This window comes from Psychrobacter sp. JCM 18902, from assembly GCF_904846615.1.
GTDB lineage: Bacteria > Pseudomonadota > Gammaproteobacteria > Pseudomonadales > Moraxellaceae > Psychrobacter.
On record NZ_CAJHBK010000001.1, the window covers coordinates 980,414 to 1,038,084 of the forward strand.

General features: G+C 42.3%; 47 protein-coding genes and 1 other RNA gene (2 of these 48 running past the window's edge). 29 read left to right on the top strand and 19 right to left on the bottom strand.

All coding sequences use genetic code 11. From position 1 onward, the window contains the following. The 4 genes from JMY05_RS04065 to JMY05_RS04080 form a co-directional block, all read right to left on the bottom strand. Nucleotides 1–96, bottom strand: the start of a protein-coding gene (locus JMY05_RS04065) for a 16S rRNA (uracil(1498)-N(3))-methyltransferase (protein ID WP_201614225.1). It extends 798 nt beyond the left edge of the window; 96 of the gene's 894 nt are visible here — the first part of the coding sequence; the start codon lies at nucleotides 94–96; the stop codon falls past the left edge of the window. A 179-nt stretch (nucleotides 97–275) separates the two neighbouring features. Next, on the bottom strand, nucleotides 276–1,121 hold the full coding sequence (locus JMY05_RS04070; protein ID WP_045447362.1) for a methylenetetrahydrofolate reductase: 846 nt from the start codon (nucleotides 1,119–1,121) through the stop codon (nucleotides 276–278). A gap of 13 nt (nucleotides 1,122–1,134) precedes the next feature. Beyond that, nucleotides 1,135–2,559: an adenosylhomocysteinase gene (ahcY, locus tag JMY05_RS04075; RefSeq protein WP_045447365.1), complete on the bottom strand. Its 1,425-nt coding sequence runs from the start codon at nucleotides 2,557–2,559 to the stop codon at nucleotides 1,135–1,137. A gap of 352 nt (nucleotides 2,560–2,911) precedes the next feature. Then, on the bottom strand, nucleotides 2,912–4,858 hold the full coding sequence (locus JMY05_RS04080) for a TonB-dependent receptor domain-containing protein (RefSeq protein ID WP_045447451.1): 1,947 nt from the start codon (nucleotides 4,856–4,858) through the stop codon (nucleotides 2,912–2,914). Between the two features lie 421 nt (nucleotides 4,859–5,279). On the opposite strand from JMY05_RS04080, the gene JMY05_RS04085 reads away from it, so the two are divergent. Next, a complete protein-coding gene (locus tag JMY05_RS04085; RefSeq protein ID WP_227678099.1) occupies nucleotides 5,280–7,280 on the top strand; it encodes a mechanosensitive ion channel family protein in 2,001 nt (666 codons plus the stop codon). Nucleotides 7,281–7,439: 159 nt separating this feature from the next. Here JMY05_RS04085 and JMY05_RS04090 read toward each other — a convergent pair whose 3' ends face one another. The 5 genes from JMY05_RS04090 to JMY05_RS04110 all read right to left on the bottom strand — a co-directional run bounded on the left by JMY05_RS04090 (nucleotide 7,440) and on the right by JMY05_RS04110 (nucleotide 11,846). Continuing rightward, a complete protein-coding gene (locus JMY05_RS04090) occupies nucleotides 7,440–8,072 on the bottom strand; it encodes a DNA-3-methyladenine glycosylase family protein (protein WP_045447368.1) in 633 nt (210 codons plus the stop codon). A gap of 157 nt (nucleotides 8,073–8,229) precedes the next feature. Then, nucleotides 8,230–8,961 carry a Smr/MutS family protein gene (locus JMY05_RS04095; RefSeq protein WP_201614227.1) on the bottom strand — a complete coding sequence of 244 codons (732 nt, stop codon included), beginning with the start codon at nucleotides 8,959–8,961 and terminating at the stop codon, nucleotides 8,230–8,232. 68 nt (nucleotides 8,962–9,029) lie between these two features. Beyond that, the gene (trpC, locus tag JMY05_RS04100; RefSeq protein WP_201614229.1) at nucleotides 9,030–9,908 is read right to left on the bottom strand and encodes an indole-3-glycerol phosphate synthase TrpC; all 879 of its coding nucleotides are present in this window, start codon (nucleotides 9,906–9,908) and stop codon (nucleotides 9,030–9,032) included. A gap of 70 nt (nucleotides 9,909–9,978) precedes the next feature. Further along, complete coding sequence (gene trpD / locus JMY05_RS04105; RefSeq protein ID WP_045447371.1) at nucleotides 9,979–11,100, bottom strand: anthranilate phosphoribosyltransferase; 1,122 nt, start codon at nucleotides 11,098–11,100, stop codon at nucleotides 9,979–9,981. Between the two features lie 122 nt (nucleotides 11,101–11,222). After that, nucleotides 11,223–11,846, bottom strand: a complete 624-nt coding sequence (locus JMY05_RS04110; RefSeq protein WP_045447374.1) for an anthranilate synthase component II — start codon at nucleotides 11,844–11,846, stop codon at nucleotides 11,223–11,225. A gap of 705 nt (nucleotides 11,847–12,551) precedes the next feature. On the opposite strand from JMY05_RS04110, the gene glnA reads away from it, so the two are divergent. Both glnA and JMY05_RS04120 read left to right on the top strand, forming a co-directional pair. After that, the gene (gene glnA, locus JMY05_RS04115; RefSeq protein WP_055124883.1) at nucleotides 12,552–13,961 is read left to right on the top strand and encodes a type I glutamate--ammonia ligase; all 1,410 of its coding nucleotides are present in this window, start codon (nucleotides 12,552–12,554) and stop codon (nucleotides 13,959–13,961) included. A 193-nt stretch (nucleotides 13,962–14,154) separates the two neighbouring features. Then, complete coding sequence (locus tag JMY05_RS04120) at nucleotides 14,155–14,952, top strand: hypothetical protein (RefSeq protein WP_045447377.1); 798 nt, start codon at nucleotides 14,155–14,157, stop codon at nucleotides 14,950–14,952. Nucleotides 14,953–15,112: 160 nt separating this feature from the next. Here JMY05_RS04120 and JMY05_RS04125 read toward each other — a convergent pair whose 3' ends face one another. Then, nucleotides 15,113–15,766, bottom strand: coding sequence for an SIMPL domain-containing protein (locus tag JMY05_RS04125; protein ID WP_406947502.1), 654 nt, complete (start codon nucleotides 15,764–15,766; stop codon nucleotides 15,113–15,115). A 328-nt stretch (nucleotides 15,767–16,094) separates the two neighbouring features. Here JMY05_RS04125 and ffs point away from each other — a divergent pair. From ffs to msrB, 12 genes are all read left to right on the top strand, one after another. Then, nucleotides 16,095–16,191, top strand: an RNA gene (gene ffs, locus JMY05_RS04130) — signal recognition particle sRNA small type. Nucleotides 16,192–16,387: 196 nt separating this feature from the next. After that, on the top strand, nucleotides 16,388–16,984 hold the full coding sequence (locus JMY05_RS04135; RefSeq protein WP_083475715.1) for a LemA family protein: 597 nt from the start codon (nucleotides 16,388–16,390) through the stop codon (nucleotides 16,982–16,984). A gap of 58 nt (nucleotides 16,985–17,042) precedes the next feature. Then, the gene (locus JMY05_RS04140; protein ID WP_201614231.1) at nucleotides 17,043–20,108 is read left to right on the top strand and encodes a M48 family metalloprotease; all 3,066 of its coding nucleotides are present in this window, start codon (nucleotides 17,043–17,045) and stop codon (nucleotides 20,106–20,108) included. A 135-nt stretch (nucleotides 20,109–20,243) separates the two neighbouring features. Next, on the top strand, nucleotides 20,244–21,146 hold the full coding sequence (locus tag JMY05_RS04145; protein WP_045447395.1) for a hypothetical protein: 903 nt from the start codon (nucleotides 20,244–20,246) through the stop codon (nucleotides 21,144–21,146). A gap of 107 nt (nucleotides 21,147–21,253) precedes the next feature. Continuing rightward, the gene (gene serC, locus JMY05_RS04150) at nucleotides 21,254–22,363 is read left to right on the top strand and encodes a 3-phosphoserine/phosphohydroxythreonine transaminase (RefSeq protein WP_045447398.1); all 1,110 of its coding nucleotides are present in this window, start codon (nucleotides 21,254–21,256) and stop codon (nucleotides 22,361–22,363) included. Nucleotides 22,364–22,654: 291 nt separating this feature from the next. Beyond that, nucleotides 22,655–24,487: an extracellular solute-binding protein gene (locus JMY05_RS04155; RefSeq protein ID WP_201615339.1), complete on the top strand. Its 1,833-nt coding sequence runs from the start codon at nucleotides 22,655–22,657 to the stop codon at nucleotides 24,485–24,487. A 105-nt stretch (nucleotides 24,488–24,592) separates the two neighbouring features. After that, a complete protein-coding gene (gloB, locus tag JMY05_RS04160; protein ID WP_201614232.1) occupies nucleotides 24,593–25,372 on the top strand; it encodes a hydroxyacylglutathione hydrolase in 780 nt (259 codons plus the stop codon). Between the two features lie 120 nt (nucleotides 25,373–25,492). After that, nucleotides 25,493–26,560: a microcin C ABC transporter permease YejB gene (locus tag JMY05_RS04165; RefSeq protein ID WP_201614233.1), complete on the top strand. Its 1,068-nt coding sequence runs from the start codon at nucleotides 25,493–25,495 to the stop codon at nucleotides 26,558–26,560. A gap of 50 nt (nucleotides 26,561–26,610) precedes the next feature. Beyond that, on the top strand, nucleotides 26,611–27,642 hold the full coding sequence (locus tag JMY05_RS04170; RefSeq protein WP_201615340.1) for an ABC transporter permease: 1,032 nt from the start codon (nucleotides 26,611–26,613) through the stop codon (nucleotides 27,640–27,642). 7 nt (nucleotides 27,643–27,649) lie between these two features. Next, nucleotides 27,650–29,326: an ABC transporter ATP-binding protein gene (locus JMY05_RS04175; protein WP_227678206.1), complete on the top strand. Its 1,677-nt coding sequence runs from the start codon at nucleotides 27,650–27,652 to the stop codon at nucleotides 29,324–29,326. Between the two features lie 222 nt (nucleotides 29,327–29,548). Continuing rightward, nucleotides 29,549–30,853 (top strand): iron-containing alcohol dehydrogenase, encoded by a 1,305-nt coding sequence (locus JMY05_RS04180; protein ID WP_201614235.1) that lies wholly within the window; start codon nucleotides 29,549–29,551, stop codon nucleotides 30,851–30,853. Nucleotides 30,854–31,128: 275 nt separating this feature from the next. Next, nucleotides 31,129–32,334, top strand: coding sequence for a peptide-methionine (R)-S-oxide reductase MsrB (msrB, locus tag JMY05_RS04185; RefSeq protein ID WP_201614236.1), 1,206 nt, complete (start codon nucleotides 31,129–31,131; stop codon nucleotides 32,332–32,334). 130 nt (nucleotides 32,335–32,464) lie between these two features. Here the strand turns inward: msrB and folE are convergent, their stop codons facing one another. Next, on the bottom strand, nucleotides 32,465–33,061 hold the full coding sequence (gene folE, locus JMY05_RS04190; RefSeq protein ID WP_227678100.1) for a GTP cyclohydrolase I FolE: 597 nt from the start codon (nucleotides 33,059–33,061) through the stop codon (nucleotides 32,465–32,467). A 353-nt stretch (nucleotides 33,062–33,414) separates the two neighbouring features. Here folE and JMY05_RS04195 point away from each other — a divergent pair, with 353 nt between their 5' ends. Beyond that, nucleotides 33,415–34,221: an enoyl-ACP reductase gene (locus tag JMY05_RS04195; RefSeq protein WP_045447404.1), complete on the top strand. Its 807-nt coding sequence runs from the start codon at nucleotides 33,415–33,417 to the stop codon at nucleotides 34,219–34,221. Between the two features lie 110 nt (nucleotides 34,222–34,331). Continuing rightward, complete coding sequence (locus tag JMY05_RS04200; RefSeq protein ID WP_087814274.1) at nucleotides 34,332–35,027, top strand: YoaK family protein; 696 nt, start codon at nucleotides 34,332–34,334, stop codon at nucleotides 35,025–35,027. Between the two features lie 49 nt (nucleotides 35,028–35,076). Here the strand turns inward: JMY05_RS04200 and JMY05_RS04205 are convergent, their stop codons facing one another. Continuing rightward, nucleotides 35,077–35,241, bottom strand: coding sequence for a hypothetical protein (locus tag JMY05_RS04205; protein ID WP_176393024.1), 165 nt, complete (start codon nucleotides 35,239–35,241; stop codon nucleotides 35,077–35,079). A gap of 531 nt (nucleotides 35,242–35,772) precedes the next feature. On the opposite strand from JMY05_RS04205, the gene JMY05_RS04210 reads away from it, so the two are divergent. From JMY05_RS04210 to JMY05_RS04240, 7 genes are all read left to right on the top strand, one after another. Continuing rightward, nucleotides 35,773–37,194, top strand: coding sequence for an SLC13 family permease (locus tag JMY05_RS04210; RefSeq protein WP_201614238.1), 1,422 nt, complete (start codon nucleotides 35,773–35,775; stop codon nucleotides 37,192–37,194). 140 nt (nucleotides 37,195–37,334) lie between these two features. Next, on the top strand, nucleotides 37,335–38,135 hold the full coding sequence (locus JMY05_RS04215; protein ID WP_045447408.1) for a metallophosphoesterase family protein: 801 nt from the start codon (nucleotides 37,335–37,337) through the stop codon (nucleotides 38,133–38,135). A gap of 90 nt (nucleotides 38,136–38,225) precedes the next feature. Continuing rightward, complete coding sequence (locus tag JMY05_RS04220; protein ID WP_201614239.1) at nucleotides 38,226–38,819, top strand: DUF1543 domain-containing protein; 594 nt, start codon at nucleotides 38,226–38,228, stop codon at nucleotides 38,817–38,819. 171 nt (nucleotides 38,820–38,990) lie between these two features. Next, entirely contained in the window at nucleotides 38,991–39,308 is a 318-nt protein-coding gene (locus tag JMY05_RS04225) for a hypothetical protein (RefSeq protein ID WP_045447411.1), read from the top strand. A 45-nt stretch (nucleotides 39,309–39,353) separates the two neighbouring features. After that, nucleotides 39,354–40,112 (top strand): hypothetical protein, encoded by a 759-nt coding sequence (locus tag JMY05_RS04230; protein ID WP_045447414.1) that lies wholly within the window; start codon nucleotides 39,354–39,356, stop codon nucleotides 40,110–40,112. Between the two features lie 213 nt (nucleotides 40,113–40,325). Further along, nucleotides 40,326–44,513, top strand: a complete 4,188-nt coding sequence (gene hrpA, locus JMY05_RS04235; RefSeq protein WP_227678101.1) for an ATP-dependent RNA helicase HrpA — start codon at nucleotides 40,326–40,328, stop codon at nucleotides 44,511–44,513. Nucleotides 44,514–44,678: 165 nt separating this feature from the next. Next, complete coding sequence (locus tag JMY05_RS04240) at nucleotides 44,679–45,047, top strand: hypothetical protein (protein ID WP_045447416.1); 369 nt, start codon at nucleotides 44,679–44,681, stop codon at nucleotides 45,045–45,047. A gap of 833 nt (nucleotides 45,048–45,880) precedes the next feature. On the opposite strand, the gene JMY05_RS04245 is transcribed toward JMY05_RS04240, so the two are convergent. Further along, nucleotides 45,881–46,738 carry an AraC family transcriptional regulator gene (locus JMY05_RS04245; protein WP_045447419.1) on the bottom strand — a complete coding sequence of 286 codons (858 nt, stop codon included), beginning with the start codon at nucleotides 46,736–46,738 and terminating at the stop codon, nucleotides 45,881–45,883. 185 nt (nucleotides 46,739–46,923) lie between these two features. On the opposite strand from JMY05_RS04245, the gene JMY05_RS04250 reads away from it, so the two are divergent. After that, entirely contained in the window at nucleotides 46,924–47,337 is a 414-nt protein-coding gene (locus JMY05_RS04250; RefSeq protein ID WP_045447420.1) for an organic hydroperoxide resistance protein, read from the top strand. Between the two features lie 294 nt (nucleotides 47,338–47,631). Here the strand turns inward: JMY05_RS04250 and JMY05_RS04255 are convergent, their stop codons facing one another. Both JMY05_RS04255 and JMY05_RS04260 read right to left on the bottom strand, forming a co-directional pair. After that, nucleotides 47,632–48,003, bottom strand: a complete 372-nt coding sequence (locus JMY05_RS04255) for an MliC family protein (RefSeq protein WP_045447422.1) — start codon at nucleotides 48,001–48,003, stop codon at nucleotides 47,632–47,634. A 169-nt stretch (nucleotides 48,004–48,172) separates the two neighbouring features. Then, entirely contained in the window at nucleotides 48,173–49,093 is a 921-nt protein-coding gene (locus JMY05_RS04260; RefSeq protein ID WP_201614240.1) for a DMT family transporter, read from the bottom strand. 360 nt (nucleotides 49,094–49,453) lie between these two features. Here JMY05_RS04260 and JMY05_RS04265 point away from each other — a divergent pair, with 360 nt between their 5' ends. After that, entirely contained in the window at nucleotides 49,454–50,137 is a 684-nt protein-coding gene (locus JMY05_RS04265; protein ID WP_045447424.1) for a DUF421 domain-containing protein, read from the top strand. A gap of 139 nt (nucleotides 50,138–50,276) precedes the next feature. Here JMY05_RS04265 and creD read toward each other — a convergent pair whose 3' ends face one another. The 4 genes from creD to pnuC all read right to left on the bottom strand — a co-directional run bounded on the left by creD (nucleotide 50,277) and on the right by pnuC (nucleotide 53,900). After that, nucleotides 50,277–51,869 carry a cell envelope integrity protein CreD gene (creD, locus tag JMY05_RS04270; RefSeq protein ID WP_201614241.1) on the bottom strand — a complete coding sequence of 531 codons (1,593 nt, stop codon included), beginning with the start codon at nucleotides 51,867–51,869 and terminating at the stop codon, nucleotides 50,277–50,279. A gap of 144 nt (nucleotides 51,870–52,013) precedes the next feature. After that, complete coding sequence (locus JMY05_RS04275) at nucleotides 52,014–52,538, bottom strand: TIGR00645 family protein (RefSeq protein WP_045447433.1); 525 nt, start codon at nucleotides 52,536–52,538, stop codon at nucleotides 52,014–52,016. Between the two features lie 68 nt (nucleotides 52,539–52,606). Next, the gene (locus tag JMY05_RS04280; protein ID WP_045447436.1) at nucleotides 52,607–53,188 is read right to left on the bottom strand and encodes an AAA family ATPase; all 582 of its coding nucleotides are present in this window, start codon (nucleotides 53,186–53,188) and stop codon (nucleotides 52,607–52,609) included. After that, nucleotides 53,139–53,900, bottom strand: a complete 762-nt coding sequence (pnuC, locus tag JMY05_RS04285; RefSeq protein ID WP_045447439.1) for a nicotinamide riboside transporter PnuC — start codon at nucleotides 53,898–53,900, stop codon at nucleotides 53,139–53,141. Before pnuC ends, JMY05_RS04280 begins: the two co-directional genes overlap by 50 nt. A gap of 297 nt (nucleotides 53,901–54,197) precedes the next feature. On the opposite strand from pnuC, the gene JMY05_RS04290 reads away from it, so the two are divergent. The 3 genes from JMY05_RS04290 to lysS form a co-directional block, all read left to right on the top strand. Then, the gene (locus tag JMY05_RS04290) at nucleotides 54,198–55,343 is read left to right on the top strand and encodes a beta-ketoacyl-ACP synthase III (protein WP_045447442.1); all 1,146 of its coding nucleotides are present in this window, start codon (nucleotides 54,198–54,200) and stop codon (nucleotides 55,341–55,343) included. A 302-nt stretch (nucleotides 55,344–55,645) separates the two neighbouring features. Beyond that, nucleotides 55,646–56,737 carry a peptide chain release factor 1 gene (gene prfA / locus JMY05_RS04295; protein ID WP_055125440.1) on the top strand — a complete coding sequence of 364 codons (1,092 nt, stop codon included), beginning with the start codon at nucleotides 55,646–55,648 and terminating at the stop codon, nucleotides 56,735–56,737. A gap of 202 nt (nucleotides 56,738–56,939) precedes the next feature. After that, nucleotides 56,940–57,671: the start of a lysine--tRNA ligase gene (lysS, locus tag JMY05_RS04300; protein WP_045447448.1), read on the top strand. It continues 807 nt past the right edge of the window; only the first 732 of its 1,539 coding nucleotides appear in the window; it begins with the start codon at nucleotides 56,940–56,942; its stop codon lies beyond the right edge, outside the window.

The window sequence follows — 57,671 nt, forward strand, 5'->3', positions numbered from 1 at the left end:
GGCACTATCCCCAATAGCCAAGGTGCTAAGTTGAGGATGGAGTGAGCTTCTTTCATCACTGATGTCATTGCTGGTGTCATAAAAAAAACGTCGCACAGTTGCTTAGTCCTATTGTTTGAATAATATATTTCAAATATCTTAGCAGAATATCGTTTGAGAGGGTAAAGGGATTATCTTTAGTAGAATTTGCATTAGTGCAATTCTTATACCAAAAAGACTGGCGCTCCTAGGAACGCCAGTCTTTAAAAAATACATTTAATAAATACGATGAGCAATTAAGCTAAGCCGAGTGCTTCAACCAAGCGCTTGTTTGGCTCGACCTTATTCATGCTATAAAAATGCATGGCAGGTACGCCCTCAGCAATTAAGCGCTCGCATAAACGATAGACGACATCAAAACCAAATTCACGAATAGCTTTGCGGTCATCGCCAAAGTCAGACAATTGCTTACGTACATAACGCGGAATATCAGCGCCACAGCTATCGGCAAAGCGTACCAAATTACTTGAGTTAGTAATTGGCATGATACCAGCGATTAAAGGCTGAGCAACCGTATCGATACCACGCTTCTCTAAGGTATCTCGCAAATATAAGTAACTATCAGCGTTATAGAAAAACTGGGTAATCGATGCATTAGCACCCGCTTGGTATTTATTGACCAAGTTGTCAACATCAAACGCAAAGCTACGCGCTTGTGGATGCATTTCAGGATACGCTGCGACCTCGATATGGAAATGATCGCCTGAATATTCACGGATAAACTTCACCAAGTCTAACGCAAACGGCAGCTCGCCCATACCGACTTGACCTGACGGTAAATCACCACGCAGGGCGACTAAGCGCTTGATGCCCAAACCTTTATACAGATCGAGCAATTCAGCGATTTCCGCCTTATCATCACCGATACAAGATATATGCGGCGCAATGTCAGTATCGCCGCGTGCGCATAGTGCTTGGACGATATCTAAAGTGCGATTTCGGGTTGAACCCCCAGCACCGTAAGTCACCGAAAAATACGCAGGTGATAGCTTATTCAACTCATCATAAGTACTGAGTAGTTTTTCATGACCTAGCTCGGTTTTGGCAGGGAAAAACTCAAAGGAGAAAGCAGGCTTAGTCACAGTCTGGCTCCTTTTAGTATTTATAAGCGTCAGGCTTAAATGGACCTTCGACAGGCACACCCAAATACTCTGCTTGTTTTTCAGTTAGCTTCGTTAGAGTACCGTTAAAACCAGCAACCATCGCCGCAGCGACTTCTTCATCGAGCTTCTTAGGCAGTACTTTGACGTATAAATTGTCAGTACGTGCGTCTGCTGGCAAGTCTGCGAATTTCTCGTCAAACAAATACATTTGTGCCAATACTTGGTTAGCAAATGATCCGTCCATCACGCGTGATGGGTGACCAGTCGCATTACCCAAGTTTACCAAACGACCTTCAGCAAGCAAAATCAAGTAATCGTTTTCATCGTCCGAGCGGAAGATTTGATGCACTTGTGGCTTAATCTCAACCCAGCGCCAGTTATCACGCATAAACTGTGTGTCGATCTCGGTGTCAAAGTGACCGATGTTACAAACAACCGCACCAGGTTTCAGGGCGGCTAGCATGTGACGATCACAAACATGGTAGTTACCAGTAGTAGTAACAATCATGTCAGTGTCTTCAAGCAGACGGGTGTTGATGTTTTCTGCGCCACCAGTGTTATCACCATTGATGTACGGTGATAATACTTCAAAGCCGTCCATACAAGCTTGCATGGCACAGATAGGATCAACTTCTGAGACACGGACAATCATACCTTCTTGACGTAAGCTTTGCGTAGAGCCTTTACCTACATCGCCATAACCGATGACTAGGGCGCGGCGACCAGCAAGGAACATATCGGTAGCACGTTTGATGGCGTCATTTAAGCTATGACGGCAGCCGTATTTATTATCATTTTTAGACTTGGTAACGGCATCGTTAACGTTGATAGCCGGCACCTTTAGCGTGCCTTTATTTAGCATTTCGACTAAGCGATGGACGCCTGTAGTCGTCTCTTCAGAGATACCATGAATGCTATCAAGAAGCTCGGCATAATCATTATGAATCAATGCAGTTAAATCACCGCCGTCATCCAAGATTAAGTTAGCATCCCAAAGCTGACCTGACTCTTCGCCGCCAACGTGGATTTGCTGACGTAAGCACCATTCGTACTCTTCTTCGGTTTCGCCTTTCCAAGCATAAACAGAGATACCAGCAGCGGCAATTGCAGCAGCAGCATGGTCTTGAGTTGAGAAGATATTACATGATGTCCAACGTACTTCAGCACCTAGCGCGACGAGTGTCTCGATAAGAACGGCAGTCTGGATGGTCATGTGGATACAGCCAGCGATTTTCGCGCCTTTAAGCGGCTGATCGGCTTCGTAGCGACGACGCAAACCCATTAGGGCAGGCATTTCGGCTTCAGCAAGAGTGATTTCACGGCGACCGTAGTCAGCAAGGCTGATGTCGGCGACTTTATAGTCAGTAAAAGAGGGATCGATCGTATGGGCAGATGGGGTATTAGACACTGCGTCCATAATATGCTCCTATCAGTGGTTAAGGTATGATAAAAAGAATAAAAACGCAGGTGCCGTTATTTGCGCTGTCAATAATCAATGAGATGATTGTTTAACAGTTACCGAGCCTAACATGATGACTGATTAGCAGGGCTTTAAAGCCTAAATGCACTATCAGATATTATGGCGCAACACCTCTCGGAGGTCGTTATTGTAATTGATGAGTCATGAATTGTCACCTGTTGGATAACATAAATAGCTGACGGTATAGGCACGTAAGAAGGCGAGCGGTAATATGTAGCAATAAAAAAGGCCATCGATGGATGACCTTTTTTATTCTCAGTTCAGACAGTTTAAATAGTACTAAGAGAAATTAGAGCCAGTTATAGGTTAAAGATGTGAAGAAGTTGGTGCCGTCTTGATTGTAACGCGAAGCATATTGACCAAAACTCTCATTAGTTGAGTAATCTACGTTAGTCAAATTGTTAATACGACTTGTCCATGTCAGATTTGGACTCAAGTAATAATTACCACTGATATTGAATAACGTATAGTCCTCTATAAAAGTGCTATTATCTGCAACATTATAGGTTTTACCCACATATTCTGCTTCAGTACGAATATCGAACTCTGCAGCTTGGTAACCTATATATACCAGGCCAGTATTTTCAGGGCGATACACTAATTGTTTGCCTTTGTTAGCTCCGGAGTCCTCTTCAGCATTGGTGCGAGTGTATTGACCACCAAATAAAATATTACTGAGCTGCCAGTCTGAGGTAAAGCTATAACCTGACAAGCTTGCTTCATCAATGTTCAGTGCTTGATATTTATCAATACTACCATCGTATCTGTTATCAATAAGATTGTCGACATTACTATTAAAGGCAGTCAGGCGTGTATTTTGCATGGTGGTATTAGACTCAATAAACACTTCTACATTTTTACTCTTTTCGACTTTTAAATCTTCATTTGGAACATAGTAAGCGCTCTCGATGTATAAATCATTCAGAGTAGGCGCTCTATAGCCAGTAGCGAAGCTAGTACCTAGGCGTAGGCTAGGCGCTAGCTTTACAGCATAACCAAGACCAAATGTAGTTTCGTGACCAAATTGTGAGTTATCATCGAAACGAACATTGGCTTGAAAATCGTAAGCATCCTCATTTACTTGATAACCAGCAAAGCCACTCTTAATATCACGGTCATTTATTTTATAGCTGTCTTTACCACCAGCGCTAGGAGTATTGTCCGTAAGCTCTACTTCCTGCTGCAACCATTCGGCACCCGCTTGAAATTGTCCTATAGGTAATTTATAAGTGCTTATCAAATTCGCCTGTTTCTGCTTGGTTTCAAAGGCATCGCCCACTTTGTTATCAATCTTATCCAAGCTCTGACCCGCTGATAGTCGTACTGTCAGCTTATCGTTTTCGTATTGTGAAAATGCTGATACGGCACCATTCTTTTGATCAATCTCTGCATTGGGACCTGGTCCAAAACTAAAGTTATCAAACTCTGTCGTTGACTTAGAGAAAAGTCCAGTTGCGCCAACGCTTATATTTTGAGTAATAGGCATACTAGCATTTAAGGCAAAGTTATTGCTCTCAAAGCCATCGTCATCTTTATCATTGCCTGTTCGGTTGTCAAGCGCGCTGATACCTTTGGTTTGATTCCGACTAGCGGAAAGACTCAGTTTTGCGCCTTGAGCATTTGTAAACTGCGCTGTTGCACCATAAACATAGTGGTCATGTGAGCCAACACCTGCGGTCACAGAAAAATTAGTTTGATCGACGTCACTGCCTTTAGTAAATATTTGAATGACGCCGCCCATAGCATCTGAACCATAAATGCTAGAGCCTGAAGCACCGTATAAAATTTCAATACGATCAATTTGATCGGTCGGTAATAAGGCTAAAGCGGGCTGACCTGTTGACATTGAGCCATAACGAACACCATCTATTAGCACTAATACACGCTTACTATCATAGCCGCGAAGATAGAAATTACTGCTTTGACCCATACCACCATCTTGTTTAATGCTAAATCCTGGCTGCCGTCTAAGTACTTCTAAAACTGTCTGACCTTGAAAGCGTTTTAAATCTTCTTTATCTACAACCCGAGTTTGTGCAATCACATTGCTGGTTTTAGTGGGGGTACGGGTTGCTGTTACGATGATTTCATCAAGCTCAACTTGTGGTAGCCCGCTATCGTTAATAGTAGCAACGTCAGGTGTCACTGCCATTGCTGTGTTAACCGCAAGTAAACCTAATGCGCTTAAGATACTCAAACGAAGGTAGGTACGTGAAGATGAACGTGATAAAGACATAGTCAATTCCAAAATAATCATATTAAAAAATGCAGGAAAAAAAGTAACCATACTGACGTTAATATGGCTAAAAATTACAAAAAACAGTAGACAAGCAAAACTGCGTTCATTATCTACAAAACAGACCGCTTTATAAACCACTTTAACCTAATGTTTATTCACGGTAAGCTGAGTAGTTTTCATGATAGATTGCGGTTTATTCATTTAATGATTGTCACTCTCATTCATAGTAGACATTGAGAAGGAGTGTCGTGAAAGGTAAGAAAAAATTAGCAGTCATAAGCAAAGGTGAGAGCAGATAACTCACATAGATGACCATAAAAACGTGTAATCAAAAGCACTGCTGTTATAAATAATTGCTATTATAGGGAAGTGCTCATTTGTTCTTCGTTGTACCATTCATAATGCTAAGAGGTTTGTTTTGTCTATTAAGTATCGCCTGATTCCTATGATTCCCAGTCCCGAGTTGTCTTCACCATACTCAATCATCAAAATGCCACTAATGGCAATTTTATTTTTGCTTGTGATGCTGTTGAGTGCGTTGTTACCCAATAATGCATTTGCTGCTGAAGCTAGCGCACTGGGAATGGGTGGCAGTACCAGTGAGGAGTCGGCGAGTACGCCGATACCAGATTCATTCGGACGCGATACACCGCGCCATACCGTACAGGGCTTCATCAGTGCGTTAGGTGAAAATGACTATCTGCTGGCGAGTAATTATTTAAACTTATCAAAGTCTGACAATCCAACCACAATCGTTCGTCAGTTTAAGCAAGCGCTGGATGCAGGTGGGCGTTTTCAGCCTGATTTGCAGATTAATAATACGCCGGAGGGCAACCTAACTGATCAGCTACCGCCAAGCCAAGAAAACGTCGGTGCGATTAATGTGGGCGAAAAAAGTGTGCCACTGATACTTGAAAGAGTGGTGTCTAAGCAAGGAGAGCAGTACTGGCAGTTTTCTACGGATACGCTCAGCTCAGTACCAGAAGTCATAGAAAATACCGAACCAACGTTAGTGTCTCGCTATACTTTTGATTCCTTAGAAGGCAAAAAGCTGTTTGGTTATCAAGTGGCGGATTTAGCCGCAGCGTTAATGATGACTGTCGGCAGCTTTGTGTTTACTTATATCATGGTATGGCTGCTGTACCATCTATTACGAATCCTCTATCCTCGTGTGCGCGGCGTACCATTGCCATTACCTGATAAGGTCGTATTGCCGCTGGCAGTGGTCATCATGGCGCTGATATTGTCAGAAGTGATGGTGTATGCAGGCGTGTCGGTGACGCTACGTGAACCGATCAATCGTTTTACCGAGATTGCATCTTGGCTTGCATTGACTTGGTTGCTGTTACGAGTCATCGATGCCATATTCACTCGTGCGGTAAATTTAAGTTATAAGAAAAATTATACTGAACGTGTCTCTATCTTGGGGCTGCTACGCAAAGTGGTCAAAGCGTTGCTGCTGATCTTTGCCGTGATTGTTATCTTCGGTAATTTGGGTTTTGATTTGACCACGGGTATTGCCGCCTTGGGTGTGGGTGGTTTGGCATTAGCACTGGGTGCGCAAAAAACCATCGAAAACCTTGTTGGTAGTGTCGTGGTCGTGGCGGATTCGCCCGTACGTATTGGTGATTATTGTAAGTTTGGCACTTATGAAGGCACAGTCATTGATATTGGTATTCGCTCATCACGTGTGCGCACCTTGACGCGCACTGTTGTGACTGTACCAAACGGTGATTTTTCATCGATGCAGATTGAAAACTTTACATCCCGCGATATGTTTCGCTTCTTCCATCAGTTATATATTAAACGTACTGCTGATATTGATGTGGTCTTTAAGATGGTCAAGGACTTGGATGAGTTTATAGATGAGCATTATTTGACCAACCAAGAATGGAATCAGGTCAATATTTTAGAGCTACGTCAAGACTGCTATATCATTCAATTACAGGCGTATGTTAATGCTAATGGCGTGACTGAGTTCTATGACAAACAGAACGTTTTGTTTGTTGATTTATTGAACCAAGTGGCGAAATATGATGTCGAGCATGCCTTGCCAACGCAGCAGCTTATTGTCAATCAAACCGAGCTTGAGCATCACATAGAAAACGAAATTGAAGATAAGAGTAAGGAAGATAACGTCGCTGAAAGGACAAAAGACATGTCAAATGATGACCATGCTGATGATGATGCTAGCCACAATAAGGATAACAACAACGATGATAAGCATGCCGTGGACTTGAGTAAAGGTAAAGATAACGTCAAGACAGATGAACAGGGCAGTCAGCAAACGACTAAACCCGCAGAGAGTAAAAAAGACAATGCATTAAAAGCATTGAGAAATAAAAGTCGTATGATAAAGAAGATCAAGTTCAAGTACGCAAAAAGAAAATCTGGCTTTTCTATATGGAATCAGCCATAAAATTATGGATTAAAAAATGTATAAGATAAGCACTTGAGGTAAGTATCAAGCGTTTATCTTATGCCATTCATAAAAATTAGAGCAGCAAAGGAAACGAGTGCTAGACTAAGCGTAAGCTAAGCGAGTTTGACATAGTGAATTGTACTTTGGTGTTTGGCCTTATAAAGGGACAGCGGTTTGATTACGTAATAAGCCGTAGTATGACCATAGCAACAGACTGGCAGCGCTGCGATGTGGTGACCAATCTTGAGTTAGATTCTTTAACTGTTTCGGTGTTGGGCATTCCGTTAAGCCTAATAACGCCATCGCCGCTACTTTAATCGCTAGATCATCGACCGCAAGTACGTCTGCACGTTTCAGTGAGAATAATAAATACATCTCAGCCGTCCAGCGGCCAATACCAGTAACGGCCGTCAGCACTTCTATTGTTTCTTCATCAGGCAAAAGTTCTAACGCAGCAAAGTCTATATTATGATCGATTAATGAGCGAATATAACGGGTTTTTTGTTTAGATAACCCTTGCGCTCTTAAGTCCTCATCTGTTGCTTTGATAATCGCCTGTGGATTCGTTAAGACGGCATCAAGTAGTCTTTGCCAAATACTGGCTGCTGCTGCCACAGACAGCTGTTGACCAACCATTGCTCGCATCAACTGCTCAAACCCACCGATATTATGCCGTAGACTGGGCATGCCAACTTGTTCATAGATAGACAAAAATCTTGGCTCGATAACAATCAAAGCCATGATATGTTCATGTAGCTGTTGTGTGTTCTCAATGGTCTGTATGCTCATAAATGCTTATCCTGATTTATGCAAATATCGCTATCGCTATCGCTAGATGTTAAATGTAGGGGCTATAGTCGATAAAGATTAAATAATGATTTTATGAGCATAACAAAAAGGACTGCCAATAAGCAGTCCTTTTGATTCTTCATACTAACCCTAAAAACTATTCACCATCAGCTTTAGATTTTTTGAGCAGTACCAATACTGCACCGTTACCACCATCTTTTGGCGGTGCAGAGCAAAATGCCAATACTTCTGGTAATTGACGTAGCCAACCGTTGACGCAGGTTTTTAAAATGGCCTCAGAGCCTTTACCATGGACGATTTTTACCATGGTCTCATTTTTCTGTTTTGCTTGGCTTAGGAGTTGAGTCATTGCCACGCGTGCTTCTTCGATGGTACAACCATGAATATCTACGGCGTCATACCAACGTAGTTTGCCTTTTTTAAGCTGATCAAAGATTTTATTCTGCAAAGTCGGCTGTTTGTAAGATAAATAGGCTTCAGCAGCGACAGGGTTGAGTAGTGCTTGCATATCTGACAAGCCAGCTCCCAAATCACTCGCTTCACTACCTTGCGCGGCAGCACGTTTAGACAAGGTAGTCGCATCAGGTTTGCCCGCTTTGCTAGCATTGGCAGGTGAGCGTACGTTTTTGTCTTCAAGCTGATTGACGCCATGCATTGCTTGCATAAACAGCACTTTGTCATCGTCAATATGCTCGCTAGCCATTTGCTTGACAGTCTTGTTTACTTGCTTTTGCGTGGGCAATGAGACAGCCTCAGTAGGCTTTTGGTTTTCATCTTCGGGCGAATTGGTATCGCGACCTTTGCTAAGTTGGCCTTTTAGCTCTTTGAGCTGGTCTTGCATTTCTTTTGAAAATAGAGAGTTTGACATAGAAGTTAACGTATCGTTGGTTGATGAATGATGGATTGATTTAAACTGTTCAGTAGATTTAAGCCACTTTACCTGTCTGCTGCGACGCCCGCAAGTAAGGATTGTAACGCTTGTCCAGGATGGTCAGTCTTCATGAACTGCTCACCGATTAAAAAGTGCTGAGTATCGTGCTTCAACATCAAACGAATATCAGCGCTATTATGAATGCCACTTTCGGTGACGATAAGCGGTTTAAGCGTGCTATCCACATCAGCCGCCAGTGCGTCGATTAAAATATTTTTTAGATCCAGCGTAGTTTGCAAGTTGACATCGAAAGTATTCAAATCACGATTATTAATGCCGTAAATATTATGTGCTGAGCGCGGTAGCTGTAGCGCACGTTCAAGTTCGGCTTTAGTATGGACTTCTATCAATACATCCATACCCAATTCGATACTTAGCGCATGCAGCTCTTGTACTTGGGTGTCGTCAAGGCAGGCCATAATGAGTAAAATACAGTCAGCTCCCATCAGATAAGATTGATAGATCTGGTACACATCTATCATAAAATCTTTACGCAGTATCGGTAGGCTTACCGCATTAGCTGCTTGAATAAGATAGCTATCATCACCTTGAAAATAATCGCGATCAGTCAATACAGACAGACAGCTGGCGCCCGCTTGCTCGTATTGCTTGGCAAATAGGGCTGGCGCGAAGTTGTGATTGATAACGCCCTTAGAAGGAGAGGCTTTTTTAATCTCAGCGATGATACCAATACCATGCTCTTTAGTGCTAGCCGCTCGTAGCGCCGCCGCAAAGCCACGACGTGGTTTGTTATCCGCCGCGACTTGCGCTTGTAAATCTTCAAGAGATAATACCTCGCGTGCGTCATTTACTTCTTCCACTTTAGTGGCGACAATGCGTTGCAATACGGAAGGAATATCTGTCTTGGTTTCTGTATGAGTCATGCTGGTATCCGAATATCGTTGAATGTAAATAGACAAAATAGCTAGAGTGCACAGTAATGGTGCTTAGCCGTTAAGCAGGAGTCACTAGTTGCTGCGTGTATGTGGCGAGAGACTCAAGCTTGAGTAGAGCATCACCATTCTGAATGACTGTTTGTGCCCGGCTCACACCATTAGCATAGTTGCTGGCAAGTCCTGCGGTATATATGGCCGCGCCTGCATTTAGTGCAATCATATCACGTGCTTTAAGTACAGCACGTTCTTGAGAGTTTTCTCCTGATAGAGCCGCGCGAATAAGCTCAAGACTTTGCGCTGGAGAATCTACATCGAGACCGATAAGGGTTTGTGACTCAATACCTGCATCTTCTGGCATCATCTCATAAACAGATATCTCACCGTCTTTTAATTCAGCGACAGTGGTTGAGGTAGCGAGACTGATTTCATCCAAACCGTCTTTTGCGCCCACAACCATGACATGACGTGCGCCTAAGTTTTTCATGACTTTAGCGATAGGCTCGCACAGTTGAGCCGTAAAGACACCGATTACCAAATTGGGTGTGCCAGCAGGGTTGGTTAATGGTCCTAAAATATTAAAGATGGTGCGCGCTTTGAGCTCGCGGCGTACTGGATTGGCATAACGCATCGCACTGTGATGATTGGGCGCAAACAAAAAGCCGATACCTTGGTTTTCGATACATTCTTTAGATTGCTCAGGGGTAAGCGCCAGACTGATACCTGCTTGCTCAAGCAAATCTGAGCTACCAGAGTTGGTAGAGACACCGCGGTTACCATGTTTTGCCACTTGAGCACCAGCGGCGGCAGCAACCAATGCTGATGCAGTAGAAACGTTGAATAAATTGGCACCATCACCGCCAGTTCCGACGATATCGACTAAGTAATCACAGCCCCGTGGTTCGATATTGGCTGCTAACGCACGCATCGCACTGGCAGAGGCAGTAATCTCATCGATGGACTCACCTTTCATACGCAGACCAGTCAAAATAGCACCCATCATGGCGTCGCTACATCTGCCTTGCATGATAATCAGCATCACCTGATACATCTCATCAAAGGTTAAATCAATGTGCTGAAAAATTCGCCCCAAAGCCGTCGTCAGTAGCGTATGTGTCTCTTCATCAGACAGTTGAGCAATGTTAGCTGGGGTAGGGCTTTCATTTGTTTTTGTTGTACTCATTATGATCTCTCTTAATATTTAATATTTAATATTTTTATACATTAATTTTAAATTATCAATAGAATAGGTTTTATTTTAATTTTGTTATTAACGGCTTTTTTAGAACATGCTTTAATAAACTGTTAGCCGACTTGTGGTAGTTCATCTGAGGTTAGGACTGACAAATGATGCGTTTGCAAAAAACTGTTGAGCAGCTGATAACCTGCTTCGCTTAAGATAGACTCAGGATGGAATTGTACCCCTTCTACCGCAAACGCTTTATGACGGATACCCATGATTTCTTCAATACTGCCATCACTGTTTTGTGTCCATGCGGTCAGCTCAAGACAGTCGGGCAGGCTGGTTTTATCAATGACAAGCGAATGATAGCGCGTGACTTGTACGGGATTAGGTAAGCCTTCAAAGACACCTTGGTCAGTATGATAAACGGCGGATAAGCGGCCATGCATGACTTCACCAGCCTTGACCACTTGTCCACCAAATGCTTGTCCAATTGCCTGATGTCCTAGGCAAATACCTAGTATCGGTATCACGCCCTGAAAAGTCTTGATAGCTTCTAGAGAGATACCAGCCTGATCAGGATCGCAGGGACCGGGGCCAATGACGATCGCATCTGGCGCAAGGGTTCTAATGTTTTCAATAGTGGTTTGATCGTTACGCCAGACGGTGATGTCCTGCTGTAATTCACCGAAGTACTGTACAATATTGTATGTAAAGCTATCGTAATTATCGATCATCAGAATCATTAGCGTTCTACTTATTGAGTTCTACTTATGGAGATGGTTATATAACGCCGTTATCTTACCACTATTTTGCAGTCTATCAAATGTAGGGTGTAGGCGACCCAAATAAGTGGTGAATAACAATACATTTTGCTTGTTGGATGACATTCGTTAAAGTCTCGAACGCACTAAAAAAGTACATAATTTTTATTTATACATTCAATATGCACTAATTTAGTGCATAAGTTAGTTATTAATGACTCTGGATAAATAATTTGTATGACACCATTGACGATAAATCTACGGCTGCAATAGTTTCAAAGGTATTATAAGTTACTGTAATTATTATTAATAACTATCCTTTTATCCTCTATATTTTCATCGTTATAAAAAACTGGCATAGCCTTTGCATTATTACTGTTATGATTATCTTTGGTGATAAATTGGTTCAATAATTATTATTAACGAGTGCCTGAAGAGTTCAGCATAATGAGTGATATGTTGTTAGAATAATATCGAACCAAAACACTGGCGAGTCTTACTAAGCGCATAACTCAGATGGCTATCTTGACTAATAATATTGACAGTGCTGAGAATAAGCATAATATTAAACAGGATATTTAGCGCTAAACGCAGCGCTGACTGTTATCAAACCAGAGATTTTTAACCAACAGATTGTACCTATAATTTCAAATCGCAATAACCTAATCAACACAACGGAGACTATTTATGTCGAACAAACTACTAGATCTTATCCAATCCTCTAATGCTAAATGGGTTGATTTTCGCTTCACTGATACACGTGGTAAAGAGCAACATATCAGCTTTCCAGCGCATAGCGTTGACGAAGAAGTGATGGAAGATGGCAAGATGTTTGATGGCTCATCTATTGCTGGTTGGAAAGGTATCGAAGCGTCAGATATGATCTTGCGTCCTGATCCAGAGACGGCTTTTCTTGACCCGTTCTTTGATTCACTTACCGTAGTTGTTACTTGCGATATCATCGAGCCATCAACGCTACAAGGTTATGATCGTGACCCACGTTCTATTGCACGCCGCGCCGAAGAGTACTTGAAGTCAACAGGCATTGGCGATACTGCTTATTTTGGTCCTGAGCCTGAGTTTTTTATATTTGATGATGTGAAATGGTCAATTGATATGTCTGGCGTTAGCCACAAGATCACAGCCGAAGAAGCGGCATGGTCGACTAATAATGACTATGAGTGGGGCAACATGGGACATCGTCCACGTGTTAAAGGCGCTTACTTCCCAGTACCACCAATCGATAGCTCGCAAGACATGCGCTCTGTTATGTGTGAGCGTTTAGAAGAAATAATCGGTGAAGGCTGTGTCGAAGTTCATCACCATGAAGTTGCGCCTTGCCAGTCAGAAATTGGTGTCGCTTTCAATACGTTAGTCAAAAAAGCCGATGAAGTACAACAGTTAAAGTATGTTGTACATAATGTTGCGCATCAGTTTGGTAAAACGGCTACCTTTATGCCAAAACCAATCGTTGGTGACAACGGTTCAGGCATGCACGTGCATATGTCAATCTCCAAAGATGGTGTCAATACTTTCTCAGGTGATGAATACGCTGGTTTGTCTGAATCTGCACTGTATTTCATCGGTGGTATCATCAAGCATGCGCGTGCGTTGAATGCGATTACCAACCCATCGACTAATAGCTATAAGCGCCTAGTACCGCATTATGAAGCGCCTATCAAACTTGCGTACTCAGCGTCTAACCGCTCAGCATCTATCCGTATTCCACATGTTAGCAGCCCAAAAGCGGTGCGTGTTGAAGCACGTTTCCCTGATCCAGCGGCCAACCCATACTTAACATTTGCAGCGTTACTAATGGCAGGTCTTGATGGTATTCAAAATAAAATACATCCAGGTGAGGCGGCTGACAAAAACTTGTATGACTTACCACCAGAAGAAGAAGCACTCATCCCAACCGTTGCGGAGAGCTTAGAAGTTGCATTACAAGCCTTGCGTGATGATCATGAGTTCTTATTAAAAGGTGATGTATTCACTGAAGACATGCTAGAGGCGTTCATCGCTTTGAAAGAAGAAGAAGTGCAACGTGTCAATGTAACCGTGCATCCAGTTGAGTTTGACTTATACTACAGCTGCTAATTTATAGCTAAAACACTCAGTTATTTTGAGTGATAAAAACCAGCTAAGTTATTCTTAGCTGGTTTTTTTTACGTCTCAATAATAATTTGCTAAATCAACGGATCTGTCCTCTTTGAAATTATTACTGATTTAACACCCAAAGTATCGCATAATAGATATTCATAATATTAGGTACTCATTAGGTTGACTGACTATGACTTCATTATCAAAACCGGTTTTTTCAAACAGTAAGTTAGGGTTAGCACTGATTGCTGCTACGATGATTAGTATGGCAACTCTCTACGCCCCTTTGGCAAATGCTGCGCCTATTTATAAAGTTATTGACGAAAAAACAGGTCAAGTCACCTTTACCGATCGCCCGCAAAATTATGAGCCGAAAGCAGGTAAACAAATCAGCCAAACGGGTGTCACGACGAAAGAAAGTCGCGTCAGCTCAAGTAACAGTGATAACGCGAGTAGTACGCCTCCTTCTAGTAATGTTAATACGACTACGCAAAATACGGCTGCTAAAAATAGCCCTGTCGCCAAACCAGTTGTCAATTACCAGCTTGCTATTACTGAACCAAGCGCAGAACGTGCATATCGTCGCCCAGCCCAAAGCATTGATATCAATGTGCAAGTGAAGCCGGAGTTACAAGCAGGTGATAGTGTCAGTATCTATTTGGATGGTAATGAAGTCGCGCAAGCTCTCAGCGCATCGATTGCAACGGTAGATGTTTTACCAGGATCGCATAAGATAAAAGCCGTGTTGAAAAATGAGAAAGGTCAAACACTCAAACAAGTAGAGCGTACGGTTTATGTGATTCAAAACAATACAACATTGCAAAATAATAAGAAAATCGCGCAACAGCTTTTAGCTTATCAGAATCTACCTTGGTATCAAAAAGTGCTGTTAAAAATGCGTCAAGAGGGCAAACAACCGAATATGCAATCATTTACTAAGCCTATAGTGGATAAACCCATGACGCTTGAGCAACCAGTGACAAATTGACTTGTAGTTAATGTGTCAATCATGGATAAGTATAAGAACCCATACAAAGTAGAGTAACTTTATAAGTTAATTTCTTCTGTATAAACATAAAGGCAAGCGCTGATTGCAGCGCTTGCCTTTATGTTTATAAGGATATTTATTAATTCTATGTATTTACAGCTTATTTAGTCAATTCAATCGTACCATTAGCAGTCACTGAGATAGTGCTATTGCCAGATTCAAAATTTTGGCTAGGTACTGATTCGTCTGCTGCGCCTGCTTTCATACTCATAGCACTATACATCGGACGTGGGTAGTTGCTACCTGTATTTAGATTCACATTGACCACACGATAGCCACGAGCATCCCAAGCGCGTGTTAGGTTTTTAGCTTGTTGCTGAAAAGCACGAGACGCATTGGTCATCAGCTTTTGCTCAAGCGCATCCTTTTTGGTATCTGAGACACCAAAGTTCAGATTGTCCATCACCAACGTTTCTTGTAGGTCAGCGATGAGTTGGCTGGTGGCTGCAAAGTCGGTACTTTTTAAATCGATGTTTGCTTGTCCTGTCCAGCCAATGATTTTGTCATTTTTATCATAGCGAGGGTAGGTGCGCTGTTGTCCGGTGCTCACGGTGACCGTTGGATAGCGCTTAGCAATTTTCATGGCATTATTAATTGAGGTGTTGAGCGTTGTCGCTAGAGTTTTAGAATCCGTTGCCTGCGCTTTTTTATATAAGCTGGCTCGTACTTCATCATTCTGGATTTCTTCTTTTACTTCTGTCTGAAAAGTAAGCTGATCGTAGCCTGTTGGTTCTGCATGTGCGCTACCCATCATGGCTGTGAGTAGAAATGCAGTACCAGTCGTTAGAGCGGCTTTATTAAGTAAAGTGGTTTTCACAATGATCTCCTGAGTGAGTTATATCAATAGTATTTAGGTGAGCCATACAATAGGTAAGACTCGCCTTTATATGAGAAGCTGTCCATTTTAGTTATTAGTTGATACCGAGTATGCTCAGCTTCCTCAACTAAAATAGCAAAATTTAACAGGCTTGCTGTGAGAATTTTGTCACCTAAGTTACAGGGCGTTTTGAGGTTATAGAAAGAGTTTTACGATAGGGGTTGTAATATTTAAAAATTCTTGTATAATTTGCAACTGGTGGCTCCATTGGTAGCCTCGCAACATTGTTCTATGAACCCCGCCAGGACCGGAAGGTAGCAACGGTAATAGTCACAGTGTGTGCCGAGGATTTGCTTTTGGAGTCGCTTTTTTTTGCCTAAAATTTGATGCTTGTTTTGATATTTAATCAGAAATGCTCGTTTGATCTATTAAGCCCTTCATTGTAAAGGGCTTTTTTTCGACCTTTTTTTGTCCGATTTTGACCTTTGATTGATTAAGATAGGTTAAAATACAATGTATTAACTTTTATTAACATTCTGGACACTTTAGGGTTTTCTTATGAAGATGTTTGTTTGGTTGTTCATTGCCTTCGTGCTGCTAGTGATTGTGTTTGGCGTATCTATATTTAATAAGTTGGTACGCGCTCGCAACCAAGCGAAAAATGGTTTTGCCCAAATAGATGTGCAACTGAAGCGCCGTCATGATTTGATTCCAAATTTGGTTGAAACCGCTAAACGCTATCTGACGCATGAAGAAGAGACGCTGACCCGTGTGATTAGTGCACGTAATCATGCCCAGAGCTTGCAAGACTCCAATACACATCAGCCAGACTCGCTTGAGCATATGGCGCTATTTGCCAAAGCTGAGAGTATGCTGTCTAAAGCGTTAGGGCAGTTTTCAGCGGTTGTGGAAGCTTACCCTGAGCTAAAGGCGGACAGCATGATTAAAGAGTTGATGGATGAGCTGACCAATACTGAGAACCGTATTGGCTTCGCCCGTCAGCACTATAATGACAGCGTGATGTTCTATAACAATGACCGCGAGGTATTTCCCAACAATCTTATTAGTACGACTTTTGGCTTTCGCCCGTTAAGCCCGCTAGTTTTTGAAGACAGAAAGGTGATCGCTCAAGCACCTGTCGTCAATATGGGCTGATATTGAATTATATTCATATGTTCAGATGCGTTTAGCTATTTTTAAGTCAGGCATATAGATGGATTTTTTTGGTGAACAACGCACCCGTACCCAGCGAAGTCTGTTGCTCTATGGGCTATTTTTTCTCATTGTCTTTGCCCATCTGGCAGTAGCGCTGGGTATCATGGCGCTGCTGCTAACGATATTTACTGGTGGCATTTATCATTGGGTGTTGATACTGGTTGCTATCTGGACAATCGGTAGCTTTGTGATCGGTAGTTTTTTAGAGTACAGACGTTTAGAAGCGGGCGGTCGCGCTATTGCTCAGCGTGTGGGCGGGGTTCGGCTGTTTATCGACCACAGCCAAGATGCGTGGGAGCATAGTCAAGGGATTGCCCATCAGCATGAGCCTATACCAAAGGTTCGTTTCAGCGCCCACCATATCGCAGTACGTAATGAGCGAGATTTTCCGCCTGTCTACCGTCGTTATTATGAGATTGCCCAGCAGCTAGCCATTGCTTCGGGTGTACGTATGCCAATTCTCTATATACTGCCTGATGAGCAAGGTATTAACGGCTTCGTTGCTGGTCGTCATAGTCAAGATATGGTGTTGGTCGTCACTCAAGGCGCGCTTGATAAGCTGTCCGATGAGGGGCTGTATGGGCTGATAGGGCATGAATATGGTCATATCTTGCATGGTGATGCGACGTTTAATTTGCAACTGATGGTGGTGCTGGCAGGCTTGCAATTACTCTATGACTGGAGTGATTCTATTAATAATTTTGGCGCTGGTAATCAACGCAGTCATCAGAATAGCCATCACAATTATTTTGATGATGCGGTCAATCGACGCAATCTCTTGTCACAAAGAGTCGTCGATAGCCATGCGCGTAGCACTGAAGCTCAAACCGCCAATTTTACCACCCATAGTGAATGGGTAAGCTATTGGCAAAGTCAATCACAAAGCCAGCAGTCGTCAGCTAAGAGCAAGTCACGATGGCTACAAAATAATAATAAGTTCGATAGTCAAGCACCGCGCAATATTTGGACGTTGTTAATACATGGATTGAGTTTTTCGAGTATGGCCAGTGCGCAACTGATTAAACACAGCTTTAATCGCCAGCGTGAATTGCTTGCCGATGCCACCAGCGTGCAGCTGACACGCTCGCCGGCTATTATGGAAACCTTACAAGCCATTCATCAAGATTCGCTTGGTTCGCGCTTAACCAGTATCGCCGATATTAATGGTCTTAGTCATTTCTTCTTTGCCAGTAGTGGTGCTGATTTGGGTGACGTCTCTTGGTTTGCCACCCATCCGAGCTTGGCTGAGCGAATGAGTGCCATTAATGCCAACGCTTATCATGATTTTGCGGTACAAGTGGCTAAAGAAAAGCGCATAAATCAACAGAAAATAAAAGAGATATATGAGCAGCGGCGATTAGGGGATTGGGGCGTCATAAAAGCAAATAGCCTAAGCAAAAATAAACAAGAAAAAAATAGCCAATCATCAATATTTGAAACTCAATCAGCGTTAAATAACAATGAAAACGATAACGATAAAAGCCTTACTAATAACAGCAATGATGTTATAGACAAAAAAATTACTGCTTTTCCTGCAAATGAAATAAAGAATGAGTTGGACGAAGATAAGGGGCTAGAGTTTGTTATCGAGAAAGATGTCGTTGTTGCAGGACGTTTACAAGTTCAAGCGCAAAATACCGGTATTCATCAGTTGCTCAAGCCATGGCAAGCAAAACCTGATAGCGATTTGCCATCGGATACATTGATTGGTATCGACGATAGACAAAAAGTTTCACTGCCGCAGTATATACTCAATCACAGTTATCACCCGCTCGGGGCGCAAGCTTTGATTGAAGCAGTTATGTTGTGCCATCAAGGTCGTATATTAGCAACGACTGAGAGTTATGACTTGAGTGATATCTGGCTTGGAATTGCTAACGATAAAGCGTCTGCTGCTGAAATCAATAATAACGCTAGCGCTAATATTAGCAGCCACCCCCAATTTTTAGCGCATACGATAGATCATAAATTATTAGCGGCAGTGGCACATCTTGATAGGCGTTTAGACAACGCATTGATTGCATTGGCAATCAAGCAACTGAGTCAGCATGACCTGTCAGAAACTGCTATCAATGAATCACGCTTCAGATATGAAACGAGTCATAGCAATCAAGAACATCAACATTATGTGCAGCAAAAAAAGTGTCGTACAATGCTGATGCGCTATCAACAGGGTATCATTGAGCTATTTGAACACTACCTCACGGCGGATTTAAGCCAAAATATCGCCGATAATATAGATAATGATGATTCTATTGATAAGCCTCAATTATTATCAAATCCTTTAGAAAATACCAACTCTCGGTTGCCATCGATTTTATCATTATGGCAAGCGCTACAGTTGCAGCAACTATTACCGATATTGTCTACTGTATTGAACGAGATACACGTGCATGCTCAGCCTCAGCTATTATGGTTATGGCAGCAAGCATTGCAAGCGGGTAGAGATGATATTTATGACCAGCTTGACCCTTCAGAACAGGTATTTGATGGTCTCGATGTTGCAGCGAGAACCATGCTTGTTTTATTGGCTTATCGCCTATCAAAAGATGTCAAGGGTCAGGTCGTATCAGCACTAGATAACTCAGTACACGTTTCAGCACCTATTTTAGCACTCGGCTATAATAATGACAGTGTTGCTCACTATATCGTGGATTTGCGGCGTCATGCACGTTTGATTGATATTGACTTAGCCGCTGTTAGTGACGCAAATTTGCAATGGCTACTATTGACTGTGCAAAATATAAATAGTGTCCAAATATTGGCAGTGATAGAAGCGGTGCCTATTTTTATAGCGCCTGCCAGTCAATCATCTAGTTCTAAAGCCAAAGGTGATGATAATTATAGACAGAGGCAACAGGGCGGCGATCAAATAGATTATAATGCTCATAGACAAGACGTCAACGCAGGCAATGACAGTCATTCTTATGCTTATCATACTTACCGGCAATGGCTGAGCACATTGCATACGGTGATGTTACACGATACGATAGTCAGTCAAGATGAATATGATTGCTTGTCCATGTTAGCCAATCATTGGTTAGGCGTTCGGCAGCTTTTTTGAGCAATTTAGTTGATGGTACTTAAGTAATTGTTTTGCTGGCAAGAAACGATATGTTCTTGACCTTTTCTTAATAGCATTTCTTTTGATAGTAAAAGCCTGTAAATTCATTTTAGATAAGTAGGATAGTAAATAAGCATGAGTGATATCCAAGAGCCGCTAATTGTATTGCAGCAGCGCATGCAGCAGCGCCAGATTTTAGCGATGATGGGTATCACTCAGTGGGTGCAGCCGAGCTCTGAAACCATGAATATCGCAGATATTTCTGCGCCTACTCTGCCTGATCCGGCTACCACTAACTCGACTATCGTTAATACCAGCACGACCTATATTTCTGCTGCTGCGACCACTGAACAGCCAAGTGTTAAGTATCCCAATGGTGATGATATAAGCGTTGGGATGTCGCATTCAGCATCTGCTGATTCGCTATCAGGTATAGTGGATGATGAGTCTGCTAATCACTATTATGATGCTAATAAGATAGGTTTAAACCATTCTGACCAGCAAAGCCCTGTTACTTATAGTTTTGACTCGACTGCTCCTAATGCCCTTAATATATCTAAGCCAGCCGTTACCTCCCTTGTAGATACTGTTGTACAGCAAACTTCTATTGTTGATATAAATGACGCTTCGAGCTTTGAAGATGGCGGTTTTAAAGAAGAGGAAAGCTTTAAAAAGGTAGCACCCTTTGATTTACAAGGTGGTCGCTATGGCGATTGGGTGATTTTGGTGGACATCCAAGCACTTAATCATGACAGCCAAAAACTGTGGCAAAATATCACCCAAGCGTTATCCATCAGTTGTGAGACGACATCGTTCCCTATCTGTGAAGGTATGGATACGGCTGAGCTTGCCAATGCCAGTCTTGCTGGATACGTCTTTAAAATCGGCCGTAGCGAAGAGATAAAAATTGCCGCATTGACAGTGTTGCCTGACGGTCTTGAACATCCTAGCGTGACTACTGTGCCCACACTCGATGAGATGCTTGCTGATAGTAGCCTTAAACGTCAGCTTTGGGAGCAGTTATCGAGTCACAGTTAAAGGCTTACCACTTACTATGATAGAGATTAAAAAATAACGATAAAATTCACCTTCAACATTCAACCTTTAATAACCACGATGACTTCATCATATTTAGGATATTGATTATGACCACTAAAGCCGCTCCTAACCGCGTACCCAATTTTTCAGCGGGACCTGCCACCATACCGACGGCCGTATTATCACGCGCTCAAGAAGAGTTGCTTGATTGGCAGGGACGCGGCATGTCGGTTATGGAAGTGAGTCACCGTAGTAAAGAATACATCGCCATTACCGAAAAAGCCGAAGCCAAATTGCGCTCGCTAATGGACATTCCAGATAACTATAAAGTTCTATTTTTACAAGGTGGCGCTAGCTTACAGTTTTCAGCGATCCCATTAAACTTGCTAAATGGTGGGCGCGCAGACTATCTAACGACGGGTGCATGGTCTGGTAAAGCGGTCAAAGAAGCACAGCGCTATGAAAAGCTTGGTCTTGGTGAAGTGAATCAGGTCGCAACGGGTAAAGACAGTAGCTTTACTGACGTACCAGCCCAAAGCGAATGGAACCTGAGCGAAGATGCCGCCTATTTCCATTACTGCGCTAACGAAACCATTCATGGTTTGCAAATATTTGAGCCGCCACAAGTCGATGCACCAATTGTCGTCGATATGTCTTCTTGTATTTTGTCACAGCCCATTGATGTCTCTAAATTTGGCATGATTTACGCAGGTGCGCAAAAAAATATCGGGCCAGCAGGTCTGATTATCGTGATTATCCGTGAAGACCTATTGGGTCAAGCGAGTGAATGGTGCCCACTGCTGATGAACTATGAGCACCAAGCTGAAAAAGAATCCATGTCAAACACACCAGCGACGTATTCTTGGTATTTAGCAGGGCTGGTGTTTGATTGGTTAGAGGAGCAGGGCGGCGTTGCTGCTATTGGCAAAATCAACCAACAAAAAGCTGATTTACTCTATAAAACGATTGATGATAGCAGCTTTTATAGCAATCCAGTTGATCCCAAATATCGCTCTATCATGAATGTGCCTTTTACCTTAGCCGACAGCAGCCTTGATAAAGTATTCTTAGAAGAGTCGGAAGCGGCAGGCTTGATGAATCTAAAAGGTCACCGCGATGTGGGCGGTATGCGTGCCAGCATTTACAATGCAGTGTCATTAGATTGGGTGCAGCAGTTGGTTGACTTTATGATTGCGTTTGAGAAAAAACACGCATAAATTAGCATGGATTTTAAAACAAAAGACGCAGCTTATAAAAGTTGCGTCTTTTGTTATACGCGTTAGTATTCTTTTAAGATAAATGATGCATCATGTAGCAACTCTAACGCTGCAAATCATTAGGTTAAAAAACCTAAGTTTGTTATGATAAAATTCTGCAGCACTTACGATACGTCAGATACGACATATTTTTTTAGATTTTATTTCATAAGCGGTCATTAGCCTTTAGTCACTGGTTAAATGTTCAATATATTCATTCGGTCTGGCAAAGGGGTTTGTTATAACTTTATGATGCTAAAAAATACCATGCTAAAGGCCGTCTTGCTTGCCATTACTATTAGCTGGATACCAGCCAGTATTGCGGTGCCAATCACCATTACTGCGCTTGGTCATAATAGTACCACTGAGTATATCGATGTGCCCTTTATGCCTTATGCCAACCCAAAGGCGCCCAAAGGTGGTACGCTTTCACTGGATGCACGCGGCACCTTTAATGCGGCCAATAAATGGATGACCACAGGTGTGGCGATGGTTGGCACCGATTATCTATATGACACCTTGATGACTGGCTCATTAAATGAAGCTTTTACCATGTATCCGCAGCTGGCGAGCAAGGTCACTTATGACCCTGATGATACCAGTTGGATTATTTATCATGTTGATACTGCTGCCCGTTTTTGGGATGGCACGTCGGTCACTAGTAGTGACGTCAAAGCGACTTATGATGCGCTGTTAAATAAAGGTCCGATGTATATTCGCAGCTATTTGGGTGATATTAAAGACATTCAAATTATTAATAAGCAGCAAGTGAAGTTTATCTTTGCCTCTAATGATAATAAAGAAATCTTGCTAACTGTCGGACAGTTTCCTATTTTTGCTAAGTCCTCTATCGATACGTACTTTGAGAAAATAACGTTGACACCGCTCATGGGCAGTGGTCCTTATAAACTCGGCCGCGTCGATGCAGGGCGCTCGGTCAGCTATGTACGTGATCCCAATTATTGGGGTCGTGATTTGATGGTCAATCGCGGTCGTTATAACTTCGATATGATTAAGTTTGTTTATTATCAAAGCGATGAGATTGCCTTTGAAGGTTTTAAGTCTGGTCAATATCGTTTTCGCCCTGAGAATAAAGCGTCGAACTGGGCAACGGGTTATAACTTCCCTGCAGTCAAGGCAGGTCTTATCAATAAAGAAACCATAAGCAGCGAAAACCCAGTACCAATGCAAGGTCTGGTCATGAATATGCGACGTCCCATCTTTCAAGATATTCGTGTCCGTCAAGCATTGAGCAAGGCTTATGACTTTGAGTGGATGAATAAGACATTGTTTCATGGGCAGTATGAACGCTTGCAAAGTTTCTTTCATGGCTCCGAGCTTGCTGCAACAGGGATGCCATCTGCTGAAGAGATGCAGGTGCTTACGCCTTTATTACCCAAGCTTGAACCGCTGCAACGTCAAACCGTATTAATGGAGTGGCAATTGCCGACCAGTGACGGTAGCGGCTTTAACCGTAAAGGACTGTTAGAAGCGCGGCAGCTGTTGCTAGATGCAGGGTTTTATTATAACGATATGAAACTATATCAGCCCAATGGACAACTTGCTCAGATTGAGATATTGATGACAGGCGATACCATGGGTCGGGTGTTGCTGCCATATATTCGAAATCTAAAGCGCTTGGGCTTTGATGCCACGTTACGTCAAGTTGACGGACCACAATATTATGAGCGGGTACGCCGTTTTGACTACGACATGATAGTTGATAAATTTGCTCAGAGTTTATCCCCTGGTGCGGAACAAGTTGGTTTTTGGGGTAGCTCAGCGGCCGACCAAGCGGGCAATAGAAATACTATCGGCATCAAAAACCCAGAGATTGACGCGGTGATAGAGCAGCTTGGTAATGCTAAAACTCGCGACGATACTATATTATATACTCAGGTGCTCGATCGCCTACTACGTGCTGGTCATTATTTAGTGCCTTTATACGGTAAATCAGCGACCAATGTCGCCTATTGGGATCAATATCGTCATACTGAAAATCTGCCCTCTAATGCCATCGGTATTGACTACTGGTGGACGGACAAAGAAGCAGAAGCACGTGTTAATCAGTACTTGAAGCAATAATTTAGAACAATAAAGGAAATAACGCTGCATCTTAAAATTTTATTTGGTTCAAAAAAAACCATAAAAGACATCAGCAATAAAGATAACTACTGGTAAGGATTTAATATGACTATTCGCATTCACCCAATCAAAGCGTTCAATGATAATTATATTTGGACATTGATTAATGAAAATAATAAACAGGCGATCGTTATTGATCCTGGTCAAGCTGAGCCTGTCATGAGTTATTTGGAAGAAAATAAATTAGAGCTGACGTCTATCTGGACGACTCATCATCATCATGACCATATCGGCGGTGTCGCAGAACTGCAAGAGTCTTATCCGATGACGCATCTGGTTGCGCATACTGAGCATAATGTCGATGAAGATCAAACCATCAAAGATGGTAGTACCGTCAGTGCGTGGGGCTGTGCAGCACAAGTATGGGATGTGTCCGGTCATACTGCTAGCCACGTGGCTTATGTTTTGGATATTGACGGGCTTAAGCACTGCTTTTGTGGCGATACTTTATTTAGTGCTGGATGCGGACGGGTATTTACGGGGACGATTGAGCAATTACACAACAGCTTTAAGCGTTTAAATGGTTTACCAGCTGACACGCTACTATATCCTGCGCATGAATATACTGCCAGTAATCTGCGCTTTGGACTATCTATTGAACCTAATAATGAAGCAATGCAGCAAGCACTGATTCAAGCAGAAGAAAAAACCACCCAAGGTATTCCGACGTTGCCAGTCACTCTAGAACATGAACGTGCAGTCAATGTGTTTTTACGGACGCAAGAGCCGAGTGTGATAGCAGGGGTGAAGTCTAAAGCAACTATCGATGATGATAAATCTTTGGCTATATTTGCTGGATTACGTGAGCTTAAAAATAGCTTCTAGTTTCTAACTTTTAAAGCTTAAGCCATAAGTTCTAATCAATGCTTTAACAAATAATAAGTCGATAAGTGGTCGCTCCTCATTTTCTCTGTTGTTATGTTTTTATCTTAGGAAGCCGTCGTTATGGGTCGTTATATCTTGAAAAGGTTACTGCTGATATTACCGACGCTTTTTTTGATATTGTTGGCGAATTTTGTCATTGTACAAGCAGCGCCTGGTGGTCCTGTCGAGCAGCAGCTGGCGCTTATCGAGCAAGGGGCAAAAGACAATGCGCTTGGCGGTAATATTGGCGCGGGTAGTGCGGGAAATAACAGTACCTATCAAGGTACGCGTGGCTTATCTGAGGAAATGGTTGCAGCGATTAATGCCCAATACGGCTTTGATAAATCGGCACCTGAGCGCTTTTGGCTCATGTTAAAGAATTACGCTCAGCTAGATTTTGGCGAGTCTTTTTTTAAAGGACAGTCGGTAACGGATTTGATTATCGAGAAATTACCCGTTTCTATCTCGCTTGGACTCTGGAGCACGCTGCTGATTTATATGATAGCGATTCCATTAGGTATCTATAAAGCCATGCATCATGGCTCGGGGATTGATAAAGCCACTGCCATGCTGCTTGCTATCGGGCATGCAATACCTGTTTTCGTATTTGCCGTTATATTACTGGTGTTTTTTGCAGGTGGTAGCTACTGGAATATCTTTCCACTGCAAGGCTTGACCTCTGAGAACTTCGATCAATTAAGCACGCTGGGCAAAATCAAAGATTACTTTTGGCATTTGGCGCTACCACTGCTAGCAAGTACGGTTGGTGGTTTCGCTGGCTTGACTTATTTGACCAAGTTTAGCTTTTTGGAAGAGCTCGGCAAGCAATATGTGCTTACTGCTCGTGCTAAAGGTTTGGCTGAGCGTCAAGTGCTATACGGACATGTGTTTCGTAATGCCATGCTGATTATTATTGCAGGTATTCCAGCGGCTATCGTTGGCATTTTCTTTGCCGGAAACTTCTTAATCGAGATTATTTTTAAACTTGATGGTTTGGGACTGTTAGGTTTCGAAGCCATTCAGCAGCGTGATTATCCGGTGATATTTGGCACGTTGTTTATTTTTACCTTGGTCGGACTGTTATTACAGTTAATCAGTGATTTGAGTTACCACTTAATTGATCCTCGTATTGATTTTGAGGGGCGCTAATGTCAAGTTGTCCATTACCTTCAACGCCTTCATCTGCATCTCCTATCTCTATGCCAAAAAAACGTCGCCTAAATCCTATCTGGCAGGCGCGACTTAATCGCTTTCGCCGTAATCGTCTAGGCGTCGTATCATTATTCATTTTTGCACTGATATTCGTCATTTGTATGGCAGCCAATGTGATTGCCAATGACAAGCCGCTACTGGTGCAGTATCAAAGCGATTATTACTTTCCTGTCCTAAAAGCTTATCCTGAAACGACTTTTGGTGGGGTGTTTGAGACCGAGACCAATTATAAAGACCCTGCGGTACAGACGCTGATTGATGAGCAGGGTTTTTACATTATGCCGCCGATTCCATTTGCCGATCAGACACCAAACGTTGAGCTGGGTATTCCATATCCAGCAGCGCCCAATAGCCAGAACTGGCTTGGTACTGATGACTTGGGTCGCGACGTGTTGGCACGGATACTTTATGGCATGCGCGTGTCATTATTGTTCGGTTTAGCATTAACACTTGCTGGGGCAGTGATTGGTGTTATCGTCGGTGCGATACAAGGCTATTACGGTGGTTGGATAGATTTGGCAGGGCAGCGCTTCATGGAAGTATGGGGCGGTATGCCGCAGCTGTTTATGATTATTATTTTGGTCAGTTTATTCAGCCCCAGTATCTTCATGCTATTTGCAATGATGTTATTATTTGGTTGGATGGGACTGGTTGGTTTGATACGGGCAGAGTTTTTGCGCGCGCGTAACTTTGATTATGTGCGCGCTGCCCGTAATCTTGGGGTATCGGACAGTCAAATCATGCTAAGGCATATCTTGCCCAATGCCCTAGCGTCAAGTTTGTCACAGCTACCATTTATATTGACAGCTAATATTATCGCTTTAACAGCATTAGACTTTTTAGGTTATGGCTTGCCGCCTGGTTCACCATCGCTTGGTGAGCTTATGGTACAAGGGAAAAATAATCTCGATGCACCATGGCTTGCGCTATCAGGATTTTTTAGCTTAACATTCATTTTATCACTGCTAATATTCGTTGGCGAAGCGCTGCGTGATGCGTTTGATCCGAGGCGTTCTTAAGATGACCATGATTGATACGCAAACTGACAGCCTAAACGGAAATTATAGCAATACACAGCAAAAGCTAATGTTGAGTGTCGATAAGCTTAGTATTCTTACCAATAACGGCGTAACGTTAGTCGATAAACTCTCTTATGAGCTGCGGCAAGGACAAACTCTTGCTATCGTAGGTGAATCAGGCTCTGGCAAATCTATTGCAAGTCTCGCGCTATTAGGCTTATTGCCAGACAGTTTGACCGTTAGCGGTGAGGTGAAGCTGGCAGGGTCAGCAGGTTTGACTGTGCTACCTATAGCCAATGCCAATGTTAGTGTTAAGGCACGTAACGCTGCGCTGCGCTCTATTCGCGGACAGCGCATCGGCATGGTGTTTCAAGAGCCGATGACAGCGCTCAATCCACTACATACGGTCGGCAAACAAATTGCTGAATCACTACGTCTAGTTGGTGTGCCCAAGAAACAATGGCAAAGCCAAACAATCGATTTACTAAATGATGTCAATATTACCAATCCGATTGATAAGCTGAACCGCTATCCGCATGAGCTATCAGGCGGTCAACGTCAACGGGTCATGATTGCCATGGCATTGGCACAGCAGCCTGATATTTTAATCGCTGATGAGCCGACCACCGCGCTTGATGTGACTCTGCAACATGAGATTCTCGCTCTATTAGATGATCTTAAGCGTCAGCATAATATGGCGATGGTGCTTATTAGCCATGACCTCAATCTGGTCAGGCGCTACAGTGATGAAGTAATTGTCATGCGCCAAGGTAAAAGGATTGAGCAAGGGCAAACCATAAGTGTGTTCAATCAGCCTAAAGCCGAATATACCCGCTCGTTAATCAAACAAGACTTTGGCCAAGCACTGAACTTCTCTAATGATGATCAAAATCATCCACCAACCGTATTGCAAGTCAGCAATTTACAAGTACAGTTTCCCATTGAAAAAAGTCTGTTTGGTGGTACTAAGCGCTGGTTTGATGCGGTAAAAGATGTTGATATGACGCTACAGAAAGGTTGGGCGTTAGGCATTGTAGGTGAGTCAGGCTCTGGAAAAACCACGACAGCGCTTGCGTTAAGTCAATTACTTAGCAATCAAGCACGTGTGGGTGGCGAGATAATGGTTAATGGACAAGATATTTCAGTATTGTCCAAGGGTGAGCTACGTCAGTTTCGCTCGCAAATTCAAATGGTATTTCAAGACCCATTTGCCAGTATCAATCCACGTATGACAGTGATGCAAATCATTGAAGAAGGATTGCTCGTACAAGGCGTTGATAAGGCAGCACGGCAGCAGGCAGTGATGGATAGCCTTGCTACCGTGCATCTGCCAGCTGAGTTTGCGCATCGCTATCCGCATGAGTTGTCAGGTGGTCAGCGTCAACGGGTAGCACTTGCGCGCGCTCTTATTATGCAGCCGAGTCTATTGATATTAGATGAGCCGACGTCCGCGCTTGATAGTACCACGCAGGTGACCGTCGTTAATTTACTACGTGAAATTCAACAGAAACTACAAATCAGCTATGTGTTTATTAGTCATGACTTAAAAGTGGTGCGCGCCTTATGTCAGCATATTATGGTGCTTAAAGATGGCATGTGTATTGAGTCTGGACGTACTGAAGATGTTTTTAATAGCCCACAGCATCCCTATGCGCAGCAGTTGCTGCAGGCGAGTATGATTTAGCTTAGCCAAAAAGAGTTAAGCAGATAGAGCCAAATAAGCAGAACATGGCAGTTCATACTAATTGCGATATCCTAAAAATAGCAGTGATACAATAAGTTAAACAGACGTTGACTTTAGTTAGAGGCTTAAATTTGTTTAATTTTTAGTTAAAGAGCAGTTTAAATTGCTGCTTTAAAGGATTGTCATCGCTATTATTACCATCATTAAAAAGGATTTTTACTTATGAAAAAACAAAATAGTATTGTTAAATTAGTAAATAACAAGTTAGTAAATACCAATGGATTGCAGAATGTCGGTTATTTAGCCGTTGCTAAAACACGCGCTAAAGTCTTAAAAGCGTTCGCTTATGTTGTTCCAATTAGAAGACCAATGCTATTTGTCGGTGAGACCTCTTGTGAAGAGCTATGTGATATGGCCATCAACGAAGGCAGCACCAATGTATTTATCGTCACTGATGCCGTGCTTAATAAGCTAGGCATTCCAGCCAAAGTGACTGATTATCTAGATAGCAAAAATATCAGCTATACCGTTTATGACGGCATTACCCCAGACCCTACTTTTAAAGTCGTCGAAGAGGGACTGCGCAAATCTATCGATGCTAAGTGCGATTCGATTATTGCCATCGGCGGCGGCTCTGTGATTGATGCGGCTAAGATGATTGCGATGTCACAAGGCAATAGCTGCAAGCCGCAACAGCTTATCGGCATTCTTAAAGCCAGAAAGCCTTCTATGCCGCTCTATTGTATTCCTACCACGGCTGGAACAGGTTCAGAAGCAACCCTTGGTGCAGTAGTATCAGACGATAAAACGCATCAAAAAGCGCTGTCTATTGACCCAAGAATGGTGCCATTAGCAGCGGCTATTGACCCTGTTATTATGAAAGGCATGCCTGCTCATATCACAGCGGATACGGGTATCGATGTTTTAACGCACGCGCTTGAAGCTTGGATGAGTGCTAATGCGAGCGTAGAGACCGATTATTATGCGGCTTCTGCGGTCAAATCTGTGATGCAAAACCTACCGCTGGTTTATAAAGACGGCGGCAATCTTAAAGCCAGAGAAGCAATGGGTATTGCCGCTCATTACGGCGGTATTGCCTTTAATAAAGCGGGTCTTGGTTACGTTCATGCTATCGCTCATCAGCTAGGGGCGTATTACAGTATTCCTCACGGTCGTGCCAATGCCATCGTGCTGCCGTATGTGCTTGATGTCAATCATCAAGGAAGTAAAAAAAGACTGGCAGAGTTGGCTAGAAAAACAGGTATGGTAAAATCAGGACAAGCTGGCAAGAGTGATGCTGAGATTGCCGACCACCTCATCGCGCAAGTACGCGAACTGATTGCCGCCTTGAATATCGATCCAACGGTGAAAGGCATGCAAAGCAGTGATTTTGATAAAATTGCCAAAGCAGCAGCAAAAGAAGTCAGTGATACTTATGCCGTACCGACTTATCTATCAGCGTCTGAAATCAAGGCTATTTTAACCAAGATTCAGCAAGCCAGTGATGAGTATACTGCTGGAAAATGAAAAAGTAACTAAGCTACATAAGCTACATAAGCAGCCTAAGATATATTGATGTAATATAAAAGAGCACACTACGCTGTCCGTAATGTGCTCTTTTTTAATTATCATACTTTGTATCAAACTTATCTTATTAAGAAATTGTGTATAATTCAGAATTTTACTGTTTAATTATATTAAATAATATCTAATTACTGTTAAATTTTTATCACAATTTAGGTATAGTTTAGTGAGGTCAAAGAGTTACCATGGTTATATTATATTACTTTTAGGAGGTATCGATGAATCATAAATTAAAGACGGGCGCTATTGCGATGGCTGTAGCAGCCATCAGTATGGTTTTCGTTGGCTGTGCTGCCACCGAAAATACGCCCGCTGTGAAAAATACTGCCATCGATAATCCTTATGCGCCAACAGACCCAAATCTCGCAGTCGCTACGGTCGCTGGCGGTTGTTTTTGGTGCGTGGAAGCGGGTTATGAAAAAATACCTGGCGTTGTAGAAGTGGTCTCTGGCTATACCGGCGGTCAATCGACCAATCCAACTTATAGCACTGTATCAGCAGGCGGCACAGGGCATACTGAAGCGGCTCAAGTCTATTATGACCCGACGAAAATCACCTATAATGGTATCGTTCAAGCGTTATGGCGCATTGGGGATCCTACCGATGATAAAGGTCAGTTTGTAGATCGTGGTACTCAGTATCGTCCTGCTATTTTTTATAGTAATGCACAAGAAAAGCAGATAGCGGAAGCTGCTAAGCAATCACTGCAAGACTCTGGTATCTATAGCAAACCAGTTGTGATTGAAATTGTTGCTGCTAGCAAATTTTATCCTGCTGAAGAGTATCATCAAGATTATTATAAGAAAAACCCAATCCGCTATAAGGCCTATACCTTTAATTCTGGGCGCTATCAATTTATCGAAAGTGTCTATGGTAAAGACTACGAGCTGGATTTTAGCCAGTTTAAACCTACGGCGGCAGGTAGCGTACAGGCAATATCAAACAATGCGTCAGCTACTAAAGCTAGCACAGGATTCAATCCAGATACCTTTGTGAAGCCTGCACAGGATGAGCTAAAGCAGTCGCTCAGTGACATTCAATATAAAGTCACTCAAAAAGACGGCACCGAACGCGCTTTTGATAATAAATATTGGGATAATAAAGCGCCTGGGCTGTATGTCGATGTGATATCGGGGGAGCCACTATATTCCTCTCGTGATCAATACAAATCTGGCACTGGCTGGCCAAGCTTTACCCGTCCATTGAGCACGGATATGGTCGTTGAGAAGGAAGACCGAGGGATATTCGGAAGCCGTACCGAGATTCGTAGCCGCTATGCAGACTCACACGTCGGTCATGTATTTGACGATGGTCCAGCACCGACAGGCAAGCGCTACTGTATGAATTCAGCGGCAATGCGTTTTATTCCACTGGCACAGATGGAAGCAGAAGGTTATGGCAATTGGATTGATGAAGTAAGCTAGGTTAGTTAAGCCTCGTTATATTGCAATCAAGGATTGATTGCTAGTTATTAATGATAGCTATATTGAAAGGTACGCATTAAAAAAGGATACTTAAGTATCCTTTTTTTATTATCTATTATTACTTGAAGCGTTAGAATGCAGGTTGACGTCTAGGAATCGCACTCAAAAACTCATTGCGCGCTTGGTTATCATGGACAAATTCACCCAACATCGATGTTGTACGTGTGGTGGAGTGCTGCTTATTTACGCCGCGCATCATCATACACATATGTGCTGCATCCATCACTACTGCTACACCGCGACAGCCAGTGACATCCATGATAGTTTGTGCCACTTGTTCGCTTAAATTTTCTTGAACTTGCAAACGATGGGCGAACATGTCGACGATACGGGCAAATTTTGATAAGCCCAGTACTTGACCATTGGGTAAATAGCCTACATGAGCGATACCATGAAAAGGCAGCATATGATGTTCGCACAATGAATAAAATTCAATATTTTGTACCAATACCAGCTCGCGATTGCTTGATGGAAACAGGGCGTCATTGACGACTTCATCCAAGCTTTGATGATAACCTTGGGTTAGATGTGCAAAAGCTTTCGCGGCACGCATCGGCGTTTCTTCAAGACCGGGACGCTGTAAGTCCTCGCCAGTTGAGAGAATCAGTTGACGATAAGACTCAACGCTTTCTTGGTAATTTGATGCTATTGTTGGGGTGTTACTCATAAGTTTGGCAGCCATCCAAAATGTGGGTGTAGCTTAACGCTAAATCCCTAATTACGAACAGTCACAAATAACTGTGGTAAAGGATTTTTATAAAAATTGTGCAAGCTGGGAAGGGCTGTGATTATACTTGAAATCTACTTAACTTCATACTGCTGTGGCGAGCAGTTGGGCGTTTAATCAATATTAGACGCCATTATAAGGGAATACAGTTTACGACTGTTTACTTAAATTAATTCGTGTATAATGACTTATTTTATAATTTATGCTTTTTACGCTGTGATATTCATCGTATCTAATCACTCTAAATAACCTAATATGATTAAATAATTTTGATCGACCCAAAAGGAAATATTATGCTACTACAAGGACAACGATTTGTCGTGACAGGCATTGCGAGCAAACTGTCTATCGCTTGGGCTATCGCTGAGGCACTGCACCGTGAGGGTGCCTCATTAATTCTCACTTATCCTAATGATAAGATCAAAAAGCGTGTCGATATGGCAGCGGAGAAATTCGAAGCAGATTTGGTACTTGAGTGTGATGTGGCGTCTGATGAGTCTATCGCTGCCTGCTTTGAGCAAATCACTGCCCATTGGGGTGATGGAATCGATGGTGTGGTACATGCGATTGGCTTTGCGCCGATGGATCAGCTTGATGGCGATTTTGTTAAGGCAACGACCCGTGAAGGTAGTCAAATTGCCCATGATATCTCAAGCTATAGTTTTGTGGCATTAGCCAAAGAAGCCCGTGCTTTATTGGCCATGCGTCACGGTTCGATGCTGACATTGACATATGAAGGTAGTATCTCGGTATTGCCAAACTACAACGTCATGGGTATGGCAAAGGCCAGCCTCGAAGCCAGTGTTCGCTATCTTGCTACCTCTATGGGCGGTGAAGGCATTCGTGTCAATGCGATCTCAGCAGGTCCTATTCGCACGCTTGCTGCCAGTGGCATCAAATCATTCCGTAAAATGCTCGATATCAGCGAAAAAATCGCGCCGCTACAACGTAATATCACACAAACCGAAGTCGGTAATGCGGCGCTTTTCTTGCTATCACCTTGGGCATCTGGTATTACCGGCGAGATCATGTTTGTTGACGCAGGTTTTAATACTGTGGCTATCAGTGAGCAACTAATGATGCTTGATGAGCCGAAATAATCCACTTCAATAGTCGGTTATAGGGTTCTATAGATCAGGAAGGCAGCCAATAGGTTGCCTTTTTTGGTTATAATAGATGCTTTTTGGTGATAAGCCATTAGGCGGCGAATATGATAACCAAATTACCAAAGTGGATATTGTGGGGCGGGGCAGTACTGGCATTCAGTGCTGGCTGTGTTAACACTGCTGCGTTAATGGGGTTTACCAATCTATCGGTTTCTCACGTCACTGGCAACGTAAGCTTATTTGCAGCGGCTATTGCTTACTTGGATGTGCGTAGTATCTTGTATATCGGTGCGCTGCTATTGTCTTTTTTGGCAGGTGCGATACTGAGCGGTTATGTGATTGGGCAGACATCATTAAAGTTAGGTAGGCGCTATGGTAGTGCACTATATATCGAGGCGGCACTGTTAATGGTCAGCTACTGGTTGTATCAGCAGCATGATTATTTAGGACAGTTGGCAGCGGCAATGGCATGCGGATTACAGAATGCCATGGTAGCGACTTATAGTGGCGCGGTTATTCGTACTACCCATTTGACGGGTTTGACATCAGATATGGGCGCAGCGATTGGCAACTGGTTGGCGGGTCGATCGATTAGCAAACCGACATTAGGGTTCCAAGCCATTATTTGGTATTGCTTTTGCGGTGGCAGCGCCGTTGGAGCATTTTTATTCGCCAAGGTTGGCTATGAAGCGCTATTTGTACCCATTGCTATCGTTTTAACAGCAGCATTTATATATAACTACGTCTCAGATCGCTTGCCAGAAAAAAGAGAGCCAAAAAATAAAAGGCACTCATCATAACGATCAGTACCCTTTATTTTTTGCTTTGAGGTAATAATAAAGCTGTGATTTAGTTTTTACCTTCTTCCTTATGGTCTTCATGTTCATGCAACCCTTGCATCATATCGAGTGCAGAGTCATCGGTACGCTGCTGATCTTTTTTAGCCAAACTGTCTTGATTGATATCTCTCGGTGCCATTTTAGTGGTTGAATCTGTTTTATTTGCATCTGTCATAAAGTGCTCCTATTTATTGTTATTCATTTTCCGATATAAATACTAATAAAAAATAGTTGTTAAACTATTACTGGTATTAGAAATTTATTTTGACTTATTTATTATGAGATAGCACCATACGCTTGTACATACTAAGTGTACGCTTGTTTAGTGACGATGTGTAACTGCAACTCACAAGGCTTGCTGTTTAATTAGAAGCGATTACTTGGTTATAAGTTGCTCTCACTCACTCTCGGCGTTCGGTTCAAAAATTAAAAACTCATGAGATAAAAGTCATCTCTATAAAGTACCGTTTTAAAGTACCTTTCCTAAAACGCATTAAAGTAATTCTTTACTTGTGAAACAACCATATTTATTGCAAATTTTATAAGGTTTTTTTTATAAAGGCTTTGTTGCATCAGCTTTTTGTTATATATCTGTTATGATAACGGCGTATTTTTTGTGGTTGCTGGTTGAATAACCATTAATCGCTAACATGCGTTTTTATTTTAGCGTCTTTTTACACTGTCTTTGGGAAAATAAGGACATTTTATGTCAGAGCAAAAACTAGATAGCCATCTTCCTGATGATGGCAATGAGTATTTATTTACCGATACCTTTCCAAAGGGTACTGGTAAAGGGTTGATAGTGGTCGCTATTGCGGCGGTTATCAGTATGATTATTTATAATGTATTGCCATTCGATATCAATGCCAATAAGGGTCTTGCATTATTGTTCTTCATCGGCGTATTGTGGCTAACGGAAGCGTTGCACGTCACGATTACGGCACTATTGGTAGTCGTGGTTGGTGCCCTAGTAGGTATACCAGAATTCGATGCCGAAATAGGCTTACAAAGCTTTGCCAATCCGACCATTTATTTGTTTTTTGGTGGTTTTGCTTTAGCGGCAGCCTTGCATGTGCAGCAATTGGATAAAAAAATTGCCCTGAAGATTTTATCGATGTCAGGTGGCAAATTAAGCACAGCGGTATTTTTGATATTTGGCGTGACCGGATTTTTATCGATGTGGATATCGAATACTGCGACGGCGGCGATGATGTTGCCATTAGCACTGGGTATTTTAACGCAAGTTGACCGTGAAAAAGACCGAGGTACTTTTGTATTTGTACTATTAGGTATCGCTTATTCAGCAAGCCTTGGTGGTTTAGGTACGATCGTTGGTTCGCCACCAAATGCTATCGCTGCAAAAGCGCTCAATATTGCCTTTGTGGACTGGATGAAGTTTGGTGTGCCGATGATGCTGGTATTATTGCCGCTATTGTTAGGTGCAATGTATGTGTTTTTGAAGCCCAACCTGAACCGTAAAATTGTACTGGTTGAAGATGAGCCTATTGTATGGAATAAACCTCGCGTAGTGACGATTATCGTCTTTATTGTCACCGCATTGAGCTGGATTTTCTCCAAAAAGATTGGGGCTGCGCTTGATATTACGGATACTGATGCAGTGATTGCCTTATCAGCTGCTGCTGCTGTGGTCAGCTTAGGATTGGTATCGTGGAAGCAGGTGTCTGATAATACCGATTGGGGTGTACTCATGCTGTTCGGTGGCGGTATCGCCCTATCGACGATTTTGAAGGTATCAGGTGCGTCCTTGGTTCTAGGGGAGACGGTCGCTAATGCCTTGTCTTCTGCACCGCTTATCGTGGTGATGATTGCGGTATCAGCATTTATTATTTTCTTAACGGAGTTTGCTTCTAATACCGCTTCTGCCGCACTGCTGGTTCCCGTATTTGCTGCCATTGCAGAGCAGATGGGTTTACCACACGAAGTGTTGGTATTGGTCATCGGTATTGGTGCATCTTGTGCCTTTATGCTACCCGTTGCGACACCGCCAAATGCGATTGTCTTTGGTACGGGATTGATTAAACAGAGCGAAATGATCCGTACGGGTGTCATTCTTAATATCATTGCTACCTTTGTCGTCGGATTGTGGGCTTATTTCTTCTTAATATAGTTTATCAATCACATTAATCATAATTTATGAAACCCAATGTCTCAATGATCACGAGCCATTGGGTTTTTTGTTTCTCTTTTCTGTTCCTTTTTACGGTTAGTCGATGTATAACATAGTGATTTGTTAGGAAAATAAATAGGATGGCGCACTCTAACTCCAACTCTAATAACAAGCAATTAAATACTATCGCAGCTATTTCCGACATTCATAGTAATGTCTTCGCGCTTGAAGCCGTGCTGACTGATATTAAACAGCGCGACATTGATCAAATTGTTAATCTGGGTGATATTTTATACGGACCGATAGCCCCCAAAGATACCTATGCGCTCTTAATGGCACAGCAGAACGATATCATTATTATTCGAGGTAATCAGGATAGACAGATTTATGAAGCGACAACGGCGGAGATTGGCAACAACGCAACCATGGCTTTTATCATAGAGGACTTGCCAAAAGCAGCGGTTAAGTGGCTGCAGAATTTGCCGTTTGATTGTCATTTGAGTGAGAATATTTATCTGTGCCATGGGTCACCAACCGATGACATGGTCTATTTGTTAGAAAATATCGAGACGGGTCAGCCGACCTTACGTGATAATCTAGACATTTTGGCACAGCTTAACGGTATTGGCAGTTCAGTGATCGTATGTGGTCATACTCATATTCCACGTACAGTCACGCTATCGACAGGTCAGATAATCATTAATACAGGTAGTGTTGGTTACCCAGCCTATGAAGATGATTTGCCTATTTTGCATAAGATGCAAACCTATTCGCCCCATGCCAGTTATGTGCTTATTAAATGTGTTGATGCTGAACAGGGTAAATACTGGCAAACTGAGCATATCAAGGTGCCTTATGATTATGAAGCTGCGGCTAAACTGGCTTCAATGAATGGTCGCGAAGATTGGGCGTTTGCATTAAGGACAGGGCGAGTATTGTAACTGTAAAATGGTCGAAGATTCTTTAGTGTAAGCTGATAATATTCATTAGACTAACCATGAGTTTTATATCTTAAATAAGGACGTCGTAAAATGCCAACACTCTTTATGGTGCAGCTTGGTGGTCGCCCCAAAGGTCGTTTGATTGAGCAGCATGATATTTTCTTTGGTGTAGCCAATCAGGTAAGCGAGCTAATAAACGATATCAATAATCATTGGCCGGAAGTCAACAATAAATGGCATATTGATTCATATAGAGCGATTACCAAAGTGGGAAACCATACTGTTAAATTGATTGAGTCAGATAACCAAGCTGCGAATGATAATGGTTTAAAACTGTTCTTTATTAATTTAGGCGGCTATCAGCGAGGGAGTTTTGAAGAGTTTCATCATAAGCTACTTATCGTTGCTGCTACTCAAGCAGAGGCTATTAAACAAGCCAAACAAAGTACATTTTATAAAGAATTTACTTTTAAAGATAAAGACTCACCTTTTAATGCCGCATCGCATATTGATGATAAATTTGAAGTAGATATCGATGATATATACAACGTCAATGATCTTATCTCAAACGTACAGATTTTAATTGAGCCTACGATTCATAATAGTCACGAACTTGCAAATGCTGATAAAGATAAAGATTATGTTGGTTATCTAAGTATCAAGAATTTAAGGAAGTTACTTTAGGATTGTTATCAATTGACGAGACTAGAGTTTAATGTACTAAAAGCGGTTATATCTCCGTCACTCTTTGCAAGTTTTTAGACAATATATTTACATTTTCTGCGAAACCTCCTTTGACTGACAAGAATTTATTTCATTTTTAGTTTCATCATTTAATTAAGGACACACCCTAATATGGCTTTAAATATGTACTATAAAAATGGCATGATTCGCAAATCGCGTTGCCAACTCTCTGATGAGCTATTACCGACCCTTTATCAGATTCATGATAATGCTAAGTTTCCACAACTCACTTGGCTGATTGATAATATGTATGAAAATCCGCAGATTCAACCCGATGTCGCACAAGCCTTAGCTGATGAAATGGTAGCGTTTGAGAGGTTAATACTTTCGCTGCATCTGCCTTTTCCTAGGCTGCCATTACAAAAGTTGCAGAATTTCTTTATGGGGGCTGCTATTCGTCAACAGATTATTTATACAAGTAGCATGTGAGCTTACAAATAATTTATTCACAGAAATAAAATAGGACTGGCAGGTTTGAGAAATTTGATAAAAGGATTTGTTAAGTGGGTTATCGCAGGTATTGGTCTTGGGATAGGACTTTTTATTGTCCTAGTGGCTATAACACTTTGGGATAAAAAGGATAAACAAGACACATCGGACGACACTACAGCGGTATTGAGTAACGACACTGACAATGCTCGAAAAGAGAATAATGAGTCGTTTAACCTCCAGTTTACGGTCGAAGATCAAGACGTACCAGCAGGGTATAAGTTGACTGAGGATGGAAGCCTCATGTTGGATGCGCCCATTATGGGCATGGAGTGGGAGAGTATAGTGGACGAGAATGTCACTACTGAACCACGAATTTACGAACCTTTTATGATCTATCAATGCATCACAGAAGAGGGTGAGCATTTACGTTTGGATGTGATTAATAGCGATATTGGTTATATGCTCAAGTATTATTTCGCCACCCAAGGCAATCCTTTAAGATTAGAGGCGCAGCAAGCGACTGAGGATACCTATTATGCGATTCTTTCTAATGGTACTAATCTCGTTATGCGGGATCCGAATAATTACTATGAGATGACACAGTTTGAAGATAGCGATACCTCTTTTTATATTATTAATGCCATTACTGGTCAGGAGATGAATCATTTTTCTTGTGAGAATAACTCGATTGAAAAGGATCAGTATGCTTTGATTGCTCAGATGGAGCCAGAACATTTTAAATTTAAGCCTGTGACTAATGAGCTTAGAAATATTTTGACTGAGCGTTTTGAAAATAGGTAATAGCCTGCATAGTTGCTAGGCAAACACTACAACTACCTTGAATCACGCCCAAATTACCCTCATAATCTAACCACTTCCAAACAATAAATAGCCTAAGTGAATATGCCGAATACTTTTAAGAGTACCTCAAATATACCGACTGAAAACAATGCCAATGGGTTTAAATCCGATGAATTAAGTAAGTTAACAAACCCAAATAATGATAATTCAAATATGACAGAGAACAGTAATAAAGCGTCTTCACAACCTGATATGGTTGCTGATTTACCAGTACTCGCTAAAGACAGTTATTATTTAAGTCGTCTCGAGCGTGAGCTGGCAAGGGCTGCTGTGGCTAAAAATAAAAAAGATTTTGACGATAAAGCCAATGATGGGCTAACTAAAAAACGTGCGCAGTATGAAAAAATCAAGACACGCTCACAGCAAGCGGTGCAGGCACGTATGGATAGCATTCCAGAAAAACTGGCAGAAAAACTGAATCTTGATTTGCCCGTCAGTCAACGTGCAGAAGATTTAGTACAGGCAATTATTGATCACCAAGTCATTATTGTTGCAGGGGAGACGGGTTCTGGTAAGACGACGCAATTGCCCAAGCTGGCAATGCTGGCAGGTCGCGGTATCACTGGGCAGATAGGGCATACCCAGCCTCGAAGATTGGCCGCGCGCAGTGTGGCAAACCGTATCGCTGAAGAATTGGGCGAGCAGCTCGGTAATACTGTCAGCTTCAAGATTCGCTTTAATGAGCAGGGTACGGCGCAATCTGTTGTTAAGCTCATGACCGATGGTATCTTACTGGCTGAATTAGGTCACGATAGATTCTTGAGTAAATACGATACCATCATTATTGATGAGGCGCATGAACGTAGCTTAAACATTGATTTCATTATGGGTTATCTGAAAAAGCTACTGCCCAAACGTCCTGATTTAAAAGTCATTATTACCTCAGCAACACTAGATACTAGACGCTTTAGTGAATACTTTAGTCGTTATGATAATAAGCTCAAGCGCAACGTACCTGCACCTATTTTCAATGTCGAAGGTCGTAGTTTTCCAGTGGAAGTTCGTTACCGTCCCCTCACTGATGAGCCAGTGAACAGCTCGGATGATGACAGCTACGATGACTTTGAAGAAAATCTGCCACGTGCGGTCGTTGCCGCCGTCGAAGAATGCTTTGGCGATGCACAGAATAAAGGTCATGCTGACCAAGCAGACATCTTGATATTTGCCGCCACAGAAGCGGAGATTCGTGAGCTACAAGAGGTGCTTGAGCGTCATGGGCCAAAGCATACAGAAGTATTGCCACTATTTGCACGGCAGACTTATGAAGAGCAGCAGCGTATCTTTCAGCCCTCAGGTCGTGGTCGGCGTATCGTTATCGCGACCAACGTTGCCGAGACTGCGCTGACCGTACCGGGTATCCGCTATGTGATTGATTTGGGTTTTGCGCGGATTTCTCGTTATTCGTATCGCTCACGCGTACAGCGTCTACCCATTGAGGCAATCTCGCAAGCGGCTGCCAATCAGCGTAAAGGTCGCTGTGGTCGTGTCGCACCAGGGGTTTGTATTCGTCTGTATAGCGAAGAGGACTTTACCGGTCGTCCAGAATTTACCGAACCTGAGATTTTACGGACCAATCTTGCATCCGTTATTTTACAGATGGCCAATCTGCGCTTAGGTAGTGTTGATGATTTTGCCTTTATCGAGCCACCCGATAGCCGCTTGGTTACTGATGGGCATAAATTGCTTGATGAGTTAGGCGCGATTACCTCTAAAAATGAAGTAACTGCTGCTCATCAAAACAATAAGCCAAAACCAAAAAAAGGTCTCGACCATTTAAGCCTGACGCCAACTGGACAAAAAATGGCGCGTATGCCAATCGATCCAAGGCTAGCACGTATGTTGGTTGCGGGCAGTGATTTTGATTGTATCCGTGAGATGCTGATTGTAGTAGCGGCTCTTGCTGTACAGGATCCACGCGAGCGTCCTGCCAATAAACGTCAGCAAGCCGATCAAAAGCATGCGGAATTTCGTCAAGATGATTCTGACTTTTTATTCTATTTGAGTCTGTGGAAAGCATTATTTGAAAAAGATGAAGATGGCAATAAGCTGTCTGGCAATCAGCGTAAGAATTTTACCAAGAAAAACTATCTGAGCTTCCCGCGTGTACGTGAGTGGAATCAAACCCATCGTCAGTTAGTACAAATGGTCACAGACCTTAAGCTGACGGATGTTAAAGAGGCAAAAGCTTCCGATAAAGGAACCGATAAAAATGCTTCGTTAGAAAACATGACCAGCGACCCTACCGCGATCGAAGATGAAGAACTTAAAGCGGTTAAATATGCCAATTTACACCGCGCATTATTGACAGGTCTATTGTCTACGATTGCGCATAAAACTGAGAATCGCGGTGAATACTTAGCGGCTCGCCAGCAAAAAGCCAAAATATTCCCAGCCAGTACGGTATTTAAACAAGTACCACCTTGGGTCATGGCTTTTGAAGTGGTTGAAACCTCACAAGTCTTTATGCGCACTGTTGCCAAAATTGAACCAGAATGGATTATCTCAGCGGCAGGCGACTTATTAAAATACCATTACTTTGAGCCGCATTGGTCGAAGAAGACTGGACGAGTGAAAGCCTATGCGCAGATTAGTCTGTTTGGGCTGATTATTATTAGTAAACAGCTGACGAACTATGAGCAAGTGAACTTGGCTGAGTCGCGAGAAATCTTTATCCGTGATGGTTTGGTGACCGGTAATTTAGGGCGTCAAGCGCCATTTTTACAGCATAATATGGATAAAATTGCTGATATTGAACGCATTGAAGATAAGTTACGTCGCCGTGATTTGTTGGTTGATGAAGAAGCGCTGTATCAGTTTTATGATAAAAAAATACCTGAGCATATTGCCAGTCGCAAAGCCTTTGAAGATTGGCGTGCCGAGGTTGAAAAAACCGATACCAAATATCTATTTTTTACCGATGATGACGTGCTCAATAGCCAAGCACCGACCACAGGCGATTTTCCAGAAGTGTGGAAATTAGGTGATCTAAAACTACCGCTACGTTATGTCTTTGATCCGTCCAGTGAGGATGATGGCGTGACCATTCGTGTGCCACTTGCCGCGCTACCGCAGCTTGATGCGATTGAGCTATTGTGGGGTGTTCCTGGTTGGCGCTATGAGCTGGTATTGCAATTGCTCAAGTCACTACCAAAGGATATCCGCCGTCAAATTGTACCGATTCCTGATATAGCCGATAGCTTGTTTGATGAACTACAACCTGCTGGTGGACAAGGATTGCTCAAGCAGCTTTGCCAAGCGCTCAACCGTCGCGGCGTTATGTCAGTGACGCCTGATAGCTTTAATCCCTCTAGCATTGATCGCTATTTGCAGCCGCAAATTTGTGTGGTTGATGACAAAAACCGCATTATCGAAAAGGGTCGTGACCTGCAAACCCTACAGATTCGTCATGCTCAAGAGACCCGCCAAGCGGTGAATGAGCAGCAAGGTACGCATACTGAATTCCCTGAGCATTTTGCCTTTAGCAAAAATCATCATAGTGCAGGCGTGGTGATGAAGCAGTTTGCTGCGCTCGTAGCAGATGCGTCAGGTGAAGCGGTATCTATCCATCAATATACCGATGTCAATGCAGCGTTACAGGCACACCGTATCGGGGTTTTGACCTTGATAAAAGGTAAGCTTGGTGCGAAGAAAAAACAGCTGACCAGCCAAATTGATAAGATATTCAAATTGGCATTTGCACCACTTGGTGATATGGAGAAGCTAAAAACCATCGTCATCGACGCGGCATTGGACGCGTCGCTTGAAGAGCATTATGTGTTATTTGACCACAGTGCTGATTTGCCTGAAAGCGCTGATGATACTGCCGTAGCGCTTGCTGAAGAATTACCCTTTACGCCAGAAGAGTACGAGAAAACCTTGGAAGTGGTGTCGGTTAACTTTCTATTGACGGGGCAAAACGTTATAAAAATCCTTAAAAATGTCTATACTCGCTGGCAGCGTATTCGCCAAAGCTTACTCATGCTCGATCGAGAGGTATTTGGTGAGTCTATCGAAGATATCGAAGACCAATTAGAAGACTTACACTTGGCTGATTTTGTTTATCGCATGGATTATAGCCATTGGCAGCAGTATCCGCGCTATCTCGAGGCGCTGGAGATTCGTATTGAACGGCTTGAGCACAATCTCGAATCTGATCTCGAAGGAGTATACGCGCTTGATGTGCATATGGAGCGGTTGGCAAATCGTGCCCATGATAAAGCCATTAGTGAGTACCGCTGGATGGTCGAGGAGTATCGTATTCAGCTATTCGCGCAACCGATGAAAACCCGCATGGCAGTGTCACCGAAGCGCCTAAGCAAGATGTGGGATAAAATGAGTTAAGGATCGATTTGAGTTTTAAAACTTGCTAATTGACAATTGTCTTGTATAACTCTTTTATTTAGTCGATAATATTTGATTAAATCAAAGAGCTATTATTTTTTATACCAGAGTTTTTTGGTCGTTACTTAATATATTGATGTAGGTTTTTGAGCAGGATAAAAAATAATGATTAAAGGTAGATTGATAATATTAGGATTTGCATCAACTATATTTATGAGTACGGGCTGTGATGAGACACAAGCCAGTAATAATGAAAATGTGAAGGTATTCGCGCCAACAAGCGTAGAAAAAGAAGTGCAGTTACGCGGTAAGTTTAAAAGAAGCTTTGAGGTTCATGAGTTCGTTTCTGATAACATCATTTACTATGTATCAGATCCACAGCAGTTATTGATTGAAAATTCGAAAAGTCTCAATCAAAAAGGTTATTACAAATATTTCGAAACTTGCGTCATTGGTAACATTAGCCCCATCGGTCAATACGGGCCTCTAGGCAAATATCAAAATCAAATAACTATTCGTGAAATTTGCTCGTAGCTTTGATAGAGTAGGTTATCGTATGGATATCCTACTGATTTTAAGTAATTAACCCTCACTCACTATCGATAAAAAGTCTGGATTAGCAATTGCTAACTCAGCCTTTTTTTTGAGTGTCATTGTTTTTTTGCGATGGATAAATCTTTTATGAAACAAAAAAGCGAAGGTGGCGTCATATGACCTTTGCTCTAAAATTTAGCACCTGAGTAAAATTAGTGACTGATCTTTTCTGTCAGCACACCCATACTATAAAGCACGAATGCTATAACGGTCAGTGCTACAATAAATGGCGTGAGTATCCAAATCACCACGTTGATCAATAATGAGGGCAATAATCCATTAAATAATACCGTGTTTGGTGTAAAAAGTCCGTCATGACATCGACTGAACGCTTAGCTACGGGGAATAACAAGGTGCTTAGTGCCAGCATATAAATATACTTGCTAAAACCAGGGTCGCTCATGACCACCATAAAATAAAATACCAAAAAGTAAGTGACACCCAATGCCCAGCATTTGAGAGTATAGCTTAAACGAATCATATTAGTGCCTCCCGAAATATTCTGACGATCACACGTAGAAAAATTATCATAATAGTTGCAAAATTATGAATATATAATATATGTTATAATATGAATATATAGATCAAGTCAACTGTTTTTTTCTTGAGTAAGATATTTCGTCGTTTGTTCGGATGGAAAGAGGGAGGGTGTAGGAATCTGCTAAACAGATAATTACATTGTGTACGCAGTTGCTTATGAAGCTGTCAAGGCGCAGAGGAATTGCTTTAGTCAGAAACCATTATAGTAGGGGCATTATGGTAGAAGCATCATGTTAGACATTTAACTCACTGCTTGGATTTACTCCAAATAACCGCTTATATTCACGGCTAAATTGGCTGGGACTTTCATAGCCTACTTGCATGGCGATTTGCGATACTTGTGCCTCGCCGAGTTGAATCAGCTGCCGCGCTTTCATCAATCGTAGGCTTTTTTGATATTGAAGCGGGCTTAGTTGAGTGATTTCTTTAAAATGTTGATGAAATCCCGACACACTCATACCGCATCGACTGGCCAAATCTTCTATGATGACGGGCTCTTCTAAATGCGCTTTTAGCCAATCGGTAGCTTGGGCAATACGGTGGGTGTGACTGCCGTTAACCACCAGTTGCCGAAACTTATGACCTTGCTGTGCTGCGAGTAGCCGATAATAAATCTCTTGCTGGATTAAAGGTGATAAAAAATCTATGTCACTTGGATAATTAAGCAAGTCTATCAGCCGTTCGAATGCAGTTAATATGGTGTCTTCTAACGGCCATTTTATACCTTGATGCTCATAATCGGCATTTTTCTGAGGTGGTATTTGTGCCATGACTTCACGAATGAGCGCTAGATTTAATTTCATAGACAATACGATGACAGGCTTCTCTACAGTGGCGTGTTTGATATGCATGCTTATAGGAATATTTACAGGGCAGAACATCAGGCTGCTGTCATCAAATTTCTGGCAATCTGTACCTAAGTAAATTTCACGCGTGCCTTGTAAGACGATACATATACTAGGGTCTTGGATATAGCTGATAGTCTTTCTTGGTCTGTCGGCACAATAAAAAAACAAGCCTGAAATGTCTGATTCGATGGTTTGGTTTTTGGGTAATATACTAAGTAGCTGCTCAACCGTTTTTGTTTTCATGATTTCTACTTACTTTATAATTTGCCTAATAATATAAATATTTATAGGAATAGGCAAGGATGCTGGAGTAATGCTCTACCAGATTAGCGTGTTCACTTTTATAATGATGGTACCAAAACGCAGTAAGATTGATTTGCAGCGTATTGCCCAATACCAATAACATGCCAATCCATAAGGAATATATGATGAAAATTTTCTATAAAACGCGCGCAACGGCAACGGGTGGTCGTTCTGGTCATACAGGTCTTGACGATGGTTCGCTAGCTTTTGATCTGGTCTCTTTTCAAGAAACAGACAAGGAAGGTGTCAATCCAGAGCAGCTTTTTGCAATGGGTTACGCGGCTTGTTTTGATAGTGCTTTAAATCTGACCGCCCAGCAAATGAAACTGCCAATCACTGCCTCAAAAACCTCGACCCAAGTGGGTATTGGTATGAAAGCCGATGGTAGATATAACCTAGATATAGATTTGTATGTTGAATTGTCGGGTATTGATGAGGTTCAAGCGCAAACACTGGTCGAAACAGCTCATCAAGTTTGCCCATACTCTAATGCTACTCGCGGTAATGTCGATGCACGTTTGCATGTGACCGTGGTTTAACGGTCAGCCGTAGTTAATACCTAACGACTGATTCAACAGCTGTTTCTAATAACTATAAACAAATATAAAAACGACATGATTTTCAACTGCTTGGGTACATAAAGTATTCAGGCAGTTTTTTATTGAGTGATTCAACGTTGATCATTAAGATTAAATTATCAAGCATAAAAAGTTAAGCATAAAAAAGAGCCAGTAGTTTGACTACTGGCTCTTTCGTTTTCAATAGATTTGAATAAAAACATGGGTTTTATTCAAATAACCACCACGTATTATTTACGCTTGTTTCTAGGGTTATTATAGTTGGCAGTTCACTTGGTATTGTTGACCATTGTCTGATTTAATAGTCATGATGCCGTAATCCGCTTTGGTGTGCCAATCGTAAGTGGTTTTAGGGTTAACATTATTCACATAACGAGCGCCAGAACCTGATACCGCTTGCTCCATAGTGATTTTTGCATTGGTCAAGCCAACTTTAGGCAAGGTCACGTTTAGGTTAGCAGTTTGACCATTTGCAGTGTAAGCAGCAGTGAGTTGACCGTTGTCTTCACAAGTGAATGATTGGACTACTGGCTGAGTATTGGTCTCTGGGGTCGTAGTAGTTGGTGCATTAGTGGCGCAGGCAGACAATAATAGAGCAAAAGGTGCTACGGCTAATAATTTTTTCATAATATGCCTCAAAAGTATCGGTAAAAGTAGGTTGTTACTTCAAGCAACATGATACCGTAGAGAATGTAACTTCATGTTGTGTTTGAGGGCTATGGTAGTAATCTTATCTGTCTTTTTTATCACTAAGCCTCTATTAGCCTATTTATATTAAATAACGAATGAGAATATTTCACGTAGGGGCTTTTTCTCTATTTAAAGTAAATACCAATACTGCACCCAAGATAACCGAGCTTGCTATAACGAATGGCACGGTTAGTTGCTCAGATAAAAACACCACGCCTAATATCGCAGCCAGTATAGGTACACACAGTTGTACAACTGCTGCTTGGGTGTTTTTTAACAAAGGCATGGCCATATACCAGATGCTATAGCCTATACCGGATGCGATCGCTCCTGATGCACAGGCCAAAAGTACTCCCTTACTAGTGATGTCACCTAAATTGATGTTTTCCAAGCCTATATTGTCTAGATAAGTCATGCCTATCACTAACAGTATGGGCGCTGCTATCAGACTCCGAATGAAATTAAAACCTGTGGCTCGCAGCGGTGACACGCATGATTTGCCGCGTATGCTATATATGCCCCAAGCAGCACCACTGATTGCCATAAGCTCCGCCGCTAGTAACGAAGGCACTGCTGCTGAAGGTAGCATCAAATAGACAAACCCTGCTACCGCTACGATAAATGCCAGCCATTGTAAGCCGCTCAATTGCTCTTTTTTATAGATGCCCCAACCAATCATCGTCAGCTGAACCGCTGAAAATAGAATCAGCGCTCCTGTACCAGTATCCAACTCTACATAAGCAATCGAAAAGCATAGCGCATAAATCACTAAGCTCACGCTGCTTAACCAACTGCCTTTATCGTTTAAAATAGCAGCGTGAGCAATACTGTCAGGATCTCGCGCATGCTGTCGTAACCGATAAGCATGAATGGTCATGATAATACCTAGGCAGACAGCAGCGCTCAGCAGGCGCAGAATGGTAAAGCTCCAAGCATCTATATGACCCTCTGCTAACGCCATCCGGCAAAAGAGAGAGTTTGCAGCAAAGGCAATTAATGCAATAACGGTGTACAAGGTGGCTTTCAAAAATAATTCCTACAATAAAGAAGTTGGTTTTTGAATAAAATAGGCAAATTCGACTTTTAGGGATGTTGTTATTACCGCTTTTTTACCAGCAAAAATACTGGCTGAAGTGCGAAAACTGAGTTGCTAGTTGCTAGTTGCTAGTTGCTAGTTGCTAGTTGCCAATTGGGAGGTTTCTCACAACAGACCATATTTTATTGCACTCGCAGGCGAAAGTGTTTTTTAAATTGGACTGATGATAGTTGAATTAACAATAAAGGCCGACTGCAAAAGTGATGTGATGTGGATCAAGCGCATACTCAGAACGATTGCTTAAATGAATCGTCATAAATCAAATAAAAACAATAGATAGGAAAAAGTAATATGGATTGGGCAAGTATCTTTATTCATGACACCACTTGGGCATTTGCGCTTGAGATATTGGTGCGTGTCAGCGTCATGTTTGTGCTGATTATCTCGTTTTTGCGTTTGACGGGCAAACGCGGCGTCCGTCAGCTGTCAATCTTTGAGTTGACCATTATTTTATCATTGGGTTCTATCGCAGGTGACCCTATGTTTAACGAGGATTTGCCGATTATTCAGGCGGTGCTGGTCATGAGCGCCGTTATCCTGCTTTATCGATTGTGCACGTGGATTATGATGGAATTCCAACCTTTTGAAGATTTATTAGAAGGGAAGTCGCTCTATATTGTAGAAGACGGAATGCTGGTACTCGATAAGATTAAAAAGGGTAAAATGTCTCATGATGAGTTTTTTACTGAAATGCGCCAACAAGGGGTTGAGCATTTGGGTCAAGTGCGTACAGGCTTGCTAGAGACAGACGGTAATTTTAGTATATTGTTATATCCGCCTGAAAACACTGGCTACGGTATGCCGCTTTTCCCTAAGCAGTATCAACCCGTCGAAGAGATAGAGTCAGAGACGTATTATGCATGTATGCATTGCGGCTATGTCGATCATATATCTGACCCAAATCAGCTCTGTGAACGCTGTGAGAATGGATGTCGAGACTGGGCAAAGGCCTTGAATAGTGAGATCATTAGATGATAATAAATGAGATGATAGCTATATGAACTATCTATGAGTAGATCGAGCGGTCTTATGTGGGCAGGCTTAATAATAGCCAATGATACCAACGTAAGACAGACAGCCCTAGGCTAAACGCTTTTAACATGTCCTATCTGAGTTAGGCAATTTTATACCAATCAATTTTACGCGTCATGACCATCACGCAAGCGAGTAGCACAAAACAGAAGACAGCACCAAGCAATAAATTCATATCTTCGGTGGTTAATATGCCGAAAAACGCCGCATACAATCCTGCCAATGTGACAGTGAAAATCGCCGCTCGCTTGACGCCGCCCAGTACATAATAAGTATACCAACCAATGAGTCCAACACAGGCGCTGGCAGCAATGGCATACGCTTTCCAAAAGACAATTTGCTCAGCAAGTGGTAATAGTAAAACATAAAACACAAACAGCGCACAACCGACCAACAGATATTGAATAGGGTGAATACGACTGGATTTAATGACTTCGAATAAGAAGAAAGTGCCGAATGATACTAAGATTAATAATAAGGCATATTTCATCGTTCGTTCAGTTTGTAAATACACATCATTAGGCTCAGCAAAACTCACACCAAAGCTGTTTAGGCGCACCTTTCGATAGCTATCAGGTATGGCAGTGGCTTCTGCTGTAGCAGCGCCTTCCATTGCTATAAGCGCATCACCAGAAGCCATTGACTGGCTGTTGTTATCGAGAGTGGCCTGACTGGTGACGACACATCGGTTGTTGGCTATGCTGACACACTGCGACAAATCTTGATTGTTGGCTATTGTTAAATACTGATTTTGCCAACTGGCTTCAAAACCTTTAGCGGTAAGTTTCTTGGCATTGGGGAGCGCCTTACCAATAAAGTTTGGCGCATGCCAATTACTGCGCATCGTTAAGTTAAAGTTTTGTCCAGTCGGCACGGTGCTTACATTGCTAATACCAGCTAACGGTAAATCAATGACGATTTCTGTACTGGTCAATGACTCGCTAGCACCGTTAGTAGCAAGGGCGTTATTGCCATTCTGCTGGCTCGTTATATTTTTTATTGAACGCTGTAATATATCTTGCGAAATAGCTACTTCTACATAGGTCAGATTTTTCAGCAGCGCTGTCTGAGGGTAGGTCGCTTTTATCGGTTTTTTATCAATGGTCACCGTTGGTAGCGTCGCCACGCCGCGCAGATCTGATACTGGAATAATCAATTTTGCTGCATTCCAGTGGATGATGGTTTTTTCGGTCTGGGTGTTATTTTTATTGGTGGGTGTGTTGATGGAGCCTTGTGCGTTACTAGTTTTGCTCGTAGTGTCATATAAGCTGCTGATGGCTTGATCAAATGTATAGCGCTGGTCAAATGTCAACGCACCATCATAACTAGTCGCATGATAGATGCCACGTTTGTAGGTATCAGTGCTGACTTCAAGATTTTGTATGGCTTGGGTCTGACTGGCAAAGATAATTTCATTTTTTAAATAGGATGGTGCACATTTACTGGTTGTTTCAGGTGCTGTAATCTGACATTCAGGTGTAATTGTGGTAGGGATGATGATAAATGGGGTGATGACTTCTTGCGGATTGACGTGCTGCTGGGCAATTTCTTTAACCACCGACGCGGCATAATTTTGTCGTTCGTAGATGACTGAGCCAATCATACCGAGACCGATGGCAAAAATAATACAAAGCCCGGCGATGATGGACAATTTAGTCAATAGTGTTTTTTGCATGAAAGCTCCTCATATGAATCTTTAGTCCAAAACTGTGCATATAACAGTCAGTAGGTTCAAAGAAGATCATAGAGGAGAGATGAAGAAAAAATATGTAAGAACGATGGAGAGTGTGTGAAAAATAAGCCTTAGTGTTTTCTGGCATCAGTGTTTTTTAGTATCACCAACCACTTTATCCATAATAGCAAATAATAAACCAGACAACACAAAAGTCATATGAATGATGACTTTCCACATGAGTTTGTCCGCTTCACCCTCACTCAATTCATTAGGAATATCCATAAACGATTTTAATAGATCAATCGCAGAAATAGCGACGATGGCACCGATGACTTTTAGTTTTAGACCAGAAAAATCTACTTTGCCCATCCAACTAGGTCGATCAACGTGATCACCAGTGTCAATTTTTGAGACAAATATTTCATAACCACTAAATATGATAATTAATAATAAACTGGCTACTAAGGAGAGGTCGACCAACACTAATATATTAACAATGACGTCTGATACAGAAGCGCTAAATACAGTATTGAACATCATGACTGTTTTTTGAATGAACTTTATAAATAATAAAATAATCCCTAAGACCAGCCCTAAATAAAAAGGCGCTAATATCCAGCGGCTGTTAAAGATGGTTTTTTCTAGGTATCGTTCAATGTTTTTTAGCATGGAGATCTCTTAAGGCTCTTAAAGGTAAGGTTGTAGGTCATTTATTTATAACGTGGTATAGGATGGATTTAAGAAAGCCATTCGAGCACTTGTTGTACCCGCTCATCTCTATCACCACCTATGCGATGAAATGGCTTTTGGTGACGGGTCAGCTGACTTTCAAAATAAGCACTGATTTCATCACGTTGATGGGGGCTATCACGCAAATCATCGGCGACCCACGGAATATCAACTTCGGTTAATAAAATCAAGTCATAATGATGTGTTAACGCCGCTTGGATAAGTGCATCAGGGCAATCACCATAATACCAATTAGAATAAACCATTAGCTCAAATAAACTGGTGTCACAAAACAAGTAGCTGCTATCGGAATTTTGCGCGGCTTGTGCGGCGAGCTTATTTTCTAACTCAATTTGACCTTGTGCAATAGGGAGTAAATCCTCCCAAGTGCAAGTTAAGTGTTCCTTATTCCATTTCGCTTGTAGATAGGTGCGCATGTATTCTGGCACCCAAGGGCAGCCAAAATGCGCTGCCAAGTCGCGACATAGCGTGGTCTTACCAGTGCTCTCTGTCCCTAGGATAGCGACATTGATGACCGATTTAGGCGTATGCTGCTTTAGGTTGCAAGCGGTAACGTCGTTGCCATTCATAGTAAGCCCAAATTGCGATAAGAGTGAAGACTACGTATTGTAGCGCAGTAAAAGTGAGACCTTTATAAAAGTATAGCGGGACTGAAATAGCATCGGCGATTATCCAGAGTATCCAATGCTCAATTTTGCGCCGCGCCATCAGCCACATCGCCATCAAAAACAGCGCGGTGGTCAGCATATCGGTGTAATCGACCCACGTAAATAAATGCAAACCTAATACCGCGCCATCAAAGCTAAAGTTATTATTGATGACTGGTCTGAAGTAATACACTAACGCGACAAAGGCAATAGTCGCCGAGGCTAGTAAGGCGAGTATTGGCACATCTTTTTTATCGAGATGTTCTACTTGAATAGCATTCTGGGCGTTAGTCCTTGCTAACGACTCATTTTGCTGCTGACCAGTAGGGTTGATATAGTCTTGCTGTTTTTTTATGGCTGTGTTTTTCTTACTCTGTGTCCAATTGATCCAGCCATATAGACTCATCACCGTATAGTAGGCATTGATAAACATATCGCCAAATAATTGCCATTTCCACAATAGATAAACAAATATAGCGGTGCTGACGAGACCGATCGGAAATACCAAAATATTGGTTCTGCTGGCGAGTAAGACACTTGCTACCCCAAATATGACAGCAATCAATTCAAGAGCAATAAAGACAGTGGGATAGTCAGCGTATTGTCCAAATAACCAGTTAAAAATTTCTACCATGAGTATTCCCAAATATGAGCGGGTTTATGTCTCGCAGTTTTATGCGCTCGAACTGTGAACGCGTCGCTAGCAAAATGCGCCAATTATAACGTAGCTGCTCCAAAATGAAGTCAGGACTTTGCTTATTTTTCGCAACAAACAGATTATTTGTAACAAAGTATTAGAAAAATAATTATATTCAGGCATAATAAAGGCTCTGATTTTAAGTTTACAGTTATTCACTGAAATCAAACGACTGTTATTTTTCCACTTTTATGCTTATCCCAAGCCCTATAGTAGTAGACAAGGAAGCTTATCATGACGACTTGTATCACAGGCACTGGCCTGTATATTCCGCCTTATAGCATCAGTAATGAAGAGCTAGTAGATTCATTTAATAAGTATGTTGAGAATTATAATGCAAAGCATGCTGACGAGATAGCAGCAGGAACTTTGACTGCCCTAGAGCCTTCTTCAGCGGCCTTTATCGAAAAAGTATCTGGTATCAAATCACGTTATGTGATGGAAAAGGATGGTATTTTAGATCCTGAAATCATGGCACCAGTGATTCCTTATCGTCATTTAGGTGAAGAGCTGTCTATCATGGCAGAAATGGGTACTGCGGCTTTGAAAGACGCGCTAGCAGATGCAGGTCTTGAGGCGAATGACCTAGATGGTATCATTCTTGCCTGTTCAAACTTTCAGCGTACTTATCCTGCGGTCGCTATCGAAATTCAAAATGCAATCGGTATGATTGGTGGTTTTGCTTATGATATGAACGTCGCTTGTAGTGCCGCGACTTTTGGTCTATCGCAAGCACATGGCTCTATCGTTTCTGGTCTGGCTAAGCGCATCGCTGTGGTCAACGTTGAGATTACCTCGGCGCATCTAAACTGGCGTAACCGTGACAGCCACTTTATCTTTGGCGATGTCGCAACAGCATCTATCATCGAAGAGCTAGACACGCCAAAAGGTTATGAGATTCTTAACTCTAAGCTATTTACCCAGTTTTCGACCAATATCAAAAACGAATACGGCTTTATGGATCGCTCAGAGTTCTTAGCGGCACAGACTGAGATGTATCCAGACATTAAAGAGCCAGTCACCGACAAGCTATTCTTACAAAATGGTCGAAAAGTGTTCCGTGAAGTCTGTCCAAAGGTTTCAGAGGTCATCACTGAGCATTTACAAGAAAACGATATCGCAACGTCTGATGTTAAAATGATGTGGCTGCACCAAGCCAACGCCAATATGTTGGATTTAATCCTACGTACGGTCATCGGTAAAGAAGCGGATAAAGCGATTGTGCCAAGTGTCATTGCTGAATTTGCTAACACCAGTTCAGCCAGTCCGATGATTGTTTTCCATCGCTATAAAGATGAGCTGGCATCAGGTGATTTGGGTGTTATCTGTTCATTTGGTGCTGGTTACTCTATCGGTTCAGTGTTGGTGCGTAAGGTTTAATTTTTAAAGTACAATCTGTTACTAGAGGGTGTCCTCAATTTTATCAGCACTTTCAAAATGAGGACACGCCCTAATAAAAAATAGCTAAGAGCAATCTTAGCTATTTTTTTGTCTGTTATTTTTATTATGAGCATTTAATCACATTATTTAAGCAATATATTATTCAAGAATGAGGCGCTATTTGAGAATATAACGGGAAGAATGCTTAGAATATCGACAAGAATGCGTAGAGGTTTTAATTTATCCCGAAAAATTTGCTATAATCACGGTCTTATTCCTCTCATCCAATTAAAAGTCCTTTTATGAAAGAATCCTTACGCCTGCGTTTAGACCAGATGGTAGACCGTTATGAAGAGGTCACCGCCTTATTATCAGATCCTAGTATCATCAGCGATAATAATAAATTCCGTGAATTGTCTGTCGAGCACAGCGACTTGATGGATATCACCACTTTATGGCAGAACTATGTGCGTGCAGAAACGGATCAGGCTGATGCAGAGGCTATGCTGGCTGATGCATCAGATCCTGACATGAAAGAGATGATGCAAGAAGAGATTGATAACGCCCGCGAGACCATCGTAGAGATGGAAGAGGCGCTCAATGTCATGATGCTACCAAAAGATCCAAATGATAAAGTGCCAGCATTTTTGGAAATTCGAGCGGGTACAGGTGGTGATGAAGCCGCGATTTTCTCTGGTGACTTGTTCCGTATGTACCAAAAATACGCGCAGACACAAGGCTGGACAGTGGAAGTGCTGTCGGCAAGTGAAGGCGAGCATGGCGGTTATAAAGAAATCATCACTCGCGTATCAGGCAACAGCGTGTATGGGCGTTTAAAGTTTGAATCTGGCGTACACCGTGTGCAGCGTGTGCCTGAAACCGAAAGCCAAGGTCGCGTGCATACCTCAGCTTGTACCGTGGCGGTGATGCCTGAAGTTGAGATTGATGATACAGTGGATCTAAACCCAGCCGATATCCGCTTTGACACTTTCCGTTCAAGTGGTGCGGGTGGTCAGCACGTTAACACCACTGACTCAGCCGTACGTTTGACCCACATTCCAACGGGTACCGTGGTAGAGTGTCAGCAAGAGCGTAGCCAGCACAAAAACCGCGCGCAAGCGATGAAAATGCTGATTTCAAAGATTCAGCAAGTCAAAGTACAGGCTCAAGTTGATGCCGCAGATACCATCCGTCGTGATTTGGTCGGTAGTGGCGATCGCTCAGAACGTATTCGCACTTATAATTTCCCACAAGGTCGCATGACCGATCACCGTATCAACCTGACGTTATACAAGCTTGATGCCATTATGGAAGGCGACTTGGATGAGATTCTTGATGCACTGTTGCGTGAGCATCAAGCTGATTTGATGGCGAGCATCGGCGGTGGTGATTAGTAACCATCAGGATATTAATGACTGGAGGCTCAATAGCTGGTCGTGAATCCATTAATTCATAAAAGCGTGACACTGTCTAGATGACAGTGTCTGTTTGTTTATAGCTGTTTTTTTTACGGCTATCGACCATGATAATAAGTATAGATTTAATTTTGCAGTTTTCGTTTATTTCATTTAATTACCTAACAATATTGAGAGTGTTATGTCAAAGCACAATAATCAGAACCAAGACCAAACCCCAGTTGTAGAAGACGCTAACGAGCTGATTGCGCAACTGCAAGCCAAGCTAGACGATATCAGTGCTTCAGGCAAACAGCCGTATCCAAATACGTTTAAACGTACTGATTATGCGCAAGATTTGCAAACTGCTTTTGACGGCGTCTCAAAACAAGAAATTGAAGAAAAAGCGGCGAATGGCGAAAAAACACAGGTCAACGTGGCAGGTCGCGTCATGCTGAACCGTGGTGCCTTTATTGTTATTCAAGACATGACGGGTCGCATTCAGTTATATGTTGCACGCAAAGAGTTGGATCCAGAGACGTTAGCGACCATTAAATCATTAGATTTGGGTGATATTGTTGGCGTATCAGGCTATATCGGTCGCTCAGGCAAGGGCGACTTATATGTGCATATCGAAGAGTTTCAGTTATTGACTAAAGCGCTACGTCCAATGCCAAACAAGTTCCATGGTTTAGCTGATGTCGAAGCTCGCTATCGTAATCGTCATCTTGATTTGATGACCAATGAGACGACTCGTGATACCTTTATGATTCGCAGTCAAGTCATTAGCGGCATTCGCAAGTTTATGTTAAATGAGCGTTTCATGGAAGTTGAGACGCCGATGATGCATCCTATCCCGGGTGGTGCGGTGGCGCGTCCGTTTGTGACGCATCATAACGCTCTAGATATGCCTTTATATCTGCGTATCGCGCCT

What these genes read in the sequence shown, in the direction of transcription:
- ahcY (WP_045447365.1), bottom strand. Translation starts at nt 2,559, where the DNA reads ATGGACGCAGTGTCTAATACCCCATCTGCCCATACGATCGATCCCTCT.
- JMY05_RS04080 (WP_045447451.1), bottom strand. Translation starts at nt 4,858, where the DNA reads ATGTCTTTATCACGTTCATCTTCACGTACCTACCTTCGTTTGAGTATC.
- JMY05_RS04090 (WP_045447368.1), bottom strand. Translation starts at nt 8,072, where the DNA reads ATGAGCATACAGACCATTGAGAACACACAACAGCTACATGAACATATC.
- JMY05_RS04095 (WP_201614227.1), bottom strand. Translation starts at nt 8,961, where the DNA reads ATGTCAAACTCTCTATTTTCAAAAGAAATGCAAGACCAGCTCAAAGAG.
- trpC (WP_201614229.1), bottom strand. Translation starts at nt 9,908, where the DNA reads ATGACTCATACAGAAACCAAGACAGATATTCCTTCCGTATTGCAACGC.
- trpD (WP_045447371.1), bottom strand. Translation starts at nt 11,100, where the DNA reads ATGAGTACAACAAAAACAAATGAAAGCCCTACCCCAGCTAACATTGCT.
- JMY05_RS04110 (WP_045447374.1), bottom strand. Translation starts at nt 11,846, where the DNA reads ATGATTCTGATGATCGATAATTACGATAGCTTTACATACAATATTGTA.
- glnA (WP_055124883.1), top strand. Translation starts at nt 12,552, where the DNA reads ATGTCGAACAAACTACTAGATCTTATCCAATCCTCTAATGCTAAATGG.
- JMY05_RS04120 (WP_045447377.1), top strand. Translation starts at nt 14,155, where the DNA reads ATGACTTCATTATCAAAACCGGTTTTTTCAAACAGTAAGTTAGGGTTA.
- JMY05_RS04125 (WP_406947502.1), bottom strand. Translation starts at nt 15,766, where the DNA reads ATGATGGGTAGCGCACATGCAGAACCAACAGGCTACGATCAGCTTACT.
- JMY05_RS04135 (WP_083475715.1), top strand. Translation starts at nt 16,388, where the DNA reads ATGAAGATGTTTGTTTGGTTGTTCATTGCCTTCGTGCTGCTAGTGATT.
- JMY05_RS04140 (WP_201614231.1), top strand. Translation starts at nt 17,043, where the DNA reads ATGGATTTTTTTGGTGAACAACGCACCCGTACCCAGCGAAGTCTGTTG.
- JMY05_RS04145 (WP_045447395.1), top strand. Translation starts at nt 20,244, where the DNA reads ATGAGTGATATCCAAGAGCCGCTAATTGTATTGCAGCAGCGCATGCAG.
- serC (WP_045447398.1), top strand. Translation starts at nt 21,254, where the DNA reads ATGACCACTAAAGCCGCTCCTAACCGCGTACCCAATTTTTCAGCGGGA.
- JMY05_RS04155 (WP_201615339.1), top strand. Translation starts at nt 22,655, where the DNA reads ATGCTAAAAAATACCATGCTAAAGGCCGTCTTGCTTGCCATTACTATT.
- gloB (WP_201614232.1), top strand. Translation starts at nt 24,593, where the DNA reads ATGACTATTCGCATTCACCCAATCAAAGCGTTCAATGATAATTATATT.
- JMY05_RS04165 (WP_201614233.1), top strand. Translation starts at nt 25,493, where the DNA reads ATGGGTCGTTATATCTTGAAAAGGTTACTGCTGATATTACCGACGCTT.
- JMY05_RS04170 (WP_201615340.1), top strand. Translation starts at nt 26,611, where the DNA reads ATGCCAAAAAAACGTCGCCTAAATCCTATCTGGCAGGCGCGACTTAAT.
- JMY05_RS04175 (WP_227678206.1), top strand. Translation starts at nt 27,650, where the DNA reads ATGATTGATACGCAAACTGACAGCCTAAACGGAAATTATAGCAATACA.
- JMY05_RS04180 (WP_201614235.1), top strand. Translation starts at nt 29,549, where the DNA reads ATGAAAAAACAAAATAGTATTGTTAAATTAGTAAATAACAAGTTAGTA.
- msrB (WP_201614236.1), top strand. Translation starts at nt 31,129, where the DNA reads ATGAATCATAAATTAAAGACGGGCGCTATTGCGATGGCTGTAGCAGCC.
- folE (WP_227678100.1), bottom strand. Translation starts at nt 33,061, where the DNA reads ATGAGTAACACCCCAACAATAGCATCAAATTACCAAGAAAGCGTTGAG.
- JMY05_RS04195 (WP_045447404.1), top strand. Translation starts at nt 33,415, where the DNA reads ATGCTACTACAAGGACAACGATTTGTCGTGACAGGCATTGCGAGCAAA.
- JMY05_RS04200 (WP_087814274.1), top strand. Translation starts at nt 34,332, where the DNA reads ATGATAACCAAATTACCAAAGTGGATATTGTGGGGCGGGGCAGTACTG.
- JMY05_RS04205 (WP_176393024.1), bottom strand. Translation starts at nt 35,241, where the DNA reads ATGACAGATGCAAATAAAACAGATTCAACCACTAAAATGGCACCGAGA.
- JMY05_RS04210 (WP_201614238.1), top strand. Translation starts at nt 35,773, where the DNA reads ATGTCAGAGCAAAAACTAGATAGCCATCTTCCTGATGATGGCAATGAG.
- JMY05_RS04215 (WP_045447408.1), top strand. Translation starts at nt 37,335, where the DNA reads ATGGCGCACTCTAACTCCAACTCTAATAACAAGCAATTAAATACTATC.
- JMY05_RS04220 (WP_201614239.1), top strand. Translation starts at nt 38,226, where the DNA reads ATGCCAACACTCTTTATGGTGCAGCTTGGTGGTCGCCCCAAAGGTCGT.
- JMY05_RS04225 (WP_045447411.1), top strand. Translation starts at nt 38,991, where the DNA reads ATGGCTTTAAATATGTACTATAAAAATGGCATGATTCGCAAATCGCGT.
- hrpA (WP_227678101.1), top strand. Translation starts at nt 40,326, where the DNA reads ATGACAGAGAACAGTAATAAAGCGTCTTCACAACCTGATATGGTTGCT.
- JMY05_RS04240 (WP_045447416.1), top strand. Translation starts at nt 44,679, where the DNA reads ATGATTAAAGGTAGATTGATAATATTAGGATTTGCATCAACTATATTT.
- JMY05_RS04245 (WP_045447419.1), bottom strand. Translation starts at nt 46,738, where the DNA reads ATGAAAACAAAAACGGTTGAGCAGCTACTTAGTATATTACCCAAAAAC.
- JMY05_RS04250 (WP_045447420.1), top strand. Translation starts at nt 46,924, where the DNA reads ATGAAAATTTTCTATAAAACGCGCGCAACGGCAACGGGTGGTCGTTCT.
- JMY05_RS04255 (WP_045447422.1), bottom strand. Translation starts at nt 48,003, where the DNA reads ATGAAAAAATTATTAGCCGTAGCACCTTTTGCTCTATTATTGTCTGCC.
- JMY05_RS04265 (WP_045447424.1), top strand. Translation starts at nt 49,454, where the DNA reads ATGGATTGGGCAAGTATCTTTATTCATGACACCACTTGGGCATTTGCG.
- creD (WP_201614241.1), bottom strand. Translation starts at nt 51,869, where the DNA reads ATGCAAAAAACACTATTGACTAAATTGTCCATCATCGCCGGGCTTTGT.
- JMY05_RS04275 (WP_045447433.1), bottom strand. Translation starts at nt 52,538, where the DNA reads ATGCTAAAAAACATTGAACGATACCTAGAAAAAACCATCTTTAACAGC.
- JMY05_RS04280 (WP_045447436.1), bottom strand. Translation starts at nt 53,188, where the DNA reads ATGAATGGCAACGACGTTACCGCTTGCAACCTAAAGCAGCATACGCCT.
- pnuC (WP_045447439.1), bottom strand. Translation starts at nt 53,900, where the DNA reads ATGGTAGAAATTTTTAACTGGTTATTTGGACAATACGCTGACTATCCC.
- JMY05_RS04290 (WP_045447442.1), top strand. Translation starts at nt 54,198, where the DNA reads ATGACGACTTGTATCACAGGCACTGGCCTGTATATTCCGCCTTATAGC.
- prfA (WP_055125440.1), top strand. Translation starts at nt 55,646, where the DNA reads ATGAAAGAATCCTTACGCCTGCGTTTAGACCAGATGGTAGACCGTTAT.